The 54,516-nt window shown below is 68.5% G+C and carries 53 protein-coding genes (1 of these 53 only partly in view); 30 read left to right on the top strand and 23 right to left on the bottom strand.

Annotated elements, in window-relative coordinates; all coding sequences use genetic code 11:
• The 4 genes from AC1DW0_RS18515 to AC1DW0_RS18500 form a co-directional block, all read left to right on the top strand.
• Positions 1-925, top strand: the 3' portion of a protein-coding gene (locus AC1DW0_RS18515; protein WP_056200766.1) for a TonB-dependent receptor. 1,616 nt of this gene lie to the left of the window's left edge; 925 of the gene's 2,541 nt are visible here — the last part of the coding sequence; its start codon lies beyond the left edge, outside the window; its stop codon occupies positions 923-925.
• 45 nt (positions 926-970) lie between these two features.
• On the top strand, positions 971-2,224 hold the full coding sequence (locus AC1DW0_RS18510; protein ID WP_082532879.1) for an MFS transporter: 1,254 nt from the start codon (positions 971-973) through the stop codon (positions 2,222-2,224).
• Positions 2,221-3,792: an alpha,alpha-trehalase TreF gene (gene treF, locus AC1DW0_RS18505; protein ID WP_477947265.1), complete on the top strand. Its 1,572-nt coding sequence runs from the start codon at positions 2,221-2,223 to the stop codon at positions 3,790-3,792. The genes AC1DW0_RS18510 and treF overlap by 4 nt, the downstream gene beginning before the upstream one ends.
• 77 nt (positions 3,793-3,869) lie before the next feature.
• Positions 3,870-4,553: a CAAX prenyl protease-related protein gene (locus tag AC1DW0_RS18500; RefSeq protein ID WP_457444273.1), complete on the top strand. Its 684-nt coding sequence runs from the start codon at positions 3,870-3,872 to the stop codon at positions 4,551-4,553.
• Between the two features lie 60 nt (positions 4,554-4,613).
• On the opposite strand, the gene AC1DW0_RS18495 is transcribed toward AC1DW0_RS18500, so the two are convergent.
• Together AC1DW0_RS18495 and AC1DW0_RS18490 are read right to left on the bottom strand one after the other, a co-directional pair.
• The gene (locus tag AC1DW0_RS18495) at positions 4,614-5,573 is read right to left on the bottom strand and encodes a caspase family protein (RefSeq protein WP_082532837.1); all 960 of its coding nucleotides are present in this window, start codon (positions 5,571-5,573) and stop codon (positions 4,614-4,616) included.
• 226 nt (positions 5,574-5,799) lie between these two features.
• Positions 5,800-6,570, bottom strand: a complete 771-nt coding sequence (locus AC1DW0_RS18490; protein ID WP_477947263.1) for a helix-turn-helix domain-containing protein — start codon at positions 6,568-6,570, stop codon at positions 5,800-5,802.
• 199 nt (positions 6,571-6,769) lie between these two features.
• Here AC1DW0_RS18490 and AC1DW0_RS18485 point away from each other — a divergent pair, with 199 nt between their 5' ends.
• From AC1DW0_RS18485 to AC1DW0_RS18455, 7 genes are all read left to right on the top strand, one after another.
• Entirely contained in the window at positions 6,770-7,237 is a 468-nt protein-coding gene (locus AC1DW0_RS18485) for a YiaA/YiaB family inner membrane protein (RefSeq protein WP_056201340.1), read from the top strand.
• Positions 7,238-7,252: 15 nt separating this feature from the next.
• Positions 7,253-7,693, top strand: a complete 441-nt coding sequence (locus tag AC1DW0_RS18480) for a hypothetical protein (RefSeq protein ID WP_457320002.1) — start codon at positions 7,253-7,255, stop codon at positions 7,691-7,693.
• A complete protein-coding gene (locus AC1DW0_RS18475; protein WP_457389904.1) occupies positions 7,690-8,475 on the top strand; it encodes a DUF2145 domain-containing protein in 786 nt (261 codons plus the stop codon). The genes AC1DW0_RS18480 and AC1DW0_RS18475 overlap by 4 nt, the downstream gene beginning before the upstream one ends.
• Before the next feature lie 134 nt (positions 8,476-8,609).
• A complete protein-coding gene (locus tag AC1DW0_RS18470) occupies positions 8,610-10,514 on the top strand; it encodes an MFS transporter (RefSeq protein ID WP_457389905.1) in 1,905 nt (634 codons plus the stop codon).
• Positions 10,511-10,765: a hypothetical protein gene (locus AC1DW0_RS18465; protein WP_056200783.1), complete on the top strand. Its 255-nt coding sequence runs from the start codon at positions 10,511-10,513 to the stop codon at positions 10,763-10,765. Before AC1DW0_RS18470 ends, AC1DW0_RS18465 begins: the two co-directional genes overlap by 4 nt.
• Positions 10,762-11,505 carry a prolipoprotein diacylglyceryl transferase gene (locus AC1DW0_RS18460; protein WP_477947259.1) on the top strand — a complete coding sequence of 248 codons (744 nt, stop codon included), beginning with the start codon at positions 10,762-10,764 and terminating at the stop codon, positions 11,503-11,505. Before AC1DW0_RS18465 ends, AC1DW0_RS18460 begins: the two co-directional genes overlap by 4 nt.
• The gene (locus AC1DW0_RS18455; protein WP_457389907.1) at positions 11,502-12,971 is read left to right on the top strand and encodes a radical SAM protein; all 1,470 of its coding nucleotides are present in this window, start codon (positions 11,502-11,504) and stop codon (positions 12,969-12,971) included. Before AC1DW0_RS18460 ends, AC1DW0_RS18455 begins: the two co-directional genes overlap by 4 nt.
• Here AC1DW0_RS18455 and AC1DW0_RS18450 read toward each other — a convergent pair.
• The 3 genes from AC1DW0_RS18450 to tgt all read right to left on the bottom strand — a co-directional run bounded on the left by AC1DW0_RS18450 (position 12,937) and on the right by tgt (position 15,272).
• On the bottom strand, positions 12,937-13,446 hold the full coding sequence (locus tag AC1DW0_RS18450) for a hypothetical protein (RefSeq protein WP_457352176.1): 510 nt from the start codon (positions 13,444-13,446) through the stop codon (positions 12,937-12,939). The two genes, AC1DW0_RS18455 and AC1DW0_RS18450, sit on opposite strands and share 35 nt — an antisense overlap.
• 141 nt (positions 13,447-13,587) lie before the next feature.
• Positions 13,588-14,142: an adenylyl-sulfate kinase gene (gene cysC / locus AC1DW0_RS18445; protein WP_056200800.1), complete on the bottom strand. Its 555-nt coding sequence runs from the start codon at positions 14,140-14,142 to the stop codon at positions 13,588-13,590.
• Between the two features lie 2 nt (positions 14,143-14,144).
• Entirely contained in the window at positions 14,145-15,272 is a 1,128-nt protein-coding gene (tgt, locus tag AC1DW0_RS18440; RefSeq protein WP_457352174.1) for a tRNA guanosine(34) transglycosylase Tgt, read from the bottom strand.
• A 68-nt stretch (positions 15,273-15,340) separates the two neighbouring features.
• Here tgt and AC1DW0_RS18435 point away from each other — a divergent pair, with 68 nt between their 5' ends.
• Complete coding sequence (locus tag AC1DW0_RS18435; RefSeq protein ID WP_457444287.1) at positions 15,341-16,144, top strand: substrate-binding periplasmic protein; 804 nt, start codon at positions 15,341-15,343, stop codon at positions 16,142-16,144.
• 21 nt (positions 16,145-16,165) lie between these two features.
• Positions 16,166-16,771 carry an IMPACT family protein gene (locus AC1DW0_RS18430; RefSeq protein ID WP_457352170.1) on the top strand — a complete coding sequence of 202 codons (606 nt, stop codon included), beginning with the start codon at positions 16,166-16,168 and terminating at the stop codon, positions 16,769-16,771.
• Here the strand turns inward: AC1DW0_RS18430 and queA are convergent.
• On the bottom strand, positions 16,723-17,787 hold the full coding sequence (gene queA / locus AC1DW0_RS18425; protein ID WP_457352168.1) for a tRNA preQ1(34) S-adenosylmethionine ribosyltransferase-isomerase QueA: 1,065 nt from the start codon (positions 17,785-17,787) through the stop codon (positions 16,723-16,725). The genes AC1DW0_RS18430 and queA overlap by 49 nt on opposite strands.
• Positions 17,788-17,924: 137 nt before the next feature.
• On the opposite strand from queA, the gene AC1DW0_RS18420 reads away from it, so the two are divergent.
• Positions 17,925-18,677 (top strand): substrate-binding periplasmic protein, encoded by a 753-nt coding sequence (locus AC1DW0_RS18420; protein ID WP_457352166.1) that lies wholly within the window; start codon positions 17,925-17,927, stop codon positions 18,675-18,677.
• A gap of 36 nt (positions 18,678-18,713) precedes the next feature.
• Here AC1DW0_RS18420 and AC1DW0_RS18415 read toward each other — a convergent pair whose 3' ends face one another.
• Complete coding sequence (locus AC1DW0_RS18415) at positions 18,714-21,080, bottom strand: YCF48-related protein (protein ID WP_477947254.1); 2,367 nt, start codon at positions 21,078-21,080, stop codon at positions 18,714-18,716.
• A gap of 138 nt (positions 21,081-21,218) precedes the next feature.
• On the opposite strand from AC1DW0_RS18415, the gene recG reads away from it, so the two are divergent.
• A complete protein-coding gene (recG, locus tag AC1DW0_RS18410; RefSeq protein ID WP_477947252.1) occupies positions 21,219-23,276 on the top strand; it encodes an ATP-dependent DNA helicase RecG in 2,058 nt (685 codons plus the stop codon).
• Positions 23,277-23,284: 8 nt separating this feature from the next.
• Here recG and AC1DW0_RS18405 read toward each other — a convergent pair whose 3' ends face one another.
• The 8 genes from AC1DW0_RS18405 to panB form a co-directional block, all read right to left on the bottom strand.
• Positions 23,285-23,587: a hypothetical protein gene (locus AC1DW0_RS18405; RefSeq protein WP_477947250.1), complete on the bottom strand. Its 303-nt coding sequence runs from the start codon at positions 23,585-23,587 to the stop codon at positions 23,285-23,287.
• A gap of 117 nt (positions 23,588-23,704) precedes the next feature.
• Complete coding sequence (locus AC1DW0_RS18400) at positions 23,705-24,424, bottom strand: LytR/AlgR family response regulator transcription factor (protein ID WP_477947248.1); 720 nt, start codon at positions 24,422-24,424, stop codon at positions 23,705-23,707.
• The gene (locus AC1DW0_RS18395) at positions 24,421-25,461 is read right to left on the bottom strand and encodes a sensor histidine kinase (RefSeq protein WP_477947246.1); all 1,041 of its coding nucleotides are present in this window, start codon (positions 25,459-25,461) and stop codon (positions 24,421-24,423) included. Before AC1DW0_RS18395 ends, AC1DW0_RS18400 begins: the two co-directional genes overlap by 4 nt.
• A 19-nt stretch (positions 25,462-25,480) precedes the next feature.
• Entirely contained in the window at positions 25,481-26,377 is an 897-nt protein-coding gene (locus AC1DW0_RS18390) for an alpha/beta fold hydrolase (protein ID WP_457392147.1), read from the bottom strand.
• 133 nt (positions 26,378-26,510) lie between these two features.
• Positions 26,511-27,212: a peptidylprolyl isomerase gene (locus tag AC1DW0_RS18385; protein ID WP_056200835.1), complete on the bottom strand. Its 702-nt coding sequence runs from the start codon at positions 27,210-27,212 to the stop codon at positions 26,511-26,513.
• Positions 27,213-27,287: 75 nt separating this feature from the next.
• Positions 27,288-27,932 (bottom strand): peptidylprolyl isomerase, encoded by a 645-nt coding sequence (locus AC1DW0_RS18380; RefSeq protein ID WP_457352156.1) that lies wholly within the window; start codon positions 27,930-27,932, stop codon positions 27,288-27,290.
• 1 nt (position 27,933) lies between these two features.
• Complete coding sequence (panC, locus tag AC1DW0_RS18375) at positions 27,934-28,767, bottom strand: pantoate--beta-alanine ligase (protein WP_477947243.1); 834 nt, start codon at positions 28,765-28,767, stop codon at positions 27,934-27,936.
• 2 nt (positions 28,768-28,769) lie between these two features.
• Positions 28,770-29,576 (bottom strand): 3-methyl-2-oxobutanoate hydroxymethyltransferase, encoded by an 807-nt coding sequence (panB, locus tag AC1DW0_RS18370; protein WP_477947241.1) that lies wholly within the window; start codon positions 29,574-29,576, stop codon positions 28,770-28,772.
• Positions 29,577-29,877: 301 nt separating this feature from the next.
• Here panB and AC1DW0_RS18365 point away from each other — a divergent pair, with 301 nt between their 5' ends.
• The 5 genes from AC1DW0_RS18365 to AC1DW0_RS18345 all read left to right on the top strand — a co-directional run bounded on the left by AC1DW0_RS18365 (position 29,878) and on the right by AC1DW0_RS18345 (position 35,213).
• Positions 29,878-30,801: a hydrogen peroxide-inducible genes activator gene (locus AC1DW0_RS18365; RefSeq protein WP_056200845.1), complete on the top strand. Its 924-nt coding sequence runs from the start codon at positions 29,878-29,880 to the stop codon at positions 30,799-30,801.
• 68 nt (positions 30,802-30,869) lie between these two features.
• Positions 30,870-31,592 (top strand): P-loop NTPase family protein, encoded by a 723-nt coding sequence (locus tag AC1DW0_RS18360; RefSeq protein WP_477947238.1) that lies wholly within the window; start codon positions 30,870-30,872, stop codon positions 31,590-31,592.
• 139 nt (positions 31,593-31,731) lie between these two features.
• The gene (katG, locus tag AC1DW0_RS18355; RefSeq protein WP_477947236.1) at positions 31,732-33,894 is read left to right on the top strand and encodes a catalase/peroxidase HPI; all 2,163 of its coding nucleotides are present in this window, start codon (positions 31,732-31,734) and stop codon (positions 33,892-33,894) included.
• A gap of 219 nt (positions 33,895-34,113) precedes the next feature.
• Positions 34,114-34,608: a Dps family protein gene (locus AC1DW0_RS18350; RefSeq protein WP_056200854.1), complete on the top strand. Its 495-nt coding sequence runs from the start codon at positions 34,114-34,116 to the stop codon at positions 34,606-34,608.
• On the top strand, positions 34,608-35,213 hold the full coding sequence (locus AC1DW0_RS18345) for a type 1 glutamine amidotransferase family protein (RefSeq protein WP_477947234.1): 606 nt from the start codon (positions 34,608-34,610) through the stop codon (positions 35,211-35,213). Before AC1DW0_RS18350 ends, AC1DW0_RS18345 begins: the two co-directional genes overlap by 1 nt.
• Here AC1DW0_RS18345 and AC1DW0_RS18340 read toward each other — a convergent pair.
• The gene (locus AC1DW0_RS18340) at positions 35,188-36,216 is read right to left on the bottom strand and encodes a fatty acid desaturase family protein (RefSeq protein ID WP_162247827.1); all 1,029 of its coding nucleotides are present in this window, start codon (positions 36,214-36,216) and stop codon (positions 35,188-35,190) included. The two genes, AC1DW0_RS18345 and AC1DW0_RS18340, sit on opposite strands and share 26 nt — an antisense overlap.
• A 205-nt stretch (positions 36,217-36,421) precedes the next feature.
• On the opposite strand from AC1DW0_RS18340, the gene AC1DW0_RS18335 reads away from it, so the two are divergent.
• From AC1DW0_RS18335 to AC1DW0_RS18320, 4 genes are all read left to right on the top strand, one after another.
• Positions 36,422-36,994 (top strand): hypothetical protein, encoded by a 573-nt coding sequence (locus AC1DW0_RS18335; protein WP_056200862.1) that lies wholly within the window; start codon positions 36,422-36,424, stop codon positions 36,992-36,994.
• Complete coding sequence (locus AC1DW0_RS18330; protein ID WP_477947232.1) at positions 36,991-38,028, top strand: sensor histidine kinase; 1,038 nt, start codon at positions 36,991-36,993, stop codon at positions 38,026-38,028. Before AC1DW0_RS18335 ends, AC1DW0_RS18330 begins: the two co-directional genes overlap by 4 nt.
• Positions 38,025-38,717 carry a LytR/AlgR family response regulator transcription factor gene (locus AC1DW0_RS18325; protein WP_056200869.1) on the top strand — a complete coding sequence of 231 codons (693 nt, stop codon included), beginning with the start codon at positions 38,025-38,027 and terminating at the stop codon, positions 38,715-38,717. Before AC1DW0_RS18330 ends, AC1DW0_RS18325 begins: the two co-directional genes overlap by 4 nt.
• 63 nt (positions 38,718-38,780) lie before the next feature.
• A complete protein-coding gene (locus AC1DW0_RS18320) occupies positions 38,781-40,409 on the top strand; it encodes a peptide chain release factor 3 (RefSeq protein ID WP_056200871.1) in 1,629 nt (542 codons plus the stop codon).
• Between the two features lie 6 nt (positions 40,410-40,415).
• Here AC1DW0_RS18320 and AC1DW0_RS18315 read toward each other — a convergent pair whose 3' ends face one another.
• Complete coding sequence (locus tag AC1DW0_RS18315; RefSeq protein ID WP_477947229.1) at positions 40,416-40,985, bottom strand: DUF3617 domain-containing protein; 570 nt, start codon at positions 40,983-40,985, stop codon at positions 40,416-40,418.
• 151 nt (positions 40,986-41,136) lie between these two features.
• Between AC1DW0_RS18315 and AC1DW0_RS18310 the strand changes: the two genes are divergently transcribed.
• Together AC1DW0_RS18310 and AC1DW0_RS18305 are read left to right on the top strand one after the other, a co-directional pair.
• Complete coding sequence (locus AC1DW0_RS18310) at positions 41,137-41,868, top strand: zf-TFIIB domain-containing protein (protein WP_477947228.1); 732 nt, start codon at positions 41,137-41,139, stop codon at positions 41,866-41,868.
• Complete coding sequence (locus tag AC1DW0_RS18305) at positions 41,868-43,040, top strand: tetratricopeptide repeat protein (protein ID WP_477947226.1); 1,173 nt, start codon at positions 41,868-41,870, stop codon at positions 43,038-43,040. Before AC1DW0_RS18310 ends, AC1DW0_RS18305 begins: the two co-directional genes overlap by 1 nt.
• 7 nt (positions 43,041-43,047) lie before the next feature.
• Here AC1DW0_RS18305 and AC1DW0_RS18300 read toward each other — a convergent pair whose 3' ends face one another.
• Positions 43,048-43,326 (bottom strand): hypothetical protein, encoded by a 279-nt coding sequence (locus tag AC1DW0_RS18300; RefSeq protein ID WP_477947225.1) that lies wholly within the window; start codon positions 43,324-43,326, stop codon positions 43,048-43,050.
• 61 nt (positions 43,327-43,387) lie between these two features.
• On the opposite strand from AC1DW0_RS18300, the gene AC1DW0_RS18295 reads away from it, so the two are divergent.
• The 3 genes from AC1DW0_RS18295 to AC1DW0_RS18285 all read left to right on the top strand — a co-directional run bounded on the left by AC1DW0_RS18295 (position 43,388) and on the right by AC1DW0_RS18285 (position 49,412).
• Positions 43,388-44,479: a PQQ-dependent sugar dehydrogenase gene (locus AC1DW0_RS18295; RefSeq protein ID WP_477856408.1), complete on the top strand. Its 1,092-nt coding sequence runs from the start codon at positions 43,388-43,390 to the stop codon at positions 44,477-44,479.
• A gap of 107 nt (positions 44,480-44,586) precedes the next feature.
• Positions 44,587-48,687, top strand: a complete 4,101-nt coding sequence (locus AC1DW0_RS18290) for a hypothetical protein (protein ID WP_457352133.1) — start codon at positions 44,587-44,589, stop codon at positions 48,685-48,687.
• A 272-nt stretch (positions 48,688-48,959) separates the two neighbouring features.
• Positions 48,960-49,412, top strand: coding sequence for a hypothetical protein (locus AC1DW0_RS18285; protein ID WP_457352131.1), 453 nt, complete (start codon positions 48,960-48,962; stop codon positions 49,410-49,412).
• Positions 49,413-50,192: 780 nt separating this feature from the next.
• Here AC1DW0_RS18285 and AC1DW0_RS18280 read toward each other — a convergent pair.
• Both AC1DW0_RS18280 and AC1DW0_RS18275 read right to left on the bottom strand, forming a co-directional pair.
• Positions 50,193-51,056: a hypothetical protein gene (locus tag AC1DW0_RS18280; protein WP_457352129.1), complete on the bottom strand. Its 864-nt coding sequence runs from the start codon at positions 51,054-51,056 to the stop codon at positions 50,193-50,195.
• A gap of 136 nt (positions 51,057-51,192) precedes the next feature.
• Positions 51,193-51,651: a thiamine-binding protein gene (locus AC1DW0_RS18275; RefSeq protein WP_457352127.1), complete on the bottom strand. Its 459-nt coding sequence runs from the start codon at positions 51,649-51,651 to the stop codon at positions 51,193-51,195.
• A gap of 331 nt (positions 51,652-51,982) precedes the next feature.
• On the opposite strand from AC1DW0_RS18275, the gene AC1DW0_RS18270 reads away from it, so the two are divergent.
• Positions 51,983-53,047, top strand: a complete 1,065-nt coding sequence (locus AC1DW0_RS18270) for a pirin family protein (protein ID WP_477947222.1) — start codon at positions 51,983-51,985, stop codon at positions 53,045-53,047.
• A gap of 5 nt (positions 53,048-53,052) precedes the next feature.
• Here AC1DW0_RS18270 and AC1DW0_RS18265 read toward each other — a convergent pair whose 3' ends face one another.
• From AC1DW0_RS18265 to AC1DW0_RS18255, 3 genes are all read right to left on the bottom strand, one after another.
• Positions 53,053-53,343, bottom strand: a complete 291-nt coding sequence (locus AC1DW0_RS18265) for a chaperone modulator CbpM (protein ID WP_056200899.1) — start codon at positions 53,341-53,343, stop codon at positions 53,053-53,055.
• Positions 53,340-54,308: a DnaJ C-terminal domain-containing protein gene (locus AC1DW0_RS18260; protein WP_056200901.1), complete on the bottom strand. Its 969-nt coding sequence runs from the start codon at positions 54,306-54,308 to the stop codon at positions 53,340-53,342. Before AC1DW0_RS18260 ends, AC1DW0_RS18265 begins: the two co-directional genes overlap by 4 nt.
• A 68-nt stretch (positions 54,309-54,376) precedes the next feature.
• Positions 54,377-54,499, bottom strand: a complete 123-nt coding sequence (locus AC1DW0_RS18255; RefSeq protein WP_477947456.1) for a gamma-butyrobetaine hydroxylase-like domain-containing protein — start codon at positions 54,497-54,499, stop codon at positions 54,377-54,379.
• Positions 54,500-54,516: the final 17 nt, after the last annotated feature.

The raw sequence follows: 54,516 nt of genomic DNA, 5'->3' as shown, positions 1-54,516 counted from the left end.
GCAGCTGAGCAAGGAACTGCGCATCGACCTCGGCGCGCGCCGCGAGACCCAGCGCATCACCGGCACGATTGCCAACGTCAGCAGCGGCGACCTCGATGCCGACCCGACGACGATCTACAACAACAACCTCTCATACTTCAACGGCACCAACACGCTGATCGACAGCAAGCTCAGCCGTTCGTCGTTCACCGGCGGTGCCAACTACGCCTTCAGCCGCGAGTTCAGCGCCTTCGTGCGCGTCAACAAGGGCCACCGCCTGCCCGACTTCGACGTGCTGCGCGGCCGCGGCGCCAACGAGACCAAGGATTCGGTCGAGGACATCACCCAGTACGAGATCGGCTTGAAGACTGCCACCAAGCTCTACAGCGCCTTCCTGACGGCCTACGCGAACAAGCTGACCAACTCGCAGACCCAGCAGTTCACCAACGCCGGCAACGTCGTGCTGCGCCCCAACAGCAAGGCCACGGGCGTCGAGTTCGAGCTGGCCCTGCGGCCTGGCTATGGTTTCGAGATCGCCGCGACCGGCAATTTCCAGGACGCCAAGTACAAGGACTTCCAGCAGTTCACCGGCAATCGCGTCGAGCGCGCGCCCAAGTTCCAGGCTCGCCTGACGCCGAGCTGGCAGACGCAGACCGGCTTCGGCCAGCTGCGCACGTTTGCCACCTTCAGCCACGTCGGCGAGCGCTTTGCGGACCAGACCAACACGCTCAAGCTGCCGGCCTACCGGACCATCGACGCGGGCGCCGTGTTCTCGATGGACAACGGCCTGGAGGTGCGCCTGACCGGCACCAACCTGACCAACAAGGTCGGCCTGACGGAAGGCAACTTCCGCGTGCCGGGCCAGGGCGCGGGCCAGGATGGGGTGTTCCTGGCGCGGCCGCTGTTCGGCCGGGCCTACGAGCTGAGCGTCGGCTTCCAGTTCTGACGACGCGCCAAGATGGCGACGCCTGAACTCAAAGCAGCCCTCGACATGACACAACCCACGACCCTCCCGGCGGTGCCCCTGTCGAGCGGCGGCCTGCGCATCAGGCTTGCCATCATCCTGACCTACATGCTGTTCGGCGCCCTGCTGAACAGCGTCGGTGCGGTCAACCTGCTGGTCGTGCAGACCCTCGGCGTGCCCCGCGCCGAGGCCGCGCTGCTGGACGCGTGGAAGGATCTGCCGATTGCGCTCACCTCCTTCCTGGTCGCCTCGCTGCTGCCGCGCCTGGGTCTGAAGCGGTCGATGCTGCTGGCCCTCGCGGCCGTCGGCGCGGCCTGCCTGGCGATGCCGGTGCTGTCGGCCTTCTGGGCGATCAAGCTGCTGTTCTGCACGCTCGGCGCGGGCTTCGCCCTCGTCAAGGTCTCGGCCTATTCCATGATCGGCCTGGTCACGCACGACCGCGCCGGCCATGCGCGCTTCACCAACCTGCTCGAAGGCCTGTTCATGGTCGGCGTGCTGGGCGGCTATCTGCTGTTCAGCCAGGCCGCGCATGCCGAGGGGCGAGGTTGGCTGCAGGTCTATCCGCTGCTGGCCGCGTTGGCTGCCGGTGCCTTCGTGCTGCTGCTCACCAGTCCGCTCGACGAAGGTCCGATCCAGTCCCCGAACACCAGCGTGCGCGAAGACCTGCTGGCGATGGCGCCGCTGCTGAAGATGGCCCTGGTTGTCGTCTTCCTGCTGTCGGCCTTCCTCTACGTGCTGATCGAGCAGGGCATCTCGACCTGGCTGCCCAGCTTCAACAACGAGGTGCTGCACCTGCCCACGGCGATGAGCGTGGGCCTTGCGGTCATCATGCCGGCGACGACGGCGCTGGGCCGCCTGACCAGCGCAGCCGTCATCGGGCGGCTGGGCTGGTTTGCCGTCGTCATCGCCTGCCTGGTCGGCATCGCAGCGCTGATCCTCATCACGCTGCCGCTGTCCCTGAACGTCGCACCGCTGGGCGCCGACGCTGGCTGGCTGAACGCCCCGCCCGCGGCCTATCTGCTGCCGCTGACCGGCCTGCTGCTCGCCCCCATCTACCCGGCCATCAACTCGGCCATGCTGAGCGCTCTGCCGCAGCGCCAGCATGCGGCCATGACCGGCCTCATCGTCGTCTTCTCGGCCTTGGGCGGCACGCTGGGCAGCTTCGTCACCGGCCGCCTCTTCGTCGCCTTCGACGGCACCACTGCCTTCGGTCTGCTGCTCGTGCCCGTCACGGCCCTGGCCATCTCGCTCGCCCGGCTGCGCCGGCATCTCGCGTCATGACTTCCTCCTCCCAGCGCCCCGGCGACCTCTTGGCCGCCGCGCCCGCTCACGCCGCCGCGCATAGCAGCGCCGCCACCCCGCACGAACTCTACGGCGAACTCTTCGTCGCCGTGCAGATGACGCGCGTCTTCGGCGACGGCAAGAGCTTTGTCGACGCCCGGCCCAAGACCGCGCCCGCCATGATCCGTGCGCGCTTCGAGGTCGAACGTCGCCTGCCGGGCTTCTCGCTCACCGACTTCGTCCACGGCCATTTCGTGCTGCCCGGCCATGACACCGCCGTTGGCCCGCGCCTGGGTGTGCGCGAACACATCCGCGCGCTGTGGCCGCTGCTGGTGCGCGAGCACCGCCAGGCCGAAGACGGCGAAAGCCTGCTCGCGCTGCCCAAGCCCTATGTCGTGCCAGGCGGGCGCTTTCGCGAGCTCTATTACTGGGACAGCTACTTCACGATGCTGGGCCTGGTGGCCGACGGCCGGCGCGACCTGGCCGAGGCCATGCTGGCCAACTTCGCCCACCTGATAGCGACCTACGGCTTCATTCCCAACAGCAGCCGCAGCTACATGCTGAGCCGCTCGCAGCCACCGTTCTTCTTCAGGATGGTCGAGCTGCTGCACGCCGACGACCCGGCCGCCGGCTTCGCGGCCCATCTGGACGCGTTGAAAACAGAACACGGCTTCTGGATGGCCGGCGAGGCCACGGTGGCACCCGGCCAGGCCCATCGCCGCGTAGCCCGCACCGCCGACGGCGCCCTGCTCAACCGCTATTGGGACGACCGCTGCACGCCGCGCGAGGAGAGCTGGCGCGAGGACGTGCTGACGGCCGAGGCCGCGACCGGCCGCACGCCGACAGACGTCTGGCGCGACCTGCGCGCCGGCGCCGAGAGCGGCTGGGACTTCTCCGGCCGCTGGTGCGCCGATCCCGCCGACATCGCGACGATCGAGACGACAGCGCTGGCACCCGTCGATCTGAACGCGCTGCTGGCCGGCCTGGAGAGCGCGATCGCCCTGGGTGCTGCGCGCAGCGGCGACACCGCCACGGCCCAGGCCTTCGAGGCCCGCATGGTCGCCCGCCGCCAGCTGCTGCAGACGCGCTTCTGGCGCGCCGATGCTGGCCCAACGGGTCACTATGCCGACCTGAACTGGCGGCAGGCCACCGACCCGCGCCCGCTGACGGCCGCCGCCCTCGTGCCCCTGTACCTCGGCATGGCCACCCAACCGCAGGCCGACGCGATGGCCGCCCAGGTGCAGCGCCACCTGCTCGGCGCCAATGGCCTGTTGACGACGGCCCTCACGACCGGCCAGCAGTGGGACGCCCCCAACGGCTGGGCGCCGCTGCAATGGATGGCAGCCCAGGGCCTGCTGCGCTACGGCCATGCGGCGCTGGCCCGCGACATCGCCGAGCGTTGGTGTGCCAGCGTGCACCGCGTCTACCTCGCCACCGGCCGGCTGCTGGAGAAATACGACGTCGCCCAGGACAAGGCCGGCGGCGGCGGCGAGTACGAGACCCAGGATGGCTTCGGCTGGACCAATGGTGTCTTCGTCGCCTTCAAGGATGGCCTGCTGAGCCCCTAGTTCCGGTGCCCACCCCTGAGGCTTGGGGGGCCTAGCGCCCTGAGTTGCCATGACCTCGGGCTAAGCTGGTGGCCGACATGCCCGCCGACACGCCCACGCTCAGCCCCGCCGCCCTCGCCCGTTGCATTCCCTTCTTCGTCTTCATGGCGCTGCTGGCGCTGCGTGGCTACCTGCCCGCCGACGGCGGCCTGGATGGACGTTGGATCTATGGCGCCCAGACACTCATCGTCGGCGGCCTGCTGGCCTGGTACTGGCGCAGCTACGGCGAGCTGGTGCGGCAAAACCTGCCCGACGCGCGCGAGACCGGCTGGGCCGTGGTTGTCGGCATCGCCGTCTTCGCCATTTGGGTGCAGCTGGATGCGCCGTGGATGCAGCTCGGCTCAGCCACGGCCAGCTTTGTGCCGCTGGATGCCAACGGCCAGCTGATCTGGCCACTGATCGTGCTGCGCCTGGCCGGTGCAGCCCTGGTTGTGCCGGTCATGGAGGAGCTGTTCTGGCGCAGCTTTCTGATGCGCTGGGTGCAGCATCCCGGCTTCGAGCGGGTCAACCCGCAGACAGTCGGTGCGCGTGCCGTCGTGCTGTCCACCTTCGTCTTCACGCTGGCCCACACGCTGTGGCTGGCCGCCGTCGTCGCTGGCCTCGCCTACGCCTTGCTCTACCGCAGGAACGGCAAGCTGTGGAGCGCCGTCATCGCGCATGCGGTGACGAATGGGCTGCTGGGCCTCTGGGTCATTTGGACCGGGCGTTGGGAGTTCTGGTGAGGCTTGAGCCCCATCAAACGCTCCAGAGTCGCCGCACGGTAAATGCAGCAGAGCCGTGCGTCAGACGCTGAAGGGGCGTTGCGCTTCGAAGCCTGCGTTGGCCGCACCGACCACGTAGTAGTTAGGCGTCTGGCTGGGCGGCATGAGCCTGATGATGTCCCTGCAGAAAGACTCGTAGTCCCGCCCGTACTGGCCATCTGCCCAAACGCGCTTGAGCGTGCCGGTGAACAGGCCGTTGTCCATGCCGTCCATTGACAACTGGTTGTCCTGGCAGCCCGAGATCAGAATCACGCTGGCGCCGATGTTGGCCTTGTCAGCGGGGCCGCAGAGATACTGCAGCGAGTCATAGAAGTTTTTTCGCTCCTGGTAGACAGGCCATGCCCTTTCGAACGGGATCGCCTTGATTGCACCAGCAGGCGGGCTCAGCCCGGCCTGGCGAGGATTCGTCACCGCCATCATGCCCACTGCCTGCGCGACGAATTCATAGCGCGCCATCCTCGCGACCGTGCCGCTATGGCAGCTGTCGGACAGCACCACGATGCGCACGCCAGGCGCGAAGCGGGCCCACATCGCATACAGCTCGTCATCGATCAGCATGCGATCAAAGAGGCACCATGTTTCATCCAGGGCATCGGCCTCCTCGTCGTTCGCGTCCCCGAGCTGCCCGCCGTGGCCCGAGTAGCTCAGAATGAACAGGTCGCCCGGGCGCAATTGCTGCGCCGCGTCCGCAAGTTCCGCGAGTACACGCGCAGACGTCGCCTCGTGCGTCAGCAGCAAGGTGCCCGTGCAGCCGACGCCGGTCGCGATGGCCGCCATGTCCCGTGCATCAGCCTCGCAGGCAATCAGCGGGCCGGCCCAACCACCGTACTGCGCCGGATCGACGGCATTGAGCCCGATCGCCAGGTACCACCCGCGCGACGCAGGTCTGCCGCCGGGGCCTGCGGGCCTGTGCGATTGCGCCGGTCGTCGTGTGGCGTCCGACGGAGTCTGGGCGCCTTGCCATTGGTCAATGCCTGTCATGAGCTTCTCCCGCAAAGGTGGGCGCAGACTGTCCTTGCCCGGACGACGTTGTACGGTTCGGAGCGTCTGTTGAACTCGTCAAACTTGCGGAGGCCATTGCCGATGGACGCACCGCCGGGGGGCAATGCTTGCGAACATGCGTCGGAAACCCTAGCCAAAACAGGCCAGGCCGCGCGCAAGGCCGGCCTCGCCGAGCCTTATCCGGGAGCCTGATTCGGTCGTTTGCCTATCCAGCACGACCGGTGCGGCGCTGGCCCAGGCCCGGCCGCTCCAAGTCGCGGAACGCCTCGAAGATCCATGACCTCAGGCCAATGACCACGCTGTAGGGCCGCTTCTCAGAGGACGGCAGCTTCTGGTCCAGCAGATGCTGTTGGGCGAAGTCATCGGCCGTGCGCTGCAGCCGTTCGGCCAGCTCGCGCGCATGGCCGGCGCCGAACTCGCCATGCACCAGCGTCAGCAGCTCGCCTTCGCCATCGAAGCCGCCGGCGAAGAAATCGGCCATCACCCGCTCGCGGAAGAACTGCATGACCGGCCCCTGCGGCCGCCAGCGCAGCGTCTTGGCCACCTTGAGCTTGTAGCGGTTGTGCGGGCGCAGTTCGATGACGCCCAGACGGTCGAGCTGGGTCAGGGCCGCAACGGCATCGGACTCGGCAATGCGATAACGCGACAGCACATCCTCGATGGCCCAGTGACTCAGGCAACAGATGGCAACAAGCAGCAGCACGGGCGAGGCCACGACGGCACCCTCCTGCTCCAGCGTCAGCTCGCGCAAGGCCGGCGCCTGTTGCCCCAGGCGCGCGGCCAGCTCGGCGAACTCCAGCTTCAGCACGCGGCAGATCTCGTCCACGCGTGACAGCGGCATCTCGCCACCGGGTGCCAGCATGCGCTTCACGCTGGACTCCGACAGGTCCAGGGCCAAGGCCAGCTCGGCATAGCTCAGGCCCTGCGTCTTCAGCTCGGCCTTGATGAGGGCCACCAGCGATTGCGTGCTCGACATGAGGCGAGACGGTAGCGCATGACGGCACCGGCGGCTCTGCGCCTGTGCGACACGGCGCCATTTCTATCCGTCGGGCAGTGTCATGAAGCGCTACTTTGCGGCGCTTGCCACGCGCCTTGGAACTATTCCCGAGGCCAGCCACCCCGGCTTCACGCAAGATCGCGGCCATCGCAACATTCGTTCACAAGAAGACACCCGCATGGCTCAAACTCCTTTCATCCGCCGCGACACCAACGCCTGGCGCCTGCAAGTCTGGATCTCCTTCGGCCTCAGCGTCACGCTGTGCGGCTCGGGGCTGGCCTGGCTGCCGGGGCAGGATCTGGACCGCGCCTTCATGGTCATGGGCTATGTGTTCTGCCTTTCCACCGCCTTTGCGCTGGCCAAGTTCATCCGCGACAACCAGGACCGCCAGGTCGACACGCCCATGTGGCGCCTCGTTGTCTGGTGCGGCTTCGCGCTCGCCATGGGCCTCACCGGCTGGGGCCTGTGGCGCATGGAGATCCAGCCCGTCTGGAAGGCCTATCTCGGCGTCTGCTGGCTCTACCTGATCTCCAACGTCTTCACGCTCGCCAAGATGCTGCGCGACGCCCACGATGCCGACATGCTCGAAGCCCGCATGCAGGGCCGCCGTGAAGCGGCTGCGCAGGCTGACGCCGCAGCCCAATAACCCAAGGAGCCTTTGATGAAGCGCCTGCTCGCCCTCTCCAGCCTGTCACTCGCCCTGGCCCTGCCCGCCCAGGCCCACAACAGCCCGTCCGAGGCCAGCGCGGTGCTGTCCCTGGCGCCCGTCGTGCTGTCGGTCGGCGCGGTCAGCGCCGGCGGCGTCGCACTCAGCGCCATCCCCGCCGGCATCCTGTCGGCCGGCGTGACGTTGGTGGTGGTGTCCGTCGAGGTCGTCGGCAGCGCGACGGTCTGGGTCCTGGAGCGCGCCTCCGACGGCGCCCGCATCAGCATCAAGGCCACCGGCAAGCTGGCCGAGGGCGTCGTCGTGTCCACCGGTGCGGCCGTCGTCGTCTCCGTCATCGGCGCGGGCACCCTGCTGTCCGCCGCCGGCGAGGTCATCGCCTTCATCCCCAATGAGATCGGCAAGGCCCTGCTCTACAACGAGCAGGTGAGCCGTTGAGGCAGGCCCTCGCCCTGGCCGGCGCACTGGCTGTCGCAACCGCCGCCCACGCCGGCCGGCCTTGCGAGGAGAAGCAGCCAACGGCGCGCCAGATCGAGCAGGGGCTCAACCTCGCCCAGGCCACGGCCCGCCAGCTCGATGCCAGCGGCGCCCAGGTCGTCGTCCTTGCCCGCGCGGGGCAGGACCTCTCCAAATACGGCCTGCAATGGTCCCACCTGGGCTTTGTGTACAAGGACACGACGCAGCAGCCGGCCGTCTGGCGCGTCATGCACAAGCTCAACAACTGCGGCACCGACCATGCGGCGCTGTATCGCCAGGGTCTCGGTGAGTTCTTCCTCGACAACCCGCACCGCTACCAGGCCGCCTTTGCCGTGCTCAAGCCTGAGTTGCAGCAGGCCTTGCTCCCCGTGCTGACGGACAACAGCCGTGTGGCGCGTTTCAACGAGCGCCGCTACAGCATGGTGGCCTATGCCTTCGGCACCACCTACCAGCAGAGCAACCAGTGGGTGCTGGAGACCCTGGCAGGCAGCGCGGCACCGAGCGTGAACAATCGCCGCGACGCCCAGGCCTGGCTGAAATCCCAGGGCTACCAGCCTACCGACCTGCACCTGTCCACACTGACCCGCCTGGGCGGCCGCATGACCCAGGCCAACATCGCTTTCGACGATCATCCGAGCGCGCGTCGTTTCAGCAGCCATATCGACACCGTCACCGTGGATTCGATGTTCGCGTGGATGCAGCGTGCCGGCCTGTCCCAATCACCCCAACTCGTCCAGCAATGACGGAATAGCCCACCCCCTACCGGCTTCGCCGGCCCCCTCAAGGGGGCACCGCCAGTGGACCGGCAAAGCCGGATCCACGGCAGTCACTGGGTGGTGCACCATGACTCGGCCCATCCCCCTCTCCGGAACAACGCATGTCTGATCCTCATTCGCATCCGAATCAATTTGCGCTGCTGGGCCAGCGCCGCTTCGCGCCCTTCTTCTGGACGCAGTTCCTCGGCGCCGCGAACGACAACGTCTTCAAGTTCGCGTTCACGCTGATGATCACCTACCAGCTGCAACTGGATTGGCTGCCGTCCAAGATGGCCGGCCTGGTCATCGGGGCGCTGTTCATCCTGCCCTACGTGCTGTTCTCGGCCACCAGCGGCCAGCTGGCCGACAAGCACGACAAGGCCAGGCTGATGCAGCTCGTCAAGAGCCTGGAGATCGCCATCATGGTGATCGCGGCCTGGGGCTTCTACGCGGCCAATGTGCCAGCGCTGCTGGGCTGCGTCTTCCTGATGGGCCTGCACTCGACGCTGTTCGGCCCGGTCAAGTACGCCTACATGCCGCAGCAGCTCAACGAGCGCGAGCTGACCGGCGGCAATGGCATGGTGGAGATGGGCACCTTCGTCGCCATCCTGCTGGGTCAGCTGCTCGGCGGCATCCTGGTCGATACACCGGTCGTCGGCCCGCAGCACGTGGCCTGGGCCTGCCTGGCGCTGGCCGTGGCCGGCCGCGTGACCGCGCAGGCCATTCCCGCCAGCCCGTCAACCGACCCTAATCTGGTCATCAACTGGAACCCCTTCACCGAGACCTGGCGCAACCTCAAGCTCGCGCATGAAGGCCTGGCGGTGTTCCGCTCGCTGCTCGGCATCTCGTGGATGTGGTTCTTCGGCGCCGTGTTCCTCAGCAACTTCCCCGCGTTCGCGAAGGAGGTGCTGCACGGCAGCCCGCAGGTGGCGTCGCTGCTCCTGGCGGTGTTCTCCATCGGCATCGGCATCGGCTCGCTGATGTGCGAGATGCTGTCCAAGCGCCATGTCGAGATCGGCCTCGTACCACTGGGCGCCATCGGCATGAGCGTGTTCGCCATTGACCTCTATTTCGCCGCCTCGGGCCTGCCCGCGGCGGCGCCCTACAGCGTCAGCACCTTCCTGGCCGTGACCGCTCACTGGCGCGTGCTGGCCGACCTGACGCTGCTGGCCCTGTTCGCCGGCCTCTACAGCGTGCCCATGTATGCGCTGATCCAGCTGCGCGCCCAGCCCAGCCACCGCGCCCGCATCATTGCGGCCAACAACATCCTGAACGCGGTCTTCATGATCGCCAGCTCCGTCATCGCCGGCGCCATGCTGGGCGCGGGGCTGACCATCCCGCAGATCTTCCTGGCCGTCGGCATCGCCAACGCGATCGTCGCGTTCTACATCTTCCTCATCGTGCCGGAGTACCTGCTGCGCTTCGCTGCCTTCGTGCTGACGCGCATCGTCTATCGCTTCCGCGTCGTCAACGACGAGCGCATCCCGACCACCGGCCCGGCCGTGCTGGTCTGCAACCACGTCAGCTTCGTCGACGCCGTGCTGCTGATGGCTGCCAGCCCGCGGCCCATCCGCTTCCTGATGGACGCGCAGATCTTCCGCATCCCCGTGCTCGGCTGGATGTTCAAGCTCGCCAAGGCCATTCCGATCGCGCCGCAGAAGACCGACCCGGCCACCTATGAAGCCGCCTTCGCGGCCGCCCGGGCCGTGCTGGCCGATGGCGAGATGGTCTGCATCTTCCCGGAGGGCGGCATCACGCGCGACGGCGAGCTGCAGCCCTTCAAGGGCGGCGTCATGAAGCTCATCGAAGGCATGCCCGAAGTGCCCGTCATCCCGATGGCGCTGGGCAATCTGTGGGGCAGCTATTTCTCGCGCGTCGAGGGCGGCAAGGCGATGGTCAAGCCGATGCGGCGCGGGGTGTGGAGCCCGGTCAGCCTGACGGTGGATCAGCCCATGCCGATGGCCACCGTGTCGCCTGATGGCCTGCGCACGCGGGTGCAGACCTTGCTCGCAGGAGCTGCATCATGAGCGACGCCCAGACCTCCTTCGGCCGCTTCGTCCTCGTCTGCATCCTGGTCGTCGCGACGCTGGGCTTCGGCCTCGCCGGCCTGTGCGGCGGCGTGTTCACCGTGGGCGCTTTGCCCGATCTGTTCTCGAAAGGCCCGGAGAACTACTCCACCGCCATGCTGGTCATCTCCGTGCCCAGCCTGCTGATCGGCGGTGGCCTGGCCTGGCTGTGCGGACGCAAGCTGGCCCGGATGTTCAGCAGCAGAGATTGATCGCCGACGCCACCACCGCCGCCTGGGTGCACAGCGCCTTCGCCTATGCCGGCATGGCCCTTGGCGCGGCAATGTGGCGCGGGACGCTGAAACGTCGGGACCGCGGCGGCGCATTGGCGCCTGGGAATTTCGGTGTCCTCGTCGGCCTGCTGATCGGCGCAGCCCTGGGCAACAAACTCGTCTTCCTCATCGAGCGGCCCGATGTGGCAGCAGCTCTCTGGCAGGGCGGCCAACTCATGCTGCCTGGCCAAAGCATCGTCGGCGGCCTGCTAGGCGGGCTCATCGGCGTCGAGCTCGCTAAGAAGCTGACCGGCCAAACCCGCAGCACCGGCGACGCCATGGTGCTGCCCATCGCCGTCGGCCTCGCCATTGGTCGCATCGGCTGCTTCCTCGCTGGCCTGCATGACGACACCTACGGGCTGCCGACGGCGTTGCTCTGGGGCGTGGACTTCGGCGACGGCATCCCGCGGCACCCAACCCAGCTCTACGAGATCGCCGTCGTGCTGGTCCTCGGCATCACGCTGAGCCGCGCGCGCTTCACCACACCCGGCCTGGCCTTCAAGCTCTTCCTGAGCGCCTACCTGCTGTGGCGCTTCGCAGTCGAATTCCTCAAGCCCGTGCCGGTCCCTTATCCGCTCGGCCTGTCCGGCATCCAATGGACCTGCCTCATCGCGCTCGCCGTCTACACCCCCATCGTGCTGCGCGCCTGGCGCCGGCCGCCCTTGCTCGCCACGCCATGACCCGCAAAGTCCGTCCCTACCTGTTCTACGACACGACGCAGTCCGTCTGCACGACCTGCCTGCGCCCTGTCGAAGCCAAGATCGTCATCAAGGACGATCACGTCTACATGGACAAGTGGTGCCCCGCGCACGGCACCGAGCGCGTGCTGGTCAGCGACGACGCGGCCTACTACCGGCAGTGCCGCGAGGTGTTCGTCAAGCCACCAGAGATGCCGCAGAGATTCGCGACGCCGATGAAGTACGGCTGCCCCTATGACTGCGGCCTGTGCCCCGACCACATGCAGCACAGCTGCCTGTCCCTCATCGAGATCAGCGACCACTGCAATCTGCGCTGCCCGACCTGCTATGCGGGCTCGGGCCCCGAGCGGCTCAGCCACCGCACGATGGAGGAAGTCATTGCGATGCTGGATGCCGTTGTTGCCAGCGAGGGCGAGGCCGATGTCGTGCAGATCTCCGGCGGCGAGCCGACGCTGCACCCGCAGTTCTTCGACATCCTGGATGCTGCCAAGGCCCGGCCCATCAAGCACCTGATGGTCAACACCAACGGTCTGCGCATCGCCCAGGACGAAGCCTTTGCCGAGCGGCTGGCAGGCTATGCACCGGGGCTGGAGGTGTACCTGCAGTTCGACTCGCTGCGGCGCGAGGCGCTGATGGACCTGCGTGGCGCCGACCTGCGCGGGCCGCATGACGCTGCGCTGGCCAGGCTGGACGCGCTGGGCATCTCGACCACGTTGGTCATGACGGTCAAGCGCGGCATCAACGACGACGAGATCGGCGACGTCATCCGCCACGGCCAGAGCTACGCCTGCGTGCGCGGCGTGACGCTGCAGCCCATCCAGAACGCCGGCCGTGTCGAGGCCTACGACGCGGCGAAGCACCGCCTCACCGTCAGCGAGCTGCGCCGCCGCATCGCCGAGCAGAGCGGTGTGTTCACGCTGGCCGACGTGCTGCCGGTGCCCTGCAACCCCGACACGCTGGCGATGGCCTACGCGCTGCGCAGCCAGGACAAAGAGAAGGGCCTGGTGCCGCTGACGCGCTATCTGGACGCCGCCACGCTGCTGTCCGGCGACCGCAGCACCATCGTTTTCGAGGGCGACCCGGCGCTGAAGGCCTCGGTCTTCAAGCTGTTCTCCACCAACCACTCGCCCGAGAGCCAGTCCAACTGCCTGTCCGAGCTGCTGTGCTGCCTGCCCAAGATCGACGCGCCCCAGCTCAGCTATCGCGACGTGTTCCGCGTGCTCATCGTTCAGTTCATGGACGCCCAGTCGCTGGACATCCGCGCGCTGAAGAAGAGCTGCATCCACATCGCCAGGCCGGACGGCCGCATGGTGCCCTTCGAGGCCTACAACCTGTTCTATCGCGACGAGCGCCAGGCCGAGCTGGCTCACATCCGCGCCGAGATCGATGCGCAGCGCGAGCAGCGCCTGCACTTCAAGCCGAAGGCGGTTCCACTCGTGCGCGCCTGAACAACCGCTTCACCCTCAGCTTGATCGCCCGCGCGGTACGCCAGGCCGAGCTGGCCCGCACCCAGGCCAGCAGCTCGGTCTTCCAGGCCGTCCAGCGAGCATAGAAGCGGGCGAACCAGGGCAGCTGCATCAGCGCCGGCTGGATGAGCTGGAACAACCATGCCAGCAGCGCCGTGCCCAGCAGTTTGGCCGCAACGACGATGCCCACGCCCAGCATGACGTGGCCCTCGGCCACCAGCCAGACGGCAGCCAGCTTGATCGGCAGGATCAGCAGGCTGGGCAGCACCAGCACGACGAAAGCCCAGCGCGGCGGCAGGCGCTGGAGCAGGGCCTCGAACTGGCGGATGAGCGGCAGCTTGGCCAGCAGCGCGAAGACGCGCCGCAACGGCTCCCAACCCCATTCCTCGAACAGGATGAGCAGGGCCAGGACGACGCGGACGAGCCAGCGCAGCGGAGCGAGCATCGACTTCAACATGGTCGGGGATCATGCCAGGGCGACGACGCAGTGCCAGAATCCCGGCGGCCCGATTCCAGGCCATGGACGACCCGGTTTTTCCAGCTGCGTGGCACCCCCACCGGGGATCTGTCCGCCGGGCAAGGGTGATGCAGGCGATCGCTAGCCGCTGATGACGCCGGCCGCGCGCAGATGCTCGAATGCCACGGCGGCGGCCTCGTCCGGCGACAGCGTGGCGGTCTGCAGGTGCAGCTCGGGCGACACCGGCGGCTCATAGGGCGAATCGATGCCGGTGAAATCCTTCAGCAGGCCGGCGCGGGCCTTTCGGTACAGCCCCTTGGGATCGCGCGACTCGGCAACGGCCAGCGACACGTCCACGTAGACCTCGAAGAACTCACCCGGTGCGAAGCGTTCGCGCACCGCCTGGCGGTCGCGCCGGAAGGGCGAGATCAAGGCCACGATGACGATCAGGCCCGCATCGGCCATCAGCCTTGCGACCTCGCCCACACGGCGCACGTTCTCGGCCCGGTCTTCGGCGCTGAAACCGAGGTCGCGGTTCAGGCCGGTGCGCAGAACGTCACCGTCGAGCAAGCAGGTGAGCAGACCATGGGCACGCAGGCGTTGATCAAGCCGACCGGCCAGCGTGGACTTGCCGGCGCCCGACAACCCTGTCAGCCAGACCACCGCGCCGCCAGGACGTTCCACTGCGGCGCTCATGTTCAGATGCCGCGCGCCCGATCGGCGTGGAACTGCACCCGCCAGGCCTCAAAGCGGCCCGCATCCAGCGCGTCGCGCATCTCCTGCATCAGGTTCAGGTAGTAGTGCAGGTTGTGCACGCTGGTCAGCATGGGGCCTAGCATCTCGCCGCAGCGGTCCAGGTGGTGCAGATAGGCGCGGCTGAAGCCCTTGCAGCATTCGCAGCTGCAGGTCTCGTCGACCGGCTTCTCGTCGGCCTTGTAGCGGGCATTGCGCAGGCGCAGGTCGCCAAAGCGCGTGAACAGATGGCCGTTGCGCGCATTGCGGGTGGGCATCACGCAGTCGAACATGTCGATGCCCTGGGACACGCCTTCGACCAGGTCCTCCGGCGTGCCCACGCCCATCAGGTAGCGCGGCTTGTTCGCCGGCAGCTTGTGGCCGGTGTGTTCCAGGATGCGCTGCATCTCGGCCTTGGGCTCGCCGACCGACAGGCCGCCGATGGCGTAGCCCGGCAGGTCCAGTTCGGCAAGGCCCGCCAGCGACGCGTCGCGCAGGTTGGTGAACATGCCGCCCTGCACGATGCCGAACAAGGCGTTCGGGTTCTCAAGGCGGTCGAACTCGGTGATGCAGCGCCTGGCCCAGCGCAGGCTCAGCTCCATGGACTGCTTGGCCTCGCGCTCGGTCGTCAACACGCCCTTGCTCTCATACGGCGTGCACTCGTCGAACTGCATGACGATGTCGGAATTGAGGATGGTCTGGATCTGCATGCTGACCTCGGGGGTCAGGAAGAGCTTGTCGCCATTGACGGGCGACGCGAACTTGACGCCTTCCTCGCTGATCTTGCGCATGGCGCCGAGCGACCACACCTGGAAGCCGCCGGAATCGGTCAGGATGGGCTTGTTCCAGCTCTCGAAGCGGTGCAGGCCGCCGAATTGCGTGACGACGTCCAGGCCCGGCCGCATCCAAAGGTGGAAGGTGTTGCCCAGGATGATCTGCGCACCCATCTCCTGCAGCGAGCGCGGCGTGACGCCCTTGACCGTGCCGTAGGTGCCCACGGGCATGAAGATGGGCGTCTGCACGACGCCATGGTTGAGCGTGAGCGTGCCGCGGCGGGCGCGGCCTTCGGTCTTGAGGAGGTCGAACTTCAGCATGGGGGCGCGATTGTCGCAGCCGGCCGGGGCTGGACGCGAAGCTGCCGAACCGCCACCATCGGCCCATGATGCGCGCATCGCTCCAGCCGCTGATTGCAGGCCTGCTGCTCGCCCTGATAGGGGAGCAGGCGGCCGCCCAGGCCTGCGGCCCGTACACAGCGGCGCTCTACCCCTATGCCCGCTTCTATTACGAAGACCCGCATACCGGGCCCGCCGGCATCGACAAGGACATGTTCGACGAGCTGGCGCGCCGTTCGGGCTGCCAGTTGCGGCTGGTGGTCGAGTCGCGCGTGCGCATCTGGGACCAGATGCGGCGCGGTGGCGTGCAGCTGACGCTGTCGGCGCTGGTGAGCCCGGAGCGCCGCGAGATCGCCGAACTGGTGCCCTATGCCCAGGGCCGCTACCAGGTGCTGATGCGCCGCGAGCTGGCGGCGCGCACCCCGACCATCGCCGCCTTCGAGGCCAACACCGAGCTGCGGCTGCTGGACGTGCGCGGCTATGCCCATGGCCCGACCATCGACGCCTGGGTGCAGCGCATGCGCAGCCAAGGTCGCCTCGTTGAGGCCGGCGACTTCAAGACCGCCACTCGCATGCTCAAGGCCGGCCGCGCCGACGCCCTGCTGGCCCTGCCCAGCGGCTGGGGCATCGCCATGGCCGCCTTCGACGACCCGGACGAACTCGTCCCCGTGGACGTCACACCCACCGAGCGCAATGCCGTCGCGCTGGCCATGGTGCGCAGCATGCCGGAGGACGACCGCCAGCGGCTGCGCCGCGCGCTGCAGGCCATGCTGGCCGAGGGCAAGGTCCACGAGATCCTGCGTCGCCATCTCGGCGACAAGGGCGCCCGAGCTGCGGCCTATACGGGTGACTGAGCACGGGACAATCCCCGCCACATGTCCCTGACCCTCGCGGCACCTGCCGAACACGAACTCGTCATCAAGAAGAGCCGCTTCCTCGGCCGCGTCGAGCCGTGCGCCGATCGCGCGGCCGCCCTGGTCCGGGTCGCCGAGCTGCGCGCCGCCCACCCCGGCGCGGCCCATGTCTGCTGGGCCCTGCTCGCCGGCGGGCATTCGGCCGCCAACGACGACGGCGAACCCGGCGGCACCGCGGGCCGGCCCATGCTGGACGTGCTGCGCCATCAGGGCCTGGACGGCGTGCTGGCGACCGCCGTGCGCTACTGGGGCGGCGTCAAGCTCGGCGCCGGCGGGCTGGTGCGGGCTTACACCGACTGCATCGCCCAGGCCTTGCTGACTGCCGACAAGATCGAGCGCGTGGCCCAGGTGGAGCTGGGCTGCGAGCTGCCTTACGAACTGGAAGGCCGGCTGCGCCGGCTGGCCGAACAGCATGGTGCCCAGCTCGTCGACGTGAAGCACGAGACGCGCGTCAGCATGCGCTTCAGCTTGCCCGTGACGGCGCGGGCCGCCTTCACAGCCGCCGTCGACGAAGCGGCTCAGGGCCGTGTGGCCTGGATGCGAGAGAGCAGCATCGCATCGCCATAGCTGAAGAAGCGGTAGCGCTGCGCGATGGCGTGGCTGTACAGCGAACGGATGCGCTCGTAGCCCGCAAAGGCGCTGACCAGCATCATCAGCGTGCTCCTGGGCAGGTGGAAATTGGTGACGAGGCGGTCGACGACGCGGAACTGGAAGCCCGGCGTGATGAAGATGTCGGTCTCGCGGGCACCCGCTTCCAGCTGACCGCCGCGCGCGGCCGATTCCAGCGCGCGCAGCGTCGTCGTGCCGACGGCCACGACGCGGCCGCCGCGCGCATGGCAGGCGGCGACGGCGTCCACCGTCGCCTGCGGCACCTCGAACCATTCGCTGTGCATCTTGTGGTCGGCCAGCTGCTCGACGCGCACCGGCTGGAAGGTGCCGGCGCCCACATGCAGGGTCACATGGGCGCTCGCAACGCCACGCTCGGCCAGGCGGGCGAGCAGGGCTTCGTCGAAATGCAGGGCCGCCGTCGGCGCGGCGACGGCACCGGGCTCCTTGGCAAACACCGTCTGGTACCGGCGCACATCGTCTTCGCCGTCGGCATGGGCGATGTAGGGCGGCAGCGGCACATGGCCGTGCGCCTCCAGCAACGCGAAGGGGTCGCCGGCGAAGCGCAGGTGGAAGAGGCCGTTGTCCGGCCCGCAGCGGCCCAGCACTTCGGCATCGAAGGCATCGGCAAACCGCACGCGGCTGCCCGGCTTGGGGCTCTTGCTGGCGCGCAGATGCATCCAGACTTCCTGGGTACCTGGCAAGACTCGTTCGATCAGGGCCTCCACCGAACCGCCCGTCGCCTTCACGCCGAAGAGACGCGCCTTGATGACCTGGGTGTTGTTGAAGACCAGCAGGTCGCCAGGATTCAGCAGGTCGGGCAGCTCACGGAAGACGCGATCCACGAGGTCGGCGCCACTCGCGTCCAGCAAACGCGAGCCACTGCGCTCGGAGGCCGGGTGCTGAGCGATCAGCTCGGGGGGGAGGTCGAAATCGAAGTCGGCGACCGTGTAGGCGGCGGCTGGGGAGGAGCTCATGAGGCGCGTTGGAGGGCCGGACAGACCCGTGCCAAAGGGAGGACGCATTGTCCCATCGGGCCGACCGCGTCTTATTCCACACCGTCGGCCGCTTGGTCATACGGACGTCAGCGTTGTCACCCTAGACTCGCGGCCCCGTGAAGCGCCGTACCTGTCTCGCCCTGCCCGCTGTCTTCGGCCTGCCCGCCGTGGCGGTCGCGGCGCCGGCCGAGCGCGCGCTGGTGGGCTTCACCGAAAACCTGGCGCCGCTGAATTACCAGGACGGCGCCGACGTTCGAGGCTTCAGCGTCGAGTTGCTGCGCAAGATGGCGGCCGCCGTCGGCCTGCCACTGGAACTGCAGGTGCTGCCTTGGCAGCGCGCCGTGCAGATGGCCGAGACCCAGCCCGCCAGCGTGCTGTTCTCGCTGACGCGCACGCCCGAGCGCGAGTCACAGTTCCAGTGGGTCGGGCCGATCGCGCCGCGGCGCGTGCTGATCTACCGGCTCACCAAGCGCGGCGACCTCAGCCTGCCCCAGCTCAGTGAACTGGGCGAGCGCCGCATCGGTGTCGTGCGCGACTCGGCGGCCGATCGCCTGCTACAGGCGGCCGGCCTCAGGCCGGGCATTGAGCTCGAGCACGGGCTGGACGACGCCACCAATGTGCGCAAGCTGTTGGCCAGCCGCATGGAGTTCGTCGTGCTGCTGGACTGGGCCGCCGCCTGGGCCATGCGCCAGCACAAGCTGGCCTACGCCACGCTGCAGCCGGTCATGGAGTTGGATGTCGCCCGCGCCTACTGGTACGGCCTGCGACCGGAGGCCGACCCGGCCTTGGTGAAACGCCTGCAAGCAGCGCTGGACGCGATGAAGCGCGACGGCCGCTATGAGCGGTTGAGGCAGCGCTACTTCCGCTGAGGGCGGGCGGCGCCATGCCGCCCGCGATCAACCGCCTCAGTTGCCGCCGTTGCCGGTTGCCAGCACCAGGCCGTTCACGCCCCCGATCCAGGCCGTGTTGATGTCCACCGCCTGGATGGAGGTGAGGTTGAGCAAGGTGCCGCTGGCCTGCTGGCGCCAGGTCTTGCCGCCGTCCTGGGTGGCCAGGATGAGGCCGCCGTCGCCGACGATCCAGCCCACCTTGGCGCTGGCGAACTTGATGTCCCGCAGCGTCAGGTTGTTGCCGGCCACCTTGAGCACGGCCCACTTGGCGCCGCTGTCTTCAGACTTCAGCAGCGCGCCTTCCGAACCCACGGCCCACACGGTCTTGGCATCGGAGAAGGCGAGGGCCTGCAGCGAAGCGGTGGTGCCGGTGTACACGGCGTTCCAGGTGATACCGGAGTCCGTAGAGACGTACACCGTGCCCGAGCCGCCGACAGCCACCCAGGACTGATCACTGAAGCGCATCGACGTCACGCCGTAGGGCACGCTCAGTTCCGTCCAGGTCTTGCCGCCGTCCTTGGTGTAGGCCGACAGTGCGCCACCGTAGCTGCGCTGCGACCAGCCCAGGTTCTCGTTCGAGAAATAGACGCCCGTGTAATACACGCCCGGCGAGACCGGGCTGGTGAGCCAAGTCTGGCCGCTATCGGTCGACTTGTAGAGGCGACCATCGGAGCCCACCAGCCAGCCGGTCGTCTTGTTGACGAACTGCACCGTCCGCGCCACGCCGAAGTCAGCGCTCTTGAGCTGCCAACTGGCGCCACCATCCTTCGTGGTGAAGGAGCGGCCCGTCGGGTCGGTCATGAACCCGTTTTTGGAGTCGCTGAAGGCCAGTGAGCCCGGATTGCTGCTGTAGCTGTCGATACTCGCGATCACCTTGGTCCAGGTCTGGCCCTTGTCCTTGCTCAGGTAGGTAGCACCCTGACTGTCCATGGTGGACAGGGTGTTGGCATCCACCCGGCGAAGGTTGTCGCCCGAGTAGCTGGACGAACTCTGGCTATTGGGGTTGTTGAGCCTCGTCCAGGTCTGCCCGCCGTCCTCGCTGAGCGCCAGGCTGTAATAGCTGCTGGCCACGATGTCATTGCCGCCCAGCGACACGTAGGAGTAATAGTAGTAATAGGGGTCGTTCAGCGGTACACCCAGCGCCGTCCACGTCGCGCCACCATCGGTGCTGCGCAGCAGGCCGTTGCCGCCCATGGCCACCAGCGTCTTGGCGTCTGCAGACATGCTGAGCAAACGCTGCACACCGGTCGACGTGCCCACGCCCTGGACATCCACCTTGGTCCAGGTGGTGCCGCCGTCCTGCGTGACGCGGAAGGTCTCGATGTAGTTGTACTTCTGCGTCGTCCAGTCGTAGCTGGAGCCCTTGGCAAAGAACGCGGCACGCAGGTCGTCGCGAGCGATCAGGTGGGTAGTATCGAAGTAGCTGCCGGCCGGCGGCGTGACGTCCAGCGTGCTCGTGTAGTTCGTGCCGCCGTCTGTCGACACGCGGACGCTGTTGTTCTGCAGGCTCCAGAACTTGCCGGTGGACGTGATCAGGTAGGGAACGGTCGTCAGAGTCTTCCAGGTGACGCCACCGTCCTTGCTGGCAAAGATCATCCCGTAATAGTTGCCGCCGGCGCCCGAGGTGCGGCCAACGTAGACCGTCTGGGCATCGACGGGCGTGATGGTGGCCATGTCGTAGCTGTACGAGGAGTCGGGCAGCTTGGACACGGCCCAGGTCGTGCCGCCATCGGTCGTGCGCAGCAGGGCCCCGAAAGCACCGGTAGCCCAGCCGTTGTTGGCATCGAAGAATTTGATGCCGTAGATGGACGCGGTGATGCCCGTGTTCTGGCGAAGCCAGGTAGTGCCGCCATCGGTCGTCTTGAAGATCTCGCCGTTTTCGCCACCGCGCCAAGCCGTGGTGGCATTCAGGAAATGCACGGAGTTGACGCGGTTGCCCGTCGGCCGGGGGTTCTGCCAGCACCAGCCGTTGTTGGACGCGCCCGTGCAATCCAGGCCCTTCACATTGGCGATGTTGGTGATGTTCAGCTTGCTGCGCACCTCGCGGCTGCTGCCCGCTTCGTTGGTGACCTTGAGCACCACATCGAACTCGCCGCCGCTGGCAAAGCTGTGGCTGGGTGCGGCATCCGTGCTGGTGCTGCCGTCGCCGAAGTCCCACTGGAACTTGAGGCCGCTCAAAGCGCCGGCGGAGTTGGCGAAGTTCACCGCCGTGGCCGACTCGGAGGTGGTCGGCGCGGTGATGGCCAGGTTTTCCGGAATGACGGTGGGTGCCGGCGGCGGGGGAGGCGTGCTGTCGCCCCCGCCACCACCGCAGGCCGTCAGCACGGCCGTGGCCAGGATGCTCATTCCCCATGCGCGCATGCGCAGCGTCAACTTCTGCATTGCAGTTCCTCCCCTGCCCTCAACCTGGGCTGTTTTTTCGGCCGCGATTGTGAAGCAAAAGAATGACGTTCCGCGCGCGCGCCGCTCAGATGGGGGGTCAGCCCGGGACGTGATTCCTACCACCGCACAATGCCGGCCATGTCCGAGGCTCCAACCCAGCCCCGCCCCGTTGTCAGCAAGTCCGCGCCGCAGAAGGCGATGGAAAAGCTCGGCCTCGTGCGCGACATCGACCTCGCCCTGCACCTGCCGATGCGCTATGAGGACGAGACCCAGCTGATCCCCATTGCCGCGCTGCGCGAGAACGAGCCGGCGCAGGTTGAGGGCGTCGTCGTCGACTGCCAGGTGGAGCTGCGCAGCCGCCGCCAGCTGCTGGTGCGCGTGAAGGACGACTCCGGCACGCTGCTGCTGCGCTTCCTGCACTTCTACCCCTCGCAGCAAAAGCAGATGTCGGCGGCCACCCGGCTGCGCGTGCGCGGCGAGGCACGCGTCGGCTTCTTCGGCCGCGAAATGGTGCACCCCGTCGTCAAGGTCGTCGACGAGGACACGCCGCTGGCTCAGTCACTGACCCCTGTCTACCCCGCCTCGGCCCAGCTGCCCCAGGCCTATCTGCGCAAGGCGGTAGCCTCGGGCCTGGCGCGCGCGGACCTGCGCGAGCTGCTGCCGGCCGGCGTGGTGCCGCAGGGGCTGCCGGGCTTGAAGGACGCACTGCACTACCTGCACCACCCGCCACCCAGCGCCTCGCTGGCTGCGCTGGAAGACCACAGCCACCCGGCCTGGCAGCGGCTCAAGTTCGAGGAGCTGCTGGCTCAGCAGTTGTCTCAGCTGCAGGCGCAGCGCGAACGTGCACTGCTGGCGGCGCCGGCCCTGCGCGCCCACCCTGGTGGCCTGCACGAGAAGCTGCTCGCGGCCCTGCCCTTCCAACTGACCGGCGCTCAGCAGCGCGTGTCCGAGGAGATTGCGCAGGACCTGGCCCGGCCACAGCCGACGCACCGGCTGCTACAAGGCGACGTCGGTTCAGGCAAGACCGTCGTCGCCGCCTTGGCCGCGGCCGTGGCCATCGACGCGGGCTGGCAGTGCGCGCTGATGGCACCCACCGAGATCCTGGCCGAGCAGCATTTCCGCAAGCTGGTGCAGTGGCTGGAGCCGCTGGGCCTGAAGGTCGCGTGGATCACCGGCAGCGTGAAGGGCAAGGCGCGGCAGAAGATGCTCGATGCCGCCGGCTCGGGCGAGGCCCAGCTCGTCATCGGCACGCATGCCGTCATCGAGGACAAGGTGAAGTTCGCCCGGCTGGGCCTGGCCATCATTGACGAGCAGCATCGCTTTGGCGTGGCGCAGCGGCTGGCCTTGCGCAACAAGCTCAAGGCGATGGACCTGGAGCCCCACCTGCTCATGATGAGCGCGACACCGATCCCCCGCACTCTGGCGATGACCTATTTCGCCGACCTCGATGTGTCCACCATCGACGAGCTGCCGCCCGGCCGCAGCCCCATCGTGACCAAGTTGTTCACCGAGTCCAAGCGCCACGACGTGGTCGACAAGATCCGCATGGCGGTGGCGGACGGGGCCCAGGTGTACTGGGTCTGCCCGCTGGTGGAGGAGAGCGAGGCGGTGGACCTGCGCAACGCCACCGAGACCCACGCCGAGCTGAGCGGGGAGCTGCCGGGCTGCAGCGTGGGCCTGCTGCACGGCCGCATGGCCGCGGGCGAGAAGGCGGCCGTCATGGCGCAGTTCTCCGAGGGTGCGATGCGCGTGCTGGTGGCCACCACCGTCATCGAGGTCGGCGTGGACGTGCCCAATGCCAGCCTGATGGTCATCGAGCACGCCGAGCGCTTCGGCCTCGCGCAGCTGCACCAGCTGCGCGGCCGCGTGGGCCGTGGCGCCAAGGCGAGCGTGTGCGTGCTGATCTACAGCCCGCCGCTGTCCGACACGGGCAAGTCACGGCTCAAGGCCATGGCGGAGACGACCGACGGCTTCGAGATCGCGCGGCGCGACCTGGACATCCGCGGCCCGGGCGAGTTCATGGGCTCGCGCCAGAGCGGCGCTGAGCTGTTGCGCTTTGCCGATCTGCAGGAGGACGCACCCCTGCTGGTTGCGGCGCGCAAGCTCGCCCCCGAGCTGCTGGACCGCCACCCGGCCGCCGCGGCGGCGCAGGTCCGGCGATGGCTGGGGACGAAGGCTGAGTATTTAAAGGCCTGACGCTCGCTTCACTTGCAGGTGAAGTTCTTCTCGTTGACCTCGCGCACAAAGCCCCTGCCGCAGGCCGCCACGGCCTGTTCGCTCATCTTGGAATTGCAGGCATAGCTCTTCTCATCGACCGCGTGCACATTGCCGATGCCGCAGGCCACGATGGCTTGCTCGCTCATCTTGGCGGCGGCGACGGCGCCGGCGTCGGTCGGCGTCTTGGCGGCGCTGGAGTCCACCGGCGCCGCGGCGGGCGGGGCGAAAACGCAGGCGGTGCACAGCGCGGACACGACGAGGGTGAGCGAGAACGAGGCGAGACGGATCATTGCGAATGTGGTGTTTGGAGTTGGAAAGCGCCGCAGCTTAGTTGACACGATGCGGCGCTCGCGCCGGAGACGACGAACCGCCGATTGGCGGCGTCAGCCTGCACGCGTGCGCGACAGTCAGAGTTCCAGCTTCTCGCGCAGCAGCCTGGCCTGCCGCCTCGACACCTCGACCTGATGCCCATCGCGCAGCGTGACGCGATAGCCGTCGTTGCTCCAGGGCTGGATGCCCTGGATCCAGCGCAGGTTGATCAGATGGCTGCGGCTGGCGCGGAAGAAGAGCTGTGGGTCAAGCTTCTCTTCCAGGCTGGTGAGAGTGCGGTTGATCAGAGGGCGCTGACCGTCGAACCAGGCCTGGGCATAGTTGCCGCAGGCCTCGAAGCCGGCCACTTCGCCCAGGCGCACGAACCAGCAGCGCTCGCCATCGCGCAGGAAGACCATGTCGTCGACGCCCTTGAGCGTTGTCGCCGGTGCTGCGACGGGCGCGGGACGCAGGCGATCGCGGGCCTTGGCAAGCGCCGCTTCCAGACGGTCAGCGGCTATGGGCTTGAGCAAATAGTCCAGTGCATTGCGCTCGAAGGCGGCCAGCGCATGCTGGTCATAGGCCGTCGTGAAGACGACGAGCGGCATGTGTTCGAGTTGGTCGAGCAGGTCGAAGCCGGTGGCGCCGGGCAGTTCCACGTCGAGCAGCAGCAGCTCCGGTTGCAGCGTGTCGATGGCCTCGCGCGCCGGCGCCAGCTCGGCGGCCTCGCCGACGATGTCGGCATCGGGGATGGCCGCCAGCAGCGTGCGCAGCTCCTGGCGGGCCAGGCGCGAGTCCTCGACGATGTAGATCCTCATGCGTTCAGTTCCACGGTGACGTTGACGCGGCCGTCGGCCGCCGCGATGCGGCAGCCCGCGCCGTCGCCGCCAGCGCGCGCGAGGCGCTCGCGCAGGTTGGCCAGGCCCAGGCCGGTACTGTCCGTCGACCCCGGCTTCCATTGGCCTGGGTTGTCGACGGCAATGTTCAGCTTGCCGCCGTCGCGCCCGATATGGATGTCCACGACACCACCACCGGCCGTGCGCGCGATGCCATGCTTGATCGCGTTCTCCACCAGCAACTGCAGCAGCATGGGCGGCACGCTGGCGCCCGCCGTGGCCGGGTCGACCTGCCAGTCCACGCGCAGCCTCTCCTCATGGTGCAGCTGCTCCAGCGCGATGTAGTCGCGCACGACGGCCAGCTCGTCGGCCAGCGGCACGCGTTCCTTGGCGCTGTGCTGCAGCGTGTGGCGCAGCGTGTTGGACAGGCGGCTCAGCATCTCGCGGGCACGAGTCGGGTCCTCGTTGATGAGGGCACGCAGGTTGTTCAGCGCGTTGAACAGAAAGTGGGGGTTGATCTGGGCGCGCAGCACCTGCAGCTCCAACTCGCGCGCGGCGGCCTCGGCCTGCCATTTGGCGACCTCGCCGACACGCCAGCGGTGCAGCATCTGCAGGCCCATCCAGACGGCCATCCACAGCCACAGCATGATGGTGGTGTTGACCGTGTAGCTCAGCAGCACCAACCAGCCTTGCGGCACATTGGGTGGGAAGTGCAGCAGGCCGAGCGAGATCCCGGCCCAGTTGATGGCGAAGAGCACGACCTGCACTGCCAGGGCGAACAGCGGCGGCAACAGGGCCAGGCGCAGCAGCAGGGCGGGTGGCGAACGGTCCAGCCAGGCGCGGCGCAGGGCCAGGGCGCGCAAGCCCTCGCTGGCCGCCCACAAGCCGCCACCGACGCAGCCCATCACAAAGACGAAGGACGCATTGAGCGGCTGGAAGCTCGCCACCATCGCGAGCGAGATGGCCACATAGCCGCCCCACAGCAGCGCCTGCACCGCCATCCGCTTGCGCGTGTCCATGCCCCTGAGCCCCCTCGATCTACTTGCCGGCGGCCAGGAAGCCCTTGACCTCGCCAACCAGCCAGTCGGCATCGTCCCACATGAGGAAGTGATAGCCGCGCTGGCTCATGGACACCTTGGCGCCGTTCAGGCCGGCGTACTGGGCCTCGAAGATCTTCTTCGTGCTCTCCAGCGTCGAGCCCATGGGCTCGTAGGCGGCCCAGGCGCCCAGCACCAGCGTCGGCGCAGTGATGCGGGGCAGCAGCGGGCGCAGGTCGTCGCCCCACAGCTCGGACATGGCCTGAGCCGTTGTCGCACGGTCGCTGGCCAGGCCCCAACCGACGATGCGCTCGGCGTTGGCCGGGTTGCGGCTCATGCCACCCGCGCCCTGGCGGGTGCCGGCCTCCCATTGCTCCTTGGAGCCGGCCAGCATCTGCTGGCGCATGCCAGCCGCCATGCCGCGCGCAGCTTCGGGCGTCATGCCGCGCAGGCCAGCCAGGAAGGGCAGGGAGTCGACGATGACGAGGCGCTCGATGCGGCCGGGCTTCTCCGCCGCCATCTGCAGGGCCAGCACGCCGCCCAGGCTGTGGCCCATCACGACAGGTCGGTCGAGCTTGCGGTCGTCCAGGTAGGCCAACAGGCGGTCGCGCATGCCGGCCAGGAAGTTGTCCGTCACCACCGCAGGCGCGCCGGCAAAGCCGGGCAGCTGCACGATGTGGCATTGCACGCCGGGCTGCAGGGCAGCGCAGGTCTCCGTCCAGGTGCTGGCCGCGCTGTTCAGGCCAGGGATCATGACGACCGGCCGGCCCTGGCCGACCAGGTCCACGCGCAAGTCACGGAACTCGGTCGTCGCGGCCTGAGTGTTGCTCACCCAAAGGGCGGTGGCGATGCCCACGGCGGCGCCGAACAGGCCGATCCACGAGGTCTTGCGGGTCATGGCGTCTTCTCCATCAAAGTTGTGATGGAGGCATGTTGGCCATGTCCAGGCCGGGCTGCCCGGGCCCGATGACGAACGGCAAGCCGCGCTGACGAATGGCGAGCCGCCAGGACGGACGGGCCTACTTCAGACCTTACTTCAACCTTTGGGCCCAGTAGACCAGCACCTCGGTGCGCGGCTCGATGTCGGTCGAGCTGTAGGTGTAGGTCGGCACGACGTTGATCGCGTCCAGCGTGTTGAGGCCGGAGATGATGCGACCGAAGACGGCATAGCCCGGGTTGGCGGCGCTCTGGTAGTCCAGGCTGGTGTTGTCCTTCACGTTGAAGAAGAACTGGCTGGTCGCCGAGTCCGCATCGCTGCGGCGGGCCATGGCGATGGTGCCGCGCAGGTTGGACAGGTCGTTGTTGCTTTCCAGCTTGATCGGCGCATACAGCGGCGTCTTGGTGACCATGCCGCTTGTGTAGCCACCGCCTTGGACGACGAAGTCGCGGTCGACGCGGTGGATCAGCGTGCTCGTGTAGAAGCCCGCCGAGACGTATTTGTAGAAGTTGGCCACCGTCAGCGGCGCGTAGGTGTCGTAGAGCTCAACGACGATCTCGCCGCTGCTCGTCAGCATGCAGACCGTGCCCCATTGGCTCGCGGCGGACGCGGCCAGGCCTGCGGGGCTGCATGACTGCGTGGGCGGATTCGGGTTGGGATTGGGGCGCGGGTATTGGGTGCCGCCCCCACCGCCTCCGCCTCCGCCGCCCACTTCGATCTCGACACCGCCGCCGCAGGCGCTGAACAGGGTGGCCGAGCCGGTGACCAGCAACAAGGTGGCGAGACGTTTGAACATGGCAGGACACCCGCGAGGTGAAGGGGCCTGCCTAACGAAGCGGCCCGCCGTCTGGACGACAGCGGACGCAGCTTGTTACGGAATCACCTTGGCATCGGTGATGGTGATGTCGACGAGCGGCACGTCCGAGGCATTGGTGTTGACCGCACGGATCTTGTCCACGATGTCCATGCCCGCCGTCACCTGGCCGAACACGGCATAGCCAGGGTTGGCGGCACTGGCGTAGTTCAGGCTCGTGTTGTCCACGGTGTTGATGTAGAACTGGCTGGTGGCGCTGTCGGGCACCGAGGTGCGGGCCATGGCCAGCGTGCCGCGCAGGTTGGACAGGCCGTTCTGGCTTTCCAGCTTGATGGCCGCGTAGGTCGGCGTCTTGTCCCGCAGGCCGTCCGGCCCGCGCGTGACACCGCCGCCCTGGATGACGAAATCCCTGATGACGCGGTGGAAGACCGTGCCCTTGTAGAAGCCGTCGTTCACATACTTCAGGAAGTTGTCCACGCTGATGGGTGCGTGGTTGTGGTCCAGGCCCAGCTCGATGTCGCCCATGGAGGTCGTGATCTTGACCTTGTGCGTGACGGTCAGGGTGACCGGCGTCGAGGGCGGCGGCGGGGTGACAGGGTCACCGCTGCTGCCGCCACCGCCACCGCAGGCGGCCATGGTCAGCACAAGGGAAGCGGCGGCCAGGGCCAGCAGCGGGCGGCGGCGCAGTCGAATCTTTGTCATTTCAAGTTTCAAGGTTATCGATCAAACGGGTGCTGCCTAGTTTCGCAGCTCCTAACGCGACCAGCGGCTGACCTTCCACCGCTGCCCCAAGATCGTGCTGCCGGCGCAGCGTCAGATAGTCTGGCGCCCAGCCCGCATCGCGCAGCGACTGCAGCGCCTGGGCTTCCATCCCGTCCAAGTCGCGCTCTCCGGCGTGCCAGCGGGCGATCAGCTCTTTCAGCGTTCGGGACAGCCGCAGCGCCTCGGTCTTCTCGGCCTCGCTCAGGTAGCCGTTGCGCGAAGACAGCGCCAGGCCTTGCTCGCTGCGGCGCGTCTCGCCGCCGTGGATCTCGATGGGCAGGGCCATCTGCGCCGTCATGCGGCGCAGCACCATCAGCTGCTGGTAGTCCTTCTTGCCGAACACCGCCAGCGTCGGCTGCACGATGTTGAAGAGCTTGTGCACGACGGTGCAAACCCCCGTGAAGAAGCCGGGGCGGAAATGGCCTTCGAGGATGTCGGCCAGCTCGGTCGGCGGGCTCACCTTGTAGCCCTGCGGCTCGGGATAGAGCTCCTTCTCGCTCGGCGCGAAGACGATGTCGCAGCCGGCGCCTTCGAGCAGCGCGCAGTCGCGCTCCAGCGTGCGCGGGTAAGTGTCGAAATCCTCGTGTGGCGCGAACTGCAGCCGGTTGACGAAGATGCTGGCGACGACGGCGCCCGCCGGGCCGACCAGCTCGCGCGCCTGCCTCGCCAACTGCAGATGGCCGTCGTGCAGATTGCCCATCGTCGGCACGAAGCCGCGCTGGCGGTGGATGGCGAGGGCGTCGCGCAGTTCGGCGATGGTGTGGATGACTTGCATGGTCAAAACCCGTGCACCTCATTCACCGGAAAGGTCTTGGCCTTCACCTCGTCCACATAGCCCTTCACGGCGGCCAGCACGGAGTCCTTGCCGGCCATGAAGTCCTTGACGAAGCGCGGCTTCCTGCCCGGCGTGATGTTGAGCATGTCGTGCAGCACCAGCACCTGGCCCGAAGTGCCCACACCCGCGCCAATGCCGATGACGGGCACGGGGGATTCAGCGGTGATCTCGGCGGCCAGCGCAGCCGGCACCATCTCATACAGCAGCATGGCTGCGCCCGCCTCCACCAGTTCCCGCGACTCGCGCTTCATGCGCGCCGCGCCAGCCTCGTCGCGGCCCTGGACCTTGAAGCCGCCTAAAGCGTTCACCGTCTGCGGCGTGAAGCCCAGGTGAGCGCAGACCGGGATGCCGCGCTCGCTGATGAAGCGCACCGTCTCGGCCGTCCAGCCGCCACCCTCGAGCTTGACCATATGGGCACCGGCTTTCACCAAGGCCGCAGCGCTTTTCCAGGCCTCTTCCTTGCTGACGTGATAGCTGTCGAAAGGCAGGTCGGCAATGATCCAGGCCCACTTGTGGCCGCGTGACACGCAGAAGGTGTGATAGACCATGTCCTCCAGGCTGACCGGCGCCGTGGAGCCGCGGCCCTGCAGCACATTGCCCAGGGAATCGCCGATCAGCAGGATGTCGACACCGGCTTCATCGAGCAGGCTGGCGAAGGCCGCGTCGTAGCAGGTCAGCATGGCGATCTTCTCGCCGCTGGCATGCATCTGCGCCAGGCGCGGCAGGGTCATGGGCTTGCGGTCAATCATGGCCACCTCTCAGTGAAAACCCTGGGACCACCCCCGAGGCGGCCGCAGTGTAGCGTTCGGGCCTTGCTCCGGTGGCTGAGCATGGCCGAGGGACTGGCGAGGCGGGCCGCTGGGTAGGCGCGACGACGAATGTGGGCTTGTGCCCACGAGGCGGAGCAACACCCCCAGCGGCTCGAAGCGCCAGACCAGCGGCCATGCAGCGCTTCGGATCGGAGTGGTGAGCGCCGACAAAGACATGAGGTTTTGATGTGACAAGCATTTCGAGCAATGGCGAGCGGTCAGCTGCCGGGGCAAGGCCTGTATGACCCTCACAGAGTTGCGCTACATCGTCGCCGTCGCCCGCGAGCGGCATTTCGGCCGCGCGGCCGAGGCCTGCCACGTGTCGCAGCCGACGCTGTCGGTGGCCATCAAGAAACTGGAAGAAGAGCTGGACCTGAAGATCTTCGAGCGCGGCGGCAACGAGGTGTCGGTCACGCTGCTGGGCGACGAGATCGTGCGGCAGGCGCAGTCGGTGCTGGACCAGGCCGGCGCCATCAAGGAGATCGCCAAGCGCGGCAAGGACCCGCTGGCCGGTGCACTGCGCCTCGGGATCATCTACACCATCGGCCCCTATCTGCTGCCCGAGCTGGTCAAGCACACCATCGAGCTCTACCCGCAGATGCCGCTGATGCTGCAGGAGAACTTCACGGTGAAGCTGCTGGAGATGCTGCGCACCGGCGAGCTGGACTGCGCCATCATGGCCGAGCCCTTCCCCGAGGCGGGCCTCGCCACTGCCCAGCTCTATGACGAGCCCTTTGTCGTCGCGCTGCCGGCCGTGCACCCGCTGGCCACGCGCGAGACCATCAGCGCCGAGGAACTCAAGCGCGAGACCATGCTGCTGCTGGGCACCGGCCACTGCTTTCGCGACCATGTGCTGGAGGTCTGCCCCGAGTTCGCGCGCTTCTCCAGCGATGCCGAGGGCATACGGCGAAGCTTCGAGGGCTCGTCGCTGGAGACGATCAAGCACATGGTCGCCTCGGGCATGGGCGTGACCGTCGTGCCCGCACTGAGCGTGCCGCGTGAGCCGAGCCGGCATCTGCGCTTCGTGCCGTTCAGTGAGCCCATTCCGACGCGACGCGTCGTGCTCGCCTGGCGGCGCAGCTTCACGCGCTACGAGGCCATTGCGGCGCTGCGCAATGCCATCTACGCCTGCCAGCTGGACGGGGTCACCCGGCTGTCGCAGTGACGGCCTGATACAGCCATGCTGCGCCGCACAATGTTCTACTGCGCATCATCTTCACATCCGCCTTCACCATGAGCACCCCTCCCGCTGACACCACGGCTGGCGCCATTCATTTCGTTGGCGGTGAAAAGGGCGGCGTCGGCAAGTCGCTGCTGTCGCGCCTGCTGGCGCAATACATGATCGACCGCGGCATCCCCTTCACCGGCTTCGACACCGACCGCTCCCACGGCGCGCTGCTGCGCTTTTATGCCGACTACGCCTCACCGGCGCTGGTGGACAACTTCGAGGCGCTGGACGCCATCGTCGAGAGCGCGCTGGCCGAGCCGGGCCGGCGCGTGCTGGTGGACCTGGCCGCGCAGACGCATGAGCCGCTGGCGCGCTGGATGGATGAGTCCGGTGTGCTGGAGCTGGCGGCCGAGGCCGGCGTGGCTGTGCACTATTGGCATGTGATGGACGCCGGGCGCGACTCGGTGGACCTGCTGGCCCGTCTGCTCGACCGCTTCGGCGACCGGCTGCGCTATGTGCTGGTGCTCAACCAGCTGCGCGGCGACGACTTCTCGCAGCTGGAGCGCTCCGGCCAGCTCGCCCGCGCTCAAGGGCTGGGCGCCCGCACCATGCCGCTCAAGCATCTGCAGGACGCGGTGCTGCGCAAGATCGACGCGGCGGACGCGAGCTTCTGGTCGGCCCGAACCGCGTCCAGCGGCGAAGGCGCCAAGCTCGGCCTGCTGGAGCGCCAGCGCCTGCGCGTGTGGCTGGCGCTGGTGGAGAGCGAGCTGGCGCGGCTGGGCGTTTAGGGCGAGACGGTGCAACATCGGGCGCCGCCCGCGCGGCGCTTGATGATGATTTTGGCTATTGGTAGATTAGTTCTATTCAAATCCAAAACTCAATAGTCATCATTAAGCTTCGGTCTCCCCCCAGACACCAGGAGCTGACATGAGCGACCCGACCTCCAAGAGCGAAGGCAAGTGCCCCTTCCACCACGCCGCCGGCAGCGGCACGACGAACCGGGACTGGTGGCCCAACCAGCTGCGCGTCGACCTGCTGAACCAGCATTCGAGCAAGTCCGACCCGCTCGGCGACGGGTTCAACTACGCCGAGGCCTTCGCCAAGCTCGACTACCCGGCGCTCAAGGCCGACCTCGTCAAGCTGATGACCGACAGCCAGGACTGGTGGCCGGCCGACTTCGGCCACTACGGCCCGCAGATGATCCGCATGGCCTGGCACGCGGCCGGCACCTACCGCACCACCGACGGCCGCGGCGGCGGCGGGCGCGGCCAGCAGCGCTTCGCGCCGCTGAACTCCTGGCCCGACAACGTCAACATCGACAAGAGCCGCCGCCTGCTGTGGCCCATCAAGCAGAAGTACGGCCAGGCCATCTCCTGGGCCGACCTCTTCATCCTGACCGGCAATGTGGCGCTGGAGTCGATGGGCTTTCGCACCCTGGGCTTCGCTGGCGGCCGCGCGGACGTCTGGGAACCCGACATGGACGTCGCCTGGGGCGCCGAGACCAAATGGCTGGCCGATGACAAGCGCTTCGAGGGCGAGCGCAACCTCGTCGCCAGCGTCGGCGCGACCCACATGGGCCTGATCTATGTGAACCCCGAGGGGCCCAACGCCAACGGCGACTACCTGGCCGCGGCCAAGGACATCCGCGCCACCTTCGGCCGCATGGCCATGGACGACGAGGAGACCGTCGCGCTGATCGCCGGCGGCCACACCTTCGGCAAGGCCCATGGCGCGGCACCCGAGCACCACAAGGGCCTTGAGCCCGAGGGTGCCGGCATCGAGTCCCAGGGCCTGGGCTGGACCAGCGGCTTCGGCGGCGGCCATGGCAAGGACACCATCTCCAGCGGCCTGGAAGTCACCTGGACCCAGACCCCCGCGCAGTGGAGCAACCACTTCTTCGACAACCTGTTCAAGTACGAGTGGGAGGCCACCACCTCGCCGGCCGGCGCCAAGCAATGGGTGGCCAAGAACGCGCCCGAGGACATCCCCGACGCTCACGTCCCGGGCAAGTTCCACAAGCCCACCATGCTGACGACCGACCTGACGCTGCGCTTCGACCCCGAGTTCGGCAAGATCTCCCAGCGCTTCCGCGACGACCCGCAGGCCTTTGCCAACGCCTTCGCCCGCGCCTGGTTCAAGCTGACCCACCGCGACATGGGCCCCAAGGCGCGCTACCTCGGCCCCGAGGTGCCGCAGGAAGACCTGATCTGGCAGGACCCGCTGCCCGCGCCCAGCCATCACCCCACCCCCGGCGACATCGCCGACCTGAAGGCCAGGATCGCCGCCTCGGGCCTGTCCGTCGGTGACCTCGTCTCCGTGGCCTGGGCCTCGGCCTCGACCTTCCGCGGCGGCGACAAGCGCGGCGGTGCCAATGGCGCCCGCCTGGCGCTGGCACCGCAGACGGATTGGGCCGTCAACAAGCCGGCCATCCAGGCCCTGCCCAAGCTGATGGAGATCCAGCGGGCCTCCGGCAAGGCGTCCCTCGCCGACGTCATCGTGCTGGCCGGCGTCGTCGGCATCGAGCAGGCCGCCCAGGCCGCCGGTGTGACGGTGGAGGTGCCCTTCACGCCCGGCCGCGTTGATGCCACCCAGGCCCAGACCGATGTCGAATCCTTCGCCGTGCTCGAACCCCTGGCCGACGGCTTCCGCAACTACAGCAAGGGCAATCTGGGCGCATCCACCGAAGCCCTGCTGATCGACCGCGCCCAGTTGCTGACGCTGACCGCGCCCGAGCTGACCGCGCTGGTGGGCGGCCTGCGCGTGCTGGGCACGAATACCGATGGCAGCAAGCACGGCCAGTTCACCGACAAGCCCGGCACGCTGAGCAACGACTTCTTCGTCAACCTGCTCGACATGGGCACGGTCTGGAAGCCGACGGACGCCAGCGCCGAGATTTTCGAAGGCCGCGACCGCAAGAGCGGTGCCGTCAAGCACACCGGCACGCGCGCCGACCTCATCTTCGGCAGCAACTCCGTGCTGCGCGCCTATGCCGAGGTCTATGCCAGCGCCGACGGCAGGGCCAGGTTCGTCAAGGACTTTGTCGCCGCCTGGACCAAGGTCATGGAACTGGACCGCTTTGACATCCAGTGAGCCCCTCGTCCGGCCCCGCATCGCTGAACGCGAGCGTGGCTGACCGGTCCCCCGCGGGGACGGCGATGCTCGCGGCATCGAGCCGCAAGCACATCGCCCAAGGCGGGCCGGCTTGGGAGCGGCCCTGCGCTCGGCCCGCAAGCTGACGTCACGACCCCGTTGACCCCGGGGTGGGCCGAATCCGTTAGGCTCACCCCGTACCGTTTTGGAGCCCCCCGCATGGCCAAGAAGTCCGCCGCCCCGTCCATCAGCATCGGCATCAGCGAGAAAGACCGCGCCGCGGTTGCCGCCGGCCTGTCCAAGCTGCTGGCCGAGACCTACACGCTCTACCTGACGACGCACAACTTCCACTGGAACGTCACGGGCCCGATGTTCAACAGCCTGCATGCGATGTTCATGGCCCAGTACACCGAGCTGTGGAACGCGGTCGACCCCATCGCCGAGCGCATCCGCTCCCTGGGCTTCCCGGCGCCCGGCAGCTATGCCCAGTTCGCCAAGCTCAGCGGCCTGCCCGACGCGCCCGCCACGCCGCCCAAGGCCATGAAGATGGTCGAGGTGCTGATGCAGGGCCACGAGGCCGTCGCCCGCACGGCGCGCGCGCTGTTCCCGCTGGTCGACAAGGCCAGTGATGAGCCGAGCGCCGACCTGCTGACGCAGCGACTGACAGTGCACGAGCAAACCGCATGGATGCTCCGGAGCCTGCTGGAGGAGTGATGAAAGTCGCCGTCCTCACATTCGACGGCTTCAACGAGCTCGACAGCTTCATCGCGCTGGGCCTGATCAACCGGCTCTATGCCCAGGGCTGGTCGGCCGCCATCACCAGCCCGAACGCGCAGGTGACGTCGATGAACGGCGTGGTCGTCACGGCCCAGCAGCCGCTGGAGTTCGCCAACGAGGCCGACGTCGTGCTGTTCGGCAGCGGCATCCACACCCGCGCCATCGCCAACGACAGCGCGCTGCTGGATCGGCTGCAGCTCGACCCGGTGCGCCAGCTCATCGGCGGCCAGTGCTCGGGCACGCTGCTGATGGCCCGCCTCGGGCTGCTGGCGGACATGCCTGCCTGCACCGACTCGACCACCAAGCCCTGGGTCATCGAGGCCGGCGTGCGCGTCGTCGAGGAGCCCTTTCATGCCCGCGGCCCCATCGCCACGGCCGGCGGCTGCCTGGCCGCGCAATACCTGGCCGCGTGGGTCATGGCCTCGCGCGCCGGGCTGGACGCCGCGCGCAGCGCGTTGCATTACGCAGCGCCGGTCGGCGAGAAGGAAGCCTACGTGGAGCGCCTGATCGGCGTCGTCAAACCTTTCCTGCCGCAGGCCTGACCGCCCGCGTCGCCTGCCGCAGTCGGCCGATGCCCTCGGCGACGGAGCCCACCCTCACCTGGTGGTATTCAGAGTCGGCCGGCAGCTGCTCCATCAGCCGGCGGTTGGCCGTCGGCAGCGCGTGATAGGGCAGGTAGGGCGCCACGTGGTGCAGCGCGTGGAAGCGCAGGCCCACGGGGCAGAGCAGCACCGAGATCGGGCCGTTGGAGTCGACGTTCAGCGAGTCCAGCAACTGGCCGCGCGCATCGCGGCCTTCAAGCTCCTCGACGTAGAGATGCGTGCCGCCCATCGCGCGGATGGTGTTCAGCGTCGCAATCAGCACGACGAGCAGCGCCCAGGCCGCCACCCACACCCAGCCCGCAAAGACGCCGATGGCCACCAGCGCCCAGCCCCAGGCGCAGCACCACCACTCGACCGCCATCGCCTCGGCGCGGGCGCTTTCCTTGATGGCCGGCGCACGAAACGGCATACGCAGGGCCATGTGGACGAACTCCGGGATCATCTTTTCGCGGATGGGCGGCAGCACGGCGGCCAACGGCGTCAGGACGGCGAAGCGCACCCACAGCGCCAGCGGCAGCGCGAAGTTCAGCGCAAACAGCTTGGCGCTGGCCAGGCCGGCGCGACCCTGGAACTGGTCGTACTCGCCGTCCTCACGGGTGCCATAGGTCGCCTTGTTGTGGTGGCCCTGGTGGATGGGCAGATAGAGCATGAAGGGGATGAGCAGCGGCACGCCGGAGACCGCATGCCAGGTCAGGCGAAAAGCCTTCATGCCCTGCTGGTGGAAGATCTCGTGGATGAAGGCCAGCGTGCGGTAGAGCAGCAGCACCGCCGCGACGAAGGCGAGCGTGCGCAGCAGCGGCGCCCCCGGCAGCACGGCGACGACCAAGGCCACCCATCCCACGGCGGCGCAAAGCAGCAGGTCGGCGAAGTAATGCGCCTGGTTGGGCTCGCGCAGGTCGGCCACCAGCTCCTGCACCCGCTTCATGTCAACCTGTTTATCCATCGTGCTCTCGTCTTGCAAAACCCGCCCACGATAATTCAGCGGCAATCCGCGCTCCATGTTTTCCGGACGAGCGGTATCCGTTGATGTCGACTTTTGACGCCTTGCCGCGCGCCCGGCGACCGTTCGCCCCGTTGCCCGGCGAGTCGGGCCTCACCCACCTAGTCTGCGTGCGGACCGATTCGTGTCCGTCACGGGAGATTGATTGATGAAAGCCTCAGCCATCGTTGCCGCCATCGGGGTGGGCGTGCTCGCCACGGCCCTTGCCAAGCCCACAGGCCTGCCTTCGGGTTGGCTGCAGACCGGCAGCGCCAAGACCTGCGAAGGCTCGGTGGTGCCGGCCAACGGCGCGCCTAGCGCCAAGGTCTTCAACATCGAGTGCAAGCCAGACACCGAGGGCTTCTCGACACTGATGCAGCAGATCGGCAGCGCCGACTATGCCGGCAAGCGTGTGCGCCTGACCGCCCAGGTCCACGGCGACCAGATCGCTGCGTGGGCCGGCCTGTGGATGCGCGCCGACAGCGGCCAGCGGCCCGGCACCGCGTTCGACAACATGAACGACCGGCCGCTGCGCGGCAGCTTCGGCTGGCAGACCGCGCAGGTCGTACTGGACATTCCCGCCGACGCAACGACGCTGAGCTTCGGCTTCCTGCTGGAAGGCACCGGCCAGTTGCAGGCCACGCAGTTCCAGCTGGACGTGGTGCCCGCCAGCACGCCGACGACCGGCCAGGGCCCCATCCAGGTGTTGCCGCGCCAGGCCGGCAACCTGACCCCGCCTTGAACCGCACCGCGCGCACGCTGGGCGGCGAGCTGGCCCAGGCCCTGAGAGAGGAAAGGCTGGGCTGGCAACGGCCCGGCCCGCTGCTGGCCGGCGTCGCGCTGTTTGCACTGGCGGCGCCCTGGTTGCGCGATCACGGCGCCTGGGCGCTGTCCCTGGGCTTGTGGCTGGGCCACGCCATCACCGATGGCCTGTGCGGCCTGGTTGCCCGGCGGATGCGGCCCGAGCACCACGGCGCCTTGCCTGGCCTGCTGTTCCTGGCCCTGCTGCTGGGCGCGATGTCCGGTTGGTCCGCCGAGCAGGGCCTGACGCGCGAGCTGCTGAGCGGCAATGACCGCATCACCCGTGCCTGGCTGCACTTCAGCTTCTGCGCCCTGCTGCTGGGCCTGCCGCTGCTGCAAGGCCTGCGCCGCCAACGCGCCGTGCAGCGCGTGGAACAGGAGCGCGCCCGGTTGCGCGCCGAGCTGCAGATGCTGCAGGCGCAGATCGAGCCGCATTTCCTGTTCAACACGCTGGCCACGCTGCGCAGCTTCGTGCGCCAGGGCTCGGAGCGCGCGCTGCCGCTGCTGGACGCCGTCAGCGGCCTGCTGGAGACCACGCTGGAGCGGGTGCGCCAGGCCGAGGACTCGACGCTGGGCCAGGAGTGCCAGATCGTCGAGCACTACCTGGCCATCATGGCACTGCGGCTGGGCGAGCGGCTGAGCTACCGCGTCGAGGTCGACCCCGAGCTGCACGACCTGCCCCTGCCACCGCTGATGCTGCAGCCGCTGGTGGAGAACGCCATCCAGCACGGTATCGAGCCCAGCGAGAGCGGCGGGCAGGTGCTGTTGCAAGCCGAACGGGCCGACGGGCAGTTGCGGCTCAAGGTCATCAACAACGGTTGCGCGCTGACGGCAGACGCGACCGCAGGCCACGGCCTGGCCCTGGTCAACCTGCGCCAGCGCCTGCAAGCCCTGCACGGCGGCCGCGCCGGCCTGAGCCTCGCCACCAACGCTGACGGCCTGACCGAGGCCACGCTCATCCTGCCGATGCCATGACGACTGCGCTGATCGCCGACGACGAACCCCAGCTGCTTGAAGAGCTGCAGCAACTGCTGGGAGAGGCCTGGCCCGAGCTGGAGATCGTCGCCCAGGCCCGCAACGGCACCGAGGCGCGCCGACTGCTGGACGAGCTGCGCCCCGACATCGCCTTCCTCGACATCCGCATGCCCGGCATCGACGGCCTCGGCCTGGCCCAGCTCGCGCCGCCGGCCACCCGCCTGGTCTTCGTCACGGCGCATGCCGAGCACGCGCTGGCTGCCTTCGAGCGCGCGGCGGTGGATTACCTGCACAAGCCCGTCACGCCCGCCCGGCTGGCGGCCACGGTACAGCGACTGCAGGCGGCTCAACCCCAGCGGTCGGATCTGCGCTTCCTGCAGGCCTGGACCGGCAACACGATGAAGCTGCTGGACGTGGACCACCTCGCCGCGCTGCGCTCGGAGCTGCGCCACACGCGGGCGCTGAGCCAGGGCGGTGAACAGCTGCTGCTGCGCACCTCGCTGGGCGAGCTGCAAAAGGAGCTGGACCCGCAACTTTTCTGGCAGATCCACCGCGGTTCGGTGGTCAACGCGCGGGCCATCGAGCGCATCGAGCGGCGCGACGACGGCGAGCTGTGGGTGCACCTGCGCGGGCTGGCCCAGGCGCTGCCTGTGAGCCGTGCGCACCGGGGGCGGTTCAAGGGCATGTAGCTGGGGAGGGTCTCAAGCAAGAGGCCCACGGATAATCCCGGGCTAGCCTGCTTCCAGAACTCCATGTCCGAAACCACCGCCAGCCGCATCGAGACGGAAGTCCGCCGCCGCCGCACCTTCGCCATCATCAGCCACCCCGACGCCGGCAAGACCACGCTGACGGAGAAGCTGCTGCTGTTCTCCGGCGCCATCCAGATCGCCGGGTCGGTGAAGGCGCGCAAGGCCACGCGGCATGCGACGTCGGACTGGATGGAGATCGAAAAGCAGCGCGGCATCTCGGTGGCGTCGTCCGTCATGCAGATGGAGTACCGCGACTGCGTCATCAACCTGCTGGACACCCCCGGCCACCAGGACTTTTCTGAAGACACCTACCGCGTACTGACGGCCGTGGACGCGGCGCTGATGGTCATCGACGCCGCCAACGGCGTGGAGCCGCAGACCCGCCGCCTGCTGCAGGTCTGCCGCGCCCGCAACACACCCATCCTGACCTTCGTCAACAAGATGGACCGCGAGGTGAAAGACCCGCTGGCGCTGATGGACGAGATCGAAGCCGAACTGGGCATGACGGTCGTGCCGTTCACCTGGCCGGTCGGCATGGGCAAGCAGTTCCACGGCGTGATGGACCTGCGCCAGCAACGCATGCGCGTGTTCGCTCCCGGCGAGGACCGCGCCGCCGGCACCGAGGAAGTGCTGGAAGGCCTGGACAACCCCGCCTATGCCGAGCGCTTCGGCATGCAGTACGACCAGGCCAAAGGCGAGATCGAACTGGTGCGCGAGGCGGCCCCCGCGTTCAACCGCGAGGAGTTCCTGACCGGCAAGCAGACGCCGATGTTCTTCGGCTCGGCCGTCAACAACTTCGGCGTACAGGAGGTGCTGGACGCCCTCGTTGAGCTGGCCCCCGCACCGGACTCGCGCGTCGCCATGCAGCGCACGGTGCAGCCCGATGAGCCCAAGTTCACCGGCGTGGTGTTCAAGATCCAGGCCAATATGGACCCGGCCCACCGCGACCGCATCGCCTTCCTGCGCGTGGCCTCGGGTCACTTCGAGCGCGGCATGCGCCTGAAGGTCGTGCGCTCCGGCAAGGAGCTGCGGCCCAACACGGTGGTGAGCTTCCTGTCACAGCGCCGCGAGCTGCTGGACGAGGCCTTTGCGGGCGACATCATCGGCATCCCCAACCACGGCGTGCTGCAGCTGGGCGACACCATCACCGAAGGCGAGGCGCTGCAGTACACCGGCCTGCCCTTCTTCGCGCCGGAAATGTTCCGCGCCGTCGAAGTGGCGGACCCATTGAAGACCAAGCAGCTGCGCGCCGGCCTGACGCAGCTTGGCGAAGAGGGCGCCATCCAGGTTTTTCGCCCCATTGCCGGCAGCGTGCTGTTGCTCGGCGCCGTCGGCCAGCTGCAGTTCGAAGTCGTCGCGCACCGGCTGGAGCATGAATACGGCTGCAAGGCCCGCATCATGCCGAGCCGCTTCCAGGTGGCACGCTGGGTGACCTGCGACGACCCGGCGGAGCTGAAGCGCTTCATCGACGCCAACGATCACCGCATGGCCTATGACGCGGTCGACGCGCCCACGGTGCTGGTGGAGTACGCGCCCGAGCTGCGCGCCATCGAGAGCAACTGGCCCAAGATCAAGTTCCACGCACTGCGCGAGCACGCGGGACTGGTGTTCCAACAAAGGCTGGATGGCTGAGGCTCGTCAGCAGGACGAGCCCAGCCAGCGGCCGGTGGACAGCATGCGCTGGTCCACCTCCTCGGTGCCCACCGCATTGCCGTTGCGGCCATCGACCGCATTACCCCGACCCTTGAGTTCGATGCGGTAGCTGCTCGGGCCATAGGTGGCCGCGAAGCTGCCCTGCGTCAGCCCGCCGCCGCCGGTGCGGCAGACGTATTTGCCCGTCGCCTCGCTGGTGTTCATCTTGGTGGCGCTCAGCTCGCATTTCCAGGGACCGCTGCCGCTGAGGGCCGACTCCAGATAGGCGGCCAGGTCGATCTTCGCTTGCTGCGGACTCAGGCAGGCCTGCTTCTCGGCGGCCTGCTGGCGGTCCATCTCCGCCTTCTGCGCATCGGTCAGGCGACCGCGCAGCTTGGCCCGCAGCGCCTGGACCCCGGGCTTGATGGACTGGCCGTTGATCCAGATCTCGCTTTCGGACGTCCACAGGCCGGGATTGACCTCGAGGATGGGCGCGGCGACGCAGGCGCCCGCGAACAGGGTGAGGGACAACGCGGCCGGCAGGACGCTGAGACGGATCGGACGAAGCTGGGACATGGATGTCGGCCGGGAGGCTAGCAAAAGGCGCGCATTGCAGCAGTTCGAGCGAGACGGCGACATCCCTCGGTTGCAAGTCACGCTGCGGCCGCGTCAGTGACGCCAGCTCAGGCACCAAAATGCGCCAGCGGCAATCCCACTCACTTCAACGATGCCTACGCCCTCGTCCCGCCCCTGCCCCTCCTGCAACGACGCCATGCAGGTGCATGAGCTGCCCGGCCAGTACGACAGCCGGGTGGAGATCGACTTCTGCTTCGGCTGCCAGGGCATCTGGTTCGACAGCATGGAGAACCTCAAGCTGGCGCCCGCCGCGGTGGCCACGATGTTCAAGGAGATGCATCGGCACCGCGACGCGCCGCATGCGCCGCTCGCCGGCCGGCTGCGCTGCCCGCAATGCCGCGGCGGCCTCGCAAAAGGCTTCGACGTCGTGCGCAGCGGCCGCTTCATCACCCACCGCTGCGAGAACCGGCACGGGCGCTTCAGCAGCTTCTCGTCCTTCATGATCGAGAAGGGCTTCGTGCGCCAGCTCACCAAGCCCGAGATCGCCGACATCGCCAGAAAGGTCGGCGTCATCAATTGCAGCAACTGCGGCGCGCCGGTGGACCTGCGCAAGGAAGACAGTTGTTCGCACTGCCGCTCGGCGCTGTCGCTGCTGGACCCGGAGGCCGTGGAGAAGGCGTTGCAGAACTACGCCAAGGCGCCATCCGCTCATGCTGCGCCCGCAACCGCTGTGGCAGACGCCCTTGTCGCGATGGCGCGCGAGCGCTCGCGCACGGGACGCCTCGACGTCTGGCCGGCCGACGCCAGGCTCACCGGCGCAGGTCTGGCGGTGGATCTGTTCGCTGTGGGCCTCACCCTCGTCAGCAGCTTGTGGGATGACTGATGCCCAGCGATTTCGACAAAGGCCTGGCCCTGCACCAGCAAGGGCGGCTCACCGAGGCCGAACTGCTGTACCGCCGCGTGCTGCGCACGGCACCGAGGCATTTCGACGCGCTGCACTTGCTGGGCGTCATTTGCGGCCAGACCGACCGCTTCGACGAGGCGCTGGACCTGCTGCACCGCGCCCTGGCCCAGCGCCCCGGCAGCGCGCCGGCGCTGAACAACCTGGGCAACACCCTGGGCAGCCTGGGCCGCCACCAGGAGGCCGTGCAGGCCTTCGAGCGCGCACTGGCGGTGCGCCCTGAAGACGCCAAGGCGCTGCGCAACCGCGGCACCAGCCTGCGCGCGCTGGAGCGGCCCGTCGAAGCGCTGGCCAGCTTCGACGCCGCCCTGGCCCTGCAGCCCAGCTACGCCGAGGCGCTGATCGGCCGCGCCGAATGCCTGTTGACCCTGCACCGCCGCTCGCAGGCCATCGAAGCCTTCCAGCAGGCCCTGCCCTTGGGCAAGGACGTCGACCAGATCCGCTATGCCCTGGCCGCTCTCGGCATCGAACCCGCGCCGCCCACGGCGCCCGCCGGCTATGTCGAGGCCTTGTTCGACATGTATGCCCACAACTTCGACGACCACCTCGTCAAGACCCTCGGCTACCGCACACCCGAGTTGCTGGTCGCGGAACTGCAGCGCGCCGATCCACCCAGCGGTAGCGAGGTCATCGACCTCGGCTGCGGCACCGGCCTGTGCGGGCCGCTGCTGCGCCCGGTGAGCCGAAGGCTGACCGGCGTGGACCTGTCCGGCCTGATGCTGGCCAAGGCGCGCGAGCTGGGCCTGTATGACGAACTGGTGCAGGGCGACATCGTCGCGGCGCTGCAGGGGCCGCCGCAGCGCTTCGACATCGCCATTGCCGCCGACGTGTTCGTCTACATCGGCGACCTGGAAGCCGTGTTCACCGCCACCGCGGCCGCGCTGCGCGCGGGCGGGTTGTTCGCCTTTTCGGTCGAGGCTTGCGAAAGCGGTGACTTCGCCCTCGGCACCAAGCGGCGCTACGCCCATTCGCTGCCCTATCTGCGGCGCCTGGCTGCCGCCCATGGCTTCACCGTCGAGTCATCCACACGTTGCGCCATCCGCAAGGAAAGCGATGAAGCCGTCGATGGGCTGCTGGTCGTGATGCGCCGCTGAACCCGGCTCAGCGCAGCTTCTTGGCGTAGTTGTCGCGCACGTGCTGGCTGATGTAGGTCGACAGCCCGCGGCCGGCAAGGGCCAGCCGCTTCATGTCCGACACGACCTCGCGCCCCGGGTGCTCCACGTCGTAGACATAGATCGAGCCGTTGATGAACTGCACGGCAATGCCCGCCGGGCCAGTGGCAAAGGCCACCACGCCCGAGTCACCCTCGCGGTTGGCATAGCGCTGCATCTTCACAGTGGAGGACTGGCAAGCAGCGTGCCGGCGGGGCATGCCATTCATGGGCAGCGAGGCGAGCGGGGCGCTGCGATGATGTGCTTTTCCTTCCAGCCCCACAGAGCCGATGAGCAAGCGCCTTGTCCCCCTTGTTGCGGCCCTGAGCTGCACCCTCGCCCAGGCCGCCCCAGAACTCGAAACCGTCGTCGAAGGCCTCAAGACCCCCTGGGCGGTCGCCTTCCTGCCTGGCGGCCAGCTCCTCATCACCGAACGCGATGGCGCCATGCGCACGGCCCAACCCGGCGGCAAGCCCAGCGCCCCCATCGCGGGCGTGCCGGCTGTGGACGCCGTCGGCCAGGGCGGCCTGCTGGACGTGCAGCTGGACAGCGACTTCGCGCGCAACCGCACGATCTACTTCTGCTACGCCGAGCCGGGTGCCAACAAGACCAACAGCACGGCCCTGGCGCGCGCGCGCCTCAGCGAAGACGCCAAGCGCCTCACCGACGTCAAGGTCATCTTCAGCCAGAAGCCCAAGGTCGAGAGCAAACATCACTTCGGCTGCCGCATCGCCGAGGCGCCGGACGGCAAGCTCTTCCTGAGCCTGGGCGAGCGCTTCAGCGGCATGCAGAGCGCGCAAACGCTGGACAACCACCTCGGCAAGATCGTGCGCCTGGGCAAGGACGGCAGCGTGCCGGCCGACAACCCCTTCGTGAACACGCCCGGCGCCCTGCCGGAGATCTGGAGCTATGGCCACCGCAACTCGCAGGGCCTGACGCTGGACGCGCAAGGCCGGCTGTGGGAACACGAGCATGGCCCGCAAGGAGGCGACGAGCTCAACCTCATCACGCCCAAGCTCAACTACGGCTGGCCCGTCATCACCTACGGCGAGAACTACGGCGGCGGCAAGATCGGCGACGGCATCGCCGCCAAGGCCGGCATGGAGCAGCCCATCGTGAAGTGGGTGCCGTCCATCGCGCCCGCCGGCCTCGTGCGGCTCAAGAGCGCCAAGTACGGCCCGGCCTGGCAGAACAGCTTCTTCATCGGCTCGCTGAAGTTCGGCCACCTGGAACGCGTCAAGCTCGATGCCGACAACCGCCCCGCCGAGCAGGAACGCCTCTTCCCCGACGCCGGCCGCATGCGCGACGTGCGCGAGGGGCCGGACGGGCTGCTCTATCTGGTGCTGGAAGCACACGGCCGCATCGTGCGGGTGAAGCCCTGAGCCGCGCCCGCAACCAGGCCATGATGCTGCGGCCAAGGCCTCGCACACCCTAGGTCGAACACACCGGTACTTCTGCGAGCATGCGGCCCTGAACCCAGGGAGGGCTCATGCCGCCGAATGCTCCGTTCGCACGTTCGATCCGCGCCGCGCTGCTGGCGCTCGCCGCCATCTCGGCCCAGGCCGCCCCGCTCACCACCGCCGAGCTGCCCGCCACCACGCGCGACTGGCTGCCCTGGGCTCAGCAAGGCCAGCCGCCACTGGGCTGCCCGACACCCATGGATGCCGCCGAGCCGGCCGTCTGCGTCTGGCCGGGCCGGCTGCAGCTCGGTGCCGGGCCGCGTGACGCGACGTTCAGGCTGGAGGTGCGGGTCTTCGGCGCTCCGGCACGCGTGGCCCTGCCCGGCGAGGCCGGCGCGTGGCCGCAAGACGTGAAGGCTGGCGGCACGGCGCTGGCCGTCGTCGAGGCCGACGAGCACCCCGCCGTCTGGCTGGCGCCGGGCGTGCATGTCGTCGAAGGCCGCATCGTCTGGACGGAGATGCCGCAGAACCTCGCCGTGCCGGCCGGCCTGGCGGCCATCGTCGTGACCAGCGATGGCGCCACGCAGGCCCGCGCGCCGGACGGCGAAGGCCGGCTGTGGCTGCGCGCCGTCGCCAGCCCGGCCGAGGCCAGCGACAGCGTCAGCGTGCAGACCACGCGTCTCGTCGACGACGACCTGCCGCTGACGGTGACGACCGTCTTCGAGCTGCGCGTGGCCGGCCGTGCCCGCGCCGTGGAGCTGCCGCTGGCCCTGCTGCCGGGACTGCGCGCCATGCAGCTGGACAGCCCGTTGCCGGCCCGCCTGGCGGATGACGGCCGCCTCGTCGTGCAGGCGCGGCCCGGCAACTGGCATGTCGAGTTGCGCGCGCGGCTGAGCGCGCCGGTGCAGGCGCTGACGCTGCCCGGCACGGCAGCGGACGAAGAGGTCTGGGTCGTCAAGGCCCAACCCGCGCTGCGGCTGATCCGCCCCGAAGGCCCGGCCAGCGTGGACCCGCGCCAGGTCGAGATGCCCGAGGCCTGGCGCGCGCTGCCGGCCTTTCGCTTGAAGCCCGGCGAGACGCTGAAACTGACCGAGCTGCAGCGCGGCAACGCCAAGCCCGCGCCCGACACGCTGACGCTGGCGCGCCGGCTGTGGCTGGACTTCGACGGCCAAGGCCTGACGGCCAGTGACAGGTTCGAGGGCCAGCTGTCGGCCAGCTCGCGCCTGGCCATGCCCGCGCCCGGCCAGCTCGGCCGCGCGGCGCTGGGCGGGCAGGACCAGCCCATCACCCGCCTGGCCGCCGACGGCCCCGCCGGCTTCGAAGTGCGCCAGCGCAACGCCCGCATCGAGGCCGACAGCCGCTGGCCGCGCAACGGCGCCCTGCCCGCCAGCGGCTGGAGCGCCAGCGTGGACAGCCTGAGCGCCACGCTGCAGCTGCCGCCCGGCTGGCGCCTGCTGCACGCGCAAGGCCCCAGCCGCGCCGACGGTGCCTGGGTGTCGATGTGGACGCTGTGGGATTTCTTCTTCGTGCTGCTGGCGGCGCTGGCCGCCTACCGGCTGCTGGGCTGGCGCACGGGCCTGCTGCTGGGCGCCGCGCTTGCGCTGACCTGGCACACGCCCGGCAGCCCGCCGGCGGCGCTGTGGTTCGGCCTGCTGGCGCTGACGGCGCTGGCGCGCGTGCTGCCGGCGGGGCGGGCGCGGGCCGCGTTCGCGCGTGGCCAATTGGCGGTGGCCGCCATGCTGGCGCTGGTGTTGCTGGTGTTCGCGGTGGCCGAGCTGCGCCAGGCAATCTATCCGAGCCTGGAGCACAACGGCATGGCCTGGGGCATGGCCAAGGAGGTGGCAGCACCAAGCGAGGTGCAGATCATCGAGGAGAAGGTGGTGCCGCCGCCCGAATTCCAGGTGGCCGCCCCTGCGCCGCCTGATCGAAGAATGCCCGCTGCCGAACAGCGGCTGGAGTCTGTCGTCGTCTCGGGCAGCAAGGTCCGCAAGGACGCGTACGCCAGCAGCGACCTCAGCCGCGTCGACCCCGGCGCCCGCGTGCAGACCGGCCCTGGCCTGCCGACCTGGAGCTGGCGCGCCCATCGGCTCAGCTGGAGCGGCCCTGTCACGCCCGAGGAGACGCTGAACCTGTGGCTGCTGCCGCCCTGGGCGACGGCGCTGCTCAAGCTCGCCGGCGTGGCGCTGCTCGCGCTGGCGCTGGCCGCCGTGGCGGGCTGGAAGCTGCCGCGCCTGCCATCCTTGCAGCGGGCCGGCGGTGTGGCGGCCGCAGCCCTGTTGCTGGCGCTGGCGCTAGCGCCCCAACCGAGCGAAGCCCAGGCTTCTACCTCGGCACCGTGGCCCAGCGACGAGCAGCTGCAGGCGCTGCGCGGCAAGCTCGCCGCGCCGCCCGACTGCCTGCCGCGCTGCGCCGAGCTGGCGCGGTTGCTCATCAGTGCGTCGGGCTCGGCGGTGCAGCTGCGCGCCGATATCCACGCGCTGGCGCTGGTGGCCGTGCCGCTGCCCGGCCAGGGCACGGGCTGGCAGCCGGGCAGCGTGCTGCTGGACGGCCAGCCCGCCGCAACGCGACGCGACGACGAGGGCCGCCTGCTGATCGCCGTGCCGGCCGGCGTGCACCAGGTCTTGCTCGCCGCCGATGTCGGCAGCGCCAGCGGCCTGGACATCGCGCTGCCGCTGCCGCCGCGCACGCTGCAGACCGAACTCAAGGGCTGGACGCTGGCCGGCCTGGATCCGAACGGCCAGAGCACGGGCGCGATCACGCTGAGCCGCGAGGCCGTAGCCGGCAGCCGGCGTGCCGAGGACGCCGGCACCCAGCGCGACGCGCTGCCGCCGCTGGTACGCGTGGACCGTCGCCTGACGCTGGGCCTGCGCTGGCAGGTGCACACGCGCATCGAGCGCCTGGCCGCGAGCCGGGCACCGCTGCGCGTGCGCTGGGCGCTGCTGCCGGGCGAGGCGGTCAGTGACGCACGCGTGACGGTGGACGGCGGCGTGGCCAGCCTGCAGCTCGGCGGCGAGGACACCGTCGAGGTGGCCAGCAGCCTGCCACCGGGCGACGCGCTGACGCTGGTGGCAGGCAAGGAGCCCCATCAGGTCGAGCGCTGGACGCTGGCCGCATCGGCGCAATGGCACGTGGACGCCAGCGGCCTGCCGGCGACGGCGCTGCAGCAGGGCGGCGACTGGCTGCCCGAATGGCGACCCTGGCCCGGCGAGACACTGAAACTGGCTATCGCCAAGCCCGCCGGCGTGGGCGGCCAGACGTTGACGCTGGACGATGTGCGCACCACCATCAAACCCGGCGAGCGCAGCAGCGATGTGGAGCTGTCGATGCGCCTGCGCGCCAGCCTCGGCGGCACGCACGCGCTGAAGCTGCCGGCCGGCGCCGAACTGCTGGACGTGCAGATCAATGGCCAGAAGCTGGCCCTGCAGCCACGCGACAACGTGCTCAGCCTGCCGCTGACGCCGGGCCCGCAGATTGTCGACATCCACTGGCGCGAGCCCGCCGGCATGGGGGTGCTGTGGCGCCACGAGGGCCTCGCCCTGGGCCTGCCCGGCGTCAATGACGCGCTGACATTGCACGTACCCGAGGACCGCATCGTGCTCGCCGTGGGCGGCCCGCTGATCGGGCCGGCCGTGCTGATCTGGGGCGCCCTCGGCGTCGTCCTCGTGCTGGCCTGGCTGGCGCCGCGCGGCTTGCCAGGGCTGATGGGCCGGCCGGCCTGGATAGTGCTGGCGCTGGGCGTGGCGCCGGTGTCGCTGAGCGCGCTGGCCGTACTGGCCGGCTGGTTCGGCGCGCTGGAGGCCCGCCGCCGCTGGGGCCAGCTCGGCCGGCGCGGCATGCGCATCGCCGTGCAGATCCTGCTCGTACTGCTGACGCTGGCAGCCGTGGGCGCGCTGCTGGAGGTGCTGCGCACCGGCCTGCTGGGCTACCCGGAGCTACTCGTCGCCGGGCCGGGGTCGAGCAGCACGCTGCTGAACTGGACGAGCGACCGCTTCACCGAGCACACGGCCGGTGCGTGGGTACTGAGTGCGCCGGTGTGGCTGTACCGCGCGGCCATGCTGGCCTGGGCGCTGTGGCTGGCCGTGTCGCTGCTGCGCTGGGTGGGCTGGGCCTGGGCTGCGTTCAGCGTGGGTGGGGCGTGGCCGGCGAAGGCTGTGGCCAGCGAGGAGAATTCAGCGAAGGGGAGCAAGTGATTGGGGATGGCCGGCTCAAGGTTTGAGCGGCCATCCGCCGCTTGGGCGACGCCTGCGTGCCAGGAGCGGTCGGTCACGAACGACCGGTCGCAGGCATCCACCAACCGCGTGCTCGCGGGCTATGCTGTTCCGGGCGGCAAGGGACCACCGACAACACGATCGCCAGCCAGATGACTGTCCATGTGAACCTTCTGCCCGGGCTTCCGCCATACGGGCCCTTGCCAACGGCATTCCCAGCGGAGTGGGGTACTACTGGGCGCGAGGGCACCGTCGTGGAGTTCGTGACGGAGAGCGGGCCCTGGGTGGCCAATTTCAGGCCCGGATTGGCAGGCATTCACATGGCCGATGTGCACCCGAACGGGCGTGACGCATTGGTGATTGCATCGGGTGACCTCTGGGTAGTGAACCCCGTGCGCAAGACCGCCGAGTACGTGCTACCGGTGATTGATTCCGCATTCGAAGTGCAGAACCCCGGCGGTTGGGTCTTCACCAGACAGGGCATTGCATTGGTGCGCCTGGGGCCGGATGGCATTCGATGGCACACGAAACGCCTCTCGTGGGACGGCTTCGACAGGCTGCGCATCGATTCAGAGCGTGTCTCAGGCTTTGCTTGGTCCCTAGACAGCGAGTGGGTCCCATTCGAAGTCGAGTTGGCCACCGGTCGATCGACCGGTGGTAGCTTCTCCGATGACGATGCCGAAGGCTGGGAACAGCTTGCCAATTGAGCCCTCGCCGGTGCTGGCTAACAGGGCGCTCGATACGGACGCCCAGCCGCGGGCCTTTGCTTGGCTCCGTCCTCTCCTTCGTCAGGGGTCAAATCGAGTCGGCGGATCCCGGCCAACTCCGGTCGTCGGTGCGAGGCCGCTTACAGGCAGCCCAGAAAACCGCTGCGACCCTGCTCGCACCGAAAATGCGGCTCGCGCATGCCCCGCGCAGCATCAGACAGGGCCGAGCCATGAACTTCCCTCCCGCCAATTTCGATCCGTCCATCGACCCCACAGCCGATCAGGTGCTCGCGTGAGAACTGTGCTTCGCTACGCTGTCGCTCTGATACCAGCTATCGCTACCGTCGGTTGGTGGCAGCTCGCGCAGTGGGCATACGGTCACTATGACTGCTCAGGCAACTTGAAGGGCTTGCAACCCTGTTACGTCGGCGGAGTCAATATCCAGATGTTCCTCGGCATCGGATTGTTCTGGTGCCAGTTGCTTTCATGGCTGGCGGTTCCCCTGTCAATTTGGCTATGTTTTCGCGCGTATGCACGGCGCTTTGAACAGCAGCCATCGGGCGACGCCTAACCATTCCTGGAAGCGGACGCCTGGCGGCGCCGCTTGAGTGAAGCGTTGAACGTCTGCTCTAGGGCGGTCTAGTTCGGCTCGGTCGATTTCCGCTCTGGGTCGATAGCCGCCGCCCTCACGCCCGCCCCGCTAGAGGTGGCTTTTGGGAGGTGACTGCCGTTTCACTGCCCGATCCCGGCAGCACGTCAATACCGAAACCCGATACGGTTTTACTCGCCTGCGCCCCTTGACACTGGCTTGACCGGGCCGACCTCCACCGAACCGCGCACCGAGCGGTAGGCGGCCTGCTCCACGAGCTGGTTGAGTTGCGTCACGATCTCGGCCGGCGAGAACTGCTCGATCACGTCGATGGAGTTGGACTTCGGGTCGCTGTACTTGGTGTGCGTGAACTGCGGCTTGCGCGCGACGATGGCCAAGGTCTTGGCATCCAACGTCACCCGCTCGAAGGAGATGAAGGGGGCCACGTAGGCCTTGTCTTTCTGCTGCTCGCCGGTGCGCGGGTTGATGGTGGTCTGGTCCCGGTCCGCGTAGGCCTGCTTGCGATCGATGCCGTCCTCGTCGAGCAGCTCCCACTGGTTGCCGGTGGGCTTGACGTAGATGCCGATGCCGCCGAGCCGGCTGGGCATGCCCTCGCGCGACTCCCAGACGTAGCGCGGCAGGATGGCCTCGATGCGGTCCCACTCCACGCGCCGTGGTATCTGGGCCAGGCGCTCGCGCAGGGCATCGAGCACCAGCGCATCGCGGGCCTCGAACGAGGCGTTCTTCAGCTGCTCCGCGAGCCCGGGGTTGGCGCTCCAGCGCAGCATGATGCGGCGCGAGGCGGGCTCCTCGGCGGCCAGGGCGCTGTCCAGGCCGCGCAGCACGGCCATGTTCAGCAACTGCGGATCCACCTGCACCGTGCGGCGCGAGAAGTCGTCCATGCTGCTGGCGCGCTTGCCGCGCTGCTTGACGATGCTGAGTTGGTCGCCGAGCGTGGAGATGAGCGCGATGGTCTGCGCAGGTTTGGCGGCTTCCTGGGCTGGCACGGCCAAGGGCAGCGCGATGACCGCAGCAGCCAATAGTCCTTTGAGCATCGATTCACCTCCCGGGTGCTTCCGGGAGCGGATGCTAACGCCACGAATCAGGTGTTCTTGGCGAGCCTGAACGGGTTCCGGCTCACGCCCTGGCGTCTCCTCCGAGCGCGCGGCGGTACCGCGCGCTCGGGTTGCCTTACTTGCGGAACTTGCGAACCAGGTCGTCGACGCGAGGCCCGCCGGCCTGGGCCGCGCCGGAGACCTTGATGATGCTCAGCGTGCGCTCGGCGCCGGCTTCGAGGGTGGCCTCGTGGACGGCTTGCAGCAGCGGCCAGATCTTCTCGGGCGGGCCTTCGACGACGGTGCCCATGGCGTGTACCTCGTAGTGCAGGCCGGAGGCCTGAATGACGGCGATGGCGGCGTCGACATGCTTGTAGCGGTCGTCCGCCGTGCCGGCCGGCCGAGGGATGACCTGGATCTCGGCAATCATGTGCCGGCTGGTGGCTGGTGTGGTGGCCGGCGTGGAGGCGGCGGATGGCGCCTGCTGCGGAGCAGGTTGTGCCTGTTGCGCCCACGCCGCGCCGCTGGCCAGGAGCGACAGCGACAGGAACGAAAGCCGGAAACGACGCAAATGCGAGAACGATGGATGTGCCATGTGCAACTCATGCAGATGGCAGGTCGGCAAGCGTTCGGGGCCGCAATGCCGGCGCAAGAAAGTGAAAGCCGGCGGGCCCCTGAACGTGCTTCCCTGCGCGAGGATTACCTCAATCAGGTTCAAAGGGACTCTCTCAGTCAGCGCGCGCCTTGCGGTCGCGCCAACACCCCCAGCGGTTGGCCGCATCGAAAGCCTGGTGGCTGCCGGCGTGGCCGACCGCCAGTGTAGAGAAGCCTGCCGGCATGGCCGAAATCGACAGGCTGCCCAACAAGGGCATCCGCAGCAAGGTCACCCGACACACGCTAGGCTGACGCCTCTTCAGGATGTCGCCATGACCACAGCCGCCTCGCCACCCGCCATCGTCTCCATCTCGCCGCTGGGCATGCCCTGGGAGACGCTCGACCCCTTCCTGTTCTGCGTCCACCACGACGACGCCTACCCACCCGGCAACGGCCGCTACGGGCCGGATGCGGCGTTGCTGAAGGGCCGCCAGATCGGCTCGGACTTCTCAGGGCAGGGCGGCTGGAGCATGTATCACGGCCAGCAGGTGCCCGGCTTCCCGGCCCACCCGCACCGCGGCTTCGAGACGGTGACGATCGTGCGCCAGGGCCGCATCGATCACGCCGACTCGCTGGGCGCCGGCGCGCGATTCGGGGGCGGCGACGTGCAGTGGCTCACCGCTGGCCAGGGCATCGTGCACGCGGAGATGTTCCCGCTGCTGCACACGGACAAGCCCAACCCGCTGGAGCTGTTCCAGATCTGGCTCAACCTGCCGGCCGCCAGCAAGATGGTGGCGCCGCACTTCACGATGTTCTGGTCGCAGGAGATCCCGCGGCACCGCTTCGTCGACGACGCCGGGCACGCGACCGACGTCGTCTGCATCGCCGGTGCCCTGCCAACGCCCGCCGGGGTGACCCAGCCGCTGGCGCCGCCGCCTGATTCCTGGGCCTCGCGCCAGCAGGCAGACGTGGCCATCTGGACCCTGCGCCTGGCGCCGGGTGCGCAGTGGGTGCTGCCGCCGGCGACGGGCGCGGACACGCGCCGCAAGCTCTACTTCTTTGCCGGCGCACGGATCACCGTCGATGGCCATGCCGTGGCCACGCGGCACGCGATCGAGCTGCGAGCCGGCGCCGCGGTCACGCTCGTCAATGGCGGAGAAACAGCAGCCGAGTTGCTGATGCTGCAGGGCCGCCCCATCGGCGAGCCCGTCGCCCAATACGGCCCCTTCGTCATGAACACGCAGCAGGAGCTGCACCAGGCCTTCGAGGACTACCGCCGCACCCAGTTCGGCGGCTGGCCCTGGAGCGACCCGGCGCCGGTGCATGGTGACGAGGCCGGCCGCTTCGCACGGCATGCCGACGGCCGGACGGAACTGTTCCCGTCGCAGGAGGATTGATCGTTCTATCCGCCCGCCCTGAGCCGGTGGATCTCCTCGAGCAGGTCCACCACCAGCGCCGCGAGTTCCTGGTTGGCGTCGAAGTCCTGTTCGATGGCCAGCAGCCGGCCGGCGCGGTGCAGATGCGGGCTGGCGAAGCGCCGGCTTTCGCCTTCGCCACTGTGGCAGCCCAGCAGGCCGGCATCCAGCCGCTGGCTCAGCCAGTCGACGCTGACGCCGCAGGCGCAGGCCAGCTCTTCGAGCGTCAGCGTCTGCTCGTCGATGACCACGCCGACCAGCACATCACCGTCGTTCATGGCTCGCCTTCTGCGCGGGGGTGGAAGTCACGACCGACGGCAGCGGCCATGACCTCGTAGGCGGCACGCGCGCCCGGCAGCGTGGAGGGCGGCAGCACGACCTCGACCTCCAACACCATGTCGCCTGCCGGCTCACCTGCCAGGCCGCGGCCCTTCAAGCGCAGGCGCTTGCCATGCGGTGTGTCCGGTGGCACGGTCACGCTGACCGTGCCGGCAGGCGTGGCGGCGCTCACGTCGCCGCCCAGCGCGGCCTCCCAGGGCGTCAGCGGCAGCTGTTCATGTACGTCACGGCTCTTCTCACGGGCGACGTCCTTGAACTGGATCTCCAGGTACAGGTCGCCGCTTGCGCCGCCGCCACGGCCCGCCGAGCCCTGTGCCGGCAGGCGGATGTGCTGGCCCGCGCGTATGCCCTTGGGGATGCGGACCTGCACGTTGCGCACGACGACGGCACGGTGGCCCTGCTCGTCCGGCGCCAGGCCGCGCACGTTGACCGAGCGTACGGCGCCGTCGATGGCGTCTGAGGCGTCGATGACCAGCTTGACGTGCTCATCGGTCCCGCGTTCGGGCTTGGCGTCCGGCGGCTCGGGCTTGGCATCGCGGCCGAACATGCTGGTGAAGAAGTCGCTGAAGCCCTGGCCAGCGCGCCCCGCGGTCGCTCCGCCTTCATAGGTGAAGCCCTGCTGCCAGTCGCTGGGGAGCTCGGGCTCGGCGGGTTTGCCGGCGCCAGTGGTCGCCTGCTGCAGCGCCTGATGGCGCCGGCGCACGCCGTCATAGGCGACGCGGCGCTGCGGGTCGGCCAGCACGTCGTAGGCCTCGTTGATGCGGGCCATGGACGCATGTGCATCGGCGGACTGGTTCACGTCGGGGTGAAGCAGCCGCGCCTGACGCCGGTAGGCCTGCTTGATGGCAGCCGCATCGGCATCGGCGGCGACACCCATGACCCGGTAATAGTCTTCAAAGCGCATGGGCCGAGTATGGAATTGCGGCGCGCGGGTACTGTCGGACGGGGCCGCCTTCCGCGGCGGACGGGTTCCTACGTCGCGGCGTTGACAGGCCCCAGCTCCCGCAGCCAGGTCCAGGGGTAGATGCCGCGGTCGTGGCCGTCGCTGAAGATGAGGTTCAGGGCGTAGCGGCCCACCGGCACGGCATCGACCAGCTCGGCCGGTGCGGGTG

The sequence above is a fragment of the Roseateles sp. P4_D2 genome (assembly GCF_056401875.1).
This window is presented reverse-complemented; position numbering and strand designations above follow the sequence as displayed.

What these genes read in the sequence shown, in the direction of transcription:
- AC1DW0_RS18510 (WP_082532879.1), top strand. Translation starts at nt 971, where the DNA reads ATGACACAACCCACGACCCTCCCGGCGGTGCCCCTGTCGAGCGGCGGC.
- treF (WP_477947265.1), top strand. Translation starts at nt 2,221, where the DNA reads ATGACTTCCTCCTCCCAGCGCCCCGGCGACCTCTTGGCCGCCGCGCCC.
- AC1DW0_RS18500 (WP_457444273.1), top strand. Translation starts at nt 3,870, where the DNA reads ATGCCCGCCGACACGCCCACGCTCAGCCCCGCCGCCCTCGCCCGTTGC.
- AC1DW0_RS18495 (WP_082532837.1), bottom strand. Translation starts at nt 5,573, where the DNA reads ATGACAGGCATTGACCAATGGCAAGGCGCCCAGACTCCGTCGGACGCC.
- AC1DW0_RS18490 (WP_477947263.1), bottom strand. Translation starts at nt 6,570, where the DNA reads ATGTCGAGCACGCAATCGCTGGTGGCCCTCATCAAGGCCGAGCTGAAG.
- AC1DW0_RS18485 (WP_056201340.1), top strand. Translation starts at nt 6,770, where the DNA reads ATGGCTCAAACTCCTTTCATCCGCCGCGACACCAACGCCTGGCGCCTG.
- AC1DW0_RS18480 (WP_457320002.1), top strand. Translation starts at nt 7,253, where the DNA reads ATGAAGCGCCTGCTCGCCCTCTCCAGCCTGTCACTCGCCCTGGCCCTG.
- AC1DW0_RS18470 (WP_457389905.1), top strand. Translation starts at nt 8,610, where the DNA reads ATGTCTGATCCTCATTCGCATCCGAATCAATTTGCGCTGCTGGGCCAG.
- AC1DW0_RS18465 (WP_056200783.1), top strand. Translation starts at nt 10,511, where the DNA reads ATGAGCGACGCCCAGACCTCCTTCGGCCGCTTCGTCCTCGTCTGCATC.
- AC1DW0_RS18455 (WP_457389907.1), top strand. Translation starts at nt 11,502, where the DNA reads ATGACCCGCAAAGTCCGTCCCTACCTGTTCTACGACACGACGCAGTCC.
- AC1DW0_RS18450 (WP_457352176.1), bottom strand. Translation starts at nt 13,446, where the DNA reads ATGTTGAAGTCGATGCTCGCTCCGCTGCGCTGGCTCGTCCGCGTCGTC.
- cysC (WP_056200800.1), bottom strand. Translation starts at nt 14,142, where the DNA reads ATGAGCGCCGCAGTGGAACGTCCTGGCGGCGCGGTGGTCTGGCTGACA.
- tgt (WP_457352174.1), bottom strand. Translation starts at nt 15,272, where the DNA reads ATGCTGAAGTTCGACCTCCTCAAGACCGAAGGCCGCGCCCGCCGCGGC.
- AC1DW0_RS18435 (WP_457444287.1), top strand. Translation starts at nt 15,341, where the DNA reads ATGCGCGCATCGCTCCAGCCGCTGATTGCAGGCCTGCTGCTCGCCCTG.
- AC1DW0_RS18430 (WP_457352170.1), top strand. Translation starts at nt 16,166, where the DNA reads ATGTCCCTGACCCTCGCGGCACCTGCCGAACACGAACTCGTCATCAAG.
- queA (WP_457352168.1), bottom strand. Translation starts at nt 17,787, where the DNA reads ATGAGCTCCTCCCCAGCCGCCGCCTACACGGTCGCCGACTTCGATTTC.
- AC1DW0_RS18415 (WP_477947254.1), bottom strand. Translation starts at nt 21,080, where the DNA reads ATGCAGAAGTTGACGCTGCGCATGCGCGCATGGGGAATGAGCATCCTG.
- recG (WP_477947252.1), top strand. Translation starts at nt 21,219, where the DNA reads ATGTCCGAGGCTCCAACCCAGCCCCGCCCCGTTGTCAGCAAGTCCGCG.
- AC1DW0_RS18405 (WP_477947250.1), bottom strand. Translation starts at nt 23,587, where the DNA reads ATGATCCGTCTCGCCTCGTTCTCGCTCACCCTCGTCGTGTCCGCGCTG.
- AC1DW0_RS18400 (WP_477947248.1), bottom strand. Translation starts at nt 24,424, where the DNA reads ATGAGGATCTACATCGTCGAGGACTCGCGCCTGGCCCGCCAGGAGCTG.
- AC1DW0_RS18395 (WP_477947246.1), bottom strand. Translation starts at nt 25,461, where the DNA reads ATGGACACGCGCAAGCGGATGGCGGTGCAGGCGCTGCTGTGGGGCGGC.
- AC1DW0_RS18390 (WP_457392147.1), bottom strand. Translation starts at nt 26,377, where the DNA reads ATGACCCGCAAGACCTCGTGGATCGGCCTGTTCGGCGCCGCCGTGGGC.
- AC1DW0_RS18385 (WP_056200835.1), bottom strand. Translation starts at nt 27,212, where the DNA reads ATGTTCAAACGTCTCGCCACCTTGTTGCTGGTCACCGGCTCGGCCACC.
- AC1DW0_RS18380 (WP_457352156.1), bottom strand. Translation starts at nt 27,932, where the DNA reads ATGACAAAGATTCGACTGCGCCGCCGCCCGCTGCTGGCCCTGGCCGCC.
- panC (WP_477947243.1), bottom strand. Translation starts at nt 28,767, where the DNA reads ATGCAAGTCATCCACACCATCGCCGAACTGCGCGACGCCCTCGCCATC.
- panB (WP_477947241.1), bottom strand. Translation starts at nt 29,576, where the DNA reads ATGATTGACCGCAAGCCCATGACCCTGCCGCGCCTGGCGCAGATGCAT.
- AC1DW0_RS18365 (WP_056200845.1), top strand. Translation starts at nt 29,878, where the DNA reads ATGACCCTCACAGAGTTGCGCTACATCGTCGCCGTCGCCCGCGAGCGG.
- AC1DW0_RS18360 (WP_477947238.1), top strand. Translation starts at nt 30,870, where the DNA reads ATGAGCACCCCTCCCGCTGACACCACGGCTGGCGCCATTCATTTCGTT.
- katG (WP_477947236.1), top strand. Translation starts at nt 31,732, where the DNA reads ATGAGCGACCCGACCTCCAAGAGCGAAGGCAAGTGCCCCTTCCACCAC.
- AC1DW0_RS18350 (WP_056200854.1), top strand. Translation starts at nt 34,114, where the DNA reads ATGGCCAAGAAGTCCGCCGCCCCGTCCATCAGCATCGGCATCAGCGAG.
- AC1DW0_RS18345 (WP_477947234.1), top strand. Translation starts at nt 34,608, where the DNA reads ATGAAAGTCGCCGTCCTCACATTCGACGGCTTCAACGAGCTCGACAGC.
- AC1DW0_RS18340 (WP_162247827.1), bottom strand. Translation starts at nt 36,216, where the DNA reads ATGGATAAACAGGTTGACATGAAGCGGGTGCAGGAGCTGGTGGCCGAC.
- AC1DW0_RS18335 (WP_056200862.1), top strand. Translation starts at nt 36,422, where the DNA reads ATGAAAGCCTCAGCCATCGTTGCCGCCATCGGGGTGGGCGTGCTCGCC.
- AC1DW0_RS18325 (WP_056200869.1), top strand. Translation starts at nt 38,025, where the DNA reads ATGACGACTGCGCTGATCGCCGACGACGAACCCCAGCTGCTTGAAGAG.
- AC1DW0_RS18320 (WP_056200871.1), top strand. Translation starts at nt 38,781, where the DNA reads ATGTCCGAAACCACCGCCAGCCGCATCGAGACGGAAGTCCGCCGCCGC.
- AC1DW0_RS18315 (WP_477947229.1), bottom strand. Translation starts at nt 40,985, where the DNA reads ATGTCCCAGCTTCGTCCGATCCGTCTCAGCGTCCTGCCGGCCGCGTTG.
- AC1DW0_RS18310 (WP_477947228.1), top strand. Translation starts at nt 41,137, where the DNA reads ATGCCTACGCCCTCGTCCCGCCCCTGCCCCTCCTGCAACGACGCCATG.
- AC1DW0_RS18305 (WP_477947226.1), top strand. Translation starts at nt 41,868, where the DNA reads ATGCCCAGCGATTTCGACAAAGGCCTGGCCCTGCACCAGCAAGGGCGG.
- AC1DW0_RS18300 (WP_477947225.1), bottom strand. Translation starts at nt 43,326, where the DNA reads ATGAATGGCATGCCCCGCCGGCACGCTGCTTGCCAGTCCTCCACTGTG.
- AC1DW0_RS18295 (WP_477856408.1), top strand. Translation starts at nt 43,388, where the DNA reads ATGAGCAAGCGCCTTGTCCCCCTTGTTGCGGCCCTGAGCTGCACCCTC.
- AC1DW0_RS18290 (WP_457352133.1), top strand. Translation starts at nt 44,587, where the DNA reads ATGCCGCCGAATGCTCCGTTCGCACGTTCGATCCGCGCCGCGCTGCTG.
- AC1DW0_RS18280 (WP_457352129.1), bottom strand. Translation starts at nt 51,056, where the DNA reads ATGCTCAAAGGACTATTGGCTGCTGCGGTCATCGCGCTGCCCTTGGCC.
- AC1DW0_RS18275 (WP_457352127.1), bottom strand. Translation starts at nt 51,651, where the DNA reads ATGGCACATCCATCGTTCTCGCATTTGCGTCGTTTCCGGCTTTCGTTC.
- AC1DW0_RS18270 (WP_477947222.1), top strand. Translation starts at nt 51,983, where the DNA reads ATGACCACAGCCGCCTCGCCACCCGCCATCGTCTCCATCTCGCCGCTG.
- AC1DW0_RS18265 (WP_056200899.1), bottom strand. Translation starts at nt 53,343, where the DNA reads ATGAACGACGGTGATGTGCTGGTCGGCGTGGTCATCGACGAGCAGACG.
- AC1DW0_RS18260 (WP_056200901.1), bottom strand. Translation starts at nt 54,308, where the DNA reads ATGCGCTTTGAAGACTATTACCGGGTCATGGGTGTCGCCGCCGATGCC.